Raw genomic sequence first — 57,671 nt, 5'->3', positions numbered from 1 at the left:
TTTCAGAATTCCATTTTTGATAACCCGTTGAGGAATCAGTATTAAAAGCGTGAAGTTTTTCTAGTCGCTTTTGGATGGCGGCTAATGTATTTGGTGTATAGAGTGAATAAGCATTATTTTTCTTATCTTTCGGACTTCCACCATTCATTGCATCGTAGTCTGCTCTCCCTGACTGTCCAAAATTTGGGATAAACATATTGTTATCCGCGTCCCAGCCCCACGTTGAGTTCTTCTGATGAGAAGGACGATGGATACCAAATTCTGTCTCTCCACCGTAAAAGTCAATAATATTAAAATTATGGCCTAATTCATGGCTAAACTCATTGCCTATTGAATCCTCAACAGAAGCAAGCCCACCTTTATAACTACCCAGCCCCCCATGGACAACCTTACCATTTTGATATTGACCAACAGAGTTATAGACGACTATTTGTGGGGTTGGTACAAATGTGGGGCCATCATCTGGTGAACTATTAATGCCAGACGTTGCCATATGAATGCCTTCCCCATATGCCCAGCGAGTTATTTTTGAAATTGACTTTTCATGCCAACCACCATTTTCAGGAATAACCTCTTTTAAAATCGACCCATCACTGAAGACAAATTGATCGACCCGCGTTGATTCATAGCGGTTTACGAGGAGTATTGAGGCTGGAATTTGTTGATAATATTGCCGATTAAGCTCGGGAGTATCCCTAAAATCGAATTTATCTCTCGGCTCAGTGAAAATACCAATATCCAAAAGATGTAATCTTAACGTCGTTGGTGAGCCTATAGTGGTCTTTGGTAAGATGCCCATTTTATTTTTATGTATAAAATCAATTTTTATATTAGGCTGAATATATTCACCAGGAATCGTTGTTGACCAAGTATTCTCCATATACTCAAGGTTATTCATATGTTCAGGCAGGACTATTAATGGGTTATTTCTCCATTTCTTAGTATCAGTGACAAAATCGAGATTGAGGAATTCCCCTTTTTTTAGCTCTAAATAGGTACCATCAATATGGATCTTCGTGCTCTTGCTTGCCGTCGTATTAAAGGTGATATAGCAATAACGATTTCCATTTGGTAATTTGATGGAATCAACCCAGTTTTCATCATTAATATCTATTCTGATTTGTCTTTGATTTCGTAATAGTAGATTTTCCATAAACTGAGTACTTTCTTGCATTTTTTCTAGTTTTTCTTTTTCATTTATGACTTCATCATATTCGAAACGTCTCCCTAAGCTCAGTTCTGATGCCTCGGTATTGATTGGCAGTTTTCTCCAAATACCTTTTTTATCGCAGACAAAATAAAGAACCCCCCCTTTTTTTAAAGTTATCTCCTTATTATTAAAATCAATTTTTTTCTTCTCCATAGACTTCGAGGAAAATTGTATTATTTTCGATGCGTATTGTTTATTATTTATTAATTTGAATTTTTTGACGTTAGAGTTATCGTGGATATCTATTTTTATACTTGAATATCTTTCTAGTAAAAGGGGGATTTCAGTATGATAGTTTTCTATTTTATCTTTATCACTTAACTCATAATCAAAAGTTTTAGGGATTTTTTTACTCGCAGACAGTTCTTTTAGTTTTTTTGTTTCAGATTTTGTTAGCCATCTCCCATTATTATCACAAATAAACTGGATAGAATGATTTTGTTCTATTTTATGATGTTTATTACTATATCTGATAAAAATATTTGAATTGGTATTATTATGGAAAACTATATTTTTACCTTGGTATTGTGGGTTTGAGTTAAGGTGAATAGATTTAGTCCAATTATCGAAATTTATCCCATTGAAATTAAACTTGATATTATCTGGTTTAGAAATCAGTTGATTAAAATAGTTTGGACTTTCTAGTACCTTATTGAGCTGATTTACATCTCTGACTTCTAAATCAAAAAAACTCGGTTTTTTAAAGTCTTTAGGCCTTAAGTTTGTTTCATAAATGCTCAGATAGGATAACTGGGGCAGTTTTGATGGAGGCGAAAGCTTTTTAAGATATGACCCTGTTCCTTTACTATCTGTTATTTCTATATAAACATCTTCGTTATCGGGAATTTTATGTTGGGGTTTAAACATCATTAAGGTTTTTCGATTAGGCACCAATGTTGGTTGTATATCTCCTTCAATTCGATTAATAGCAGGAATGATTGAGTTCTGTGCAAAATAAACACTTCCTTTTAGATCTCCGTATGTGTCACTGCTCTCTTTTTGCGTTGAAGTGCCAATGAATTTATTTTGATTATAATAATTTTTTTTGGCTTCTTTATTATAAATAGCCGGGTTAAGAGGATGAAAACTTTCATTTAAATCTAGATTGGCGTATGGATGTTCGGGGGGAAAATAAGATGTCATATTATTTAGAAAATCCATATAACCATAGAAATGATCTATATTATCGATTGAATAATTTTTAGTTGGATCCCCAGATATTAAGCTGCTTATGAATGTACTGAGTAAATTCGTATTTTCAGTCATGGTATACCTTATGATTTTATTTTTCATCATCAGTTTTTAAAGTTCAATGTTAATTTATTAAATATTTAATTAAACGTTAAGTGTTTATTTCTGAATTAAGTCTGAAATAAAATTTAATAATTATTAATTACTCAATCATTAATTTATTACTATAATAGTATTTATTTATATTAATATGATATTGTATGATAAGTTTATAGGTAGCCTATGAGAGGGCGTTAGATGGTAAATCCCTTATTAAAACAGCCCCGAGTGGCTAAAGGTGATGTGTTGTGAGCGCGAATACATCACCATAGAAAGCGTTCTATGGTAATCATAAACAGTTAAAATAGGTTTATTACCATGAATAAGAAACATTGGTCAAAATATCAGTTATTACATGAAGTTGTGAAAAACCCGAACATTCATATTAAAGGCTGCCATAGCTATTACAGTGATTGTTGGGATGACGGCTTTGAAAATTCCGTTGTGCGTTATTTGCAAGGGGATGAGCAAAGTCGCGATTGGCAGCTTGCGTGGGATGTTGATCAACTGTATATCGGCGATTATGTCTGCATTGGCAGTGAAGCGGTGATTTTGATGGGGGGAAACCATACCCATCGAATGGACTGGTTCTGTTTGTATCCTTTTCTTGAATTTATTGAGGAAGCTTATATTGGCAAAGGGGATACGGTTATTGGGGACGGTGCATGGATAGGTATGCGGGCGTTTATTATGCCCGGTGTCAAAATCGGTGAGGGTGCCATAATTGCGACCAACAGTGTGGTCGTGAAGGATGTTGAACCTTATTGCATTGTGGGGGGGAACCCTGCGAAGCCCGTTAAACATCGGTTTGCACCTGAAGTCATTACCGAGCTATTGGCACTGAAAATCTATGATTGGCCAGAAGCAAAATTCACTGCATTAAAGCGTGTGATTTGTGGCTCTGATTTTCCGGTACTAAAACAAGCCAGTATCGAATATGACCAACAGCGTCATTCGTAATTGTTATAAGGGGATTCCGCGGGATCCCCTTTTTTGCTATTAGGCGGTTAGCTTTCTTCTGTGCGAATAAATTCAACCAACGTAGGCTGTGCAATGCGTTGATAATCTTGTGTATTTAAAATAATTGACCGCTCTAACGTCCCTGCATTGAATGCCAGTTCATCAAAACGTGCAAATAGTAACGGATCGGCAATAAGCAATAAATTTGGGTGAAAGCTAAACGGCGGGATCGCACCAAATACGCACTGAGTCAGTTCATCCACTTCTTTTGGGCTTGCCAGTGATGCACGAGTTCCACCAATGGCGATGGCGATTTTGCTTAAATCGGCTTGCTTGTCCGCGGGTAAAATGGCTAAAACATGTTGCTTCACTCCATTCCCTTTTACATGACAGACTAAACCCTTAGCGCCTTGCCCTAATTGCGTGCCACGAATTTTCGCGACTTCTTCTGATTTCCCTGCGGTGGAGTGCTCCATCACACGGTATTTGGCTTGATTCTCATCTAATAACTGCGTTAATTGCCTAAAAATGACGTTCTCTGGCACCGTTTTCTTCCCTTTAAAACCCCTTCAATAACAAGGAATGATAACAAGTTCATTGGGAGATACAACCGCAAAACGTAAGAGTCAATAAAGGGGCTATTTGGGGAAATAGTATAAATTGCATATCAGATGCGGTTTTTACCTGTTTTGCCCATCCATCCACGGATTTTATTGCGGTATATTCTGAGGTGTTTTTATTACCTAATAAATTCAATTGGTTGTAAATAACAAATTCATGTTAATAATGAGAATGGATATTGTTAAGAATTGAGCTTGATCATTTACGCTCTGTTTTATTCTCGGTAATATAAATTTTTATATAACGAAAATAGATAACATGAAACGTAAAACTCACTTATATGTCATAACGTCGCTGATCGCAGGGATCGCACCATCCATCGTTGCTGCTCAAGTTTCCGAACAAATCAGCAAACCGAAACAAGATAAAATGTTAGTCACGGCAGCACCGGCAGATGTCACCGCAGATGCCCAAGCGGGGGCGGGTTTCTTTACTTCTCAAATTGACCTTGGGCCATTAGGCGATATGGAATGGATTGATACCCCTTATTCAACCACCACGATTAGTCGTGAAATGATTGATAACCAGCAAGCGAAAAGTGTCAGTGAGCTGTTGAAATACGCCCCAAGCGCACAGATGCAAGCACGCGGCGGGATGGATGTCGGTCGTCCGCAAAGCCGTGGTATGCAAGGTAGCGTTGTTGCCAATAGCCGCTTGGATGGGCTCTATATGGTGTCGACAACGGCATTCCCTGTGGAAATGCTCGACCGCTTAGATGTCATCAACAGTTTAACAGGGGCATTGTATGGCCCAGCGAGCCCCGCAGGGCAGTTTAACTTCACCGCCAAACGCCCTGAAGATATTCAACGTTTATCATTAGGTTACCAAAGCCGTAACGCCTACAGCGGGCACGTTGACCTTGGGGGGTATTTTGATGCCGATAAACGTTTTGGTTACCGTTTGAATTTAATGGATGAAGAAGGGACGGGTAACTTAAAAGATAGCACCTTACGCCGCAAGCTGGCATCGGTTGCTTTTGATTGGAACATTCATCCAGGCACACAATTGCAACTTAACGCCAGCCACTACAACTTTGTGCAAAAAGGTTATGTTGGCAGCTTTAGCTATGGCCTTGACATTAAATTACCCAAAGCACCAAACCCACAAGATAAAAACTTAGCTCTGCATACCGCGGGGAATAATTTAACCACCGATACCGTTAGCACTCGTTTAATTCATGACTTCAATGAAGATTGGAAATTGACAGCAGGTGTTGGCTTCCAACAAGCGGATAGGGCGATGCGCACGGTTTCAAGCCAAATTGTTGATAATCAAGGTGGGATAAAACGCTCATTATCAGACTCCCCTGCATCAGGGCGTTTTCGCGTTCTGAGTAACTCTGCGGTGCTCAATGGCCATGTGGAAACGGGCTCCATTGACCATGATTTATCATTCGCCACCAACGGCTATTTTTGGTCAATTTACAGTGCTAAAGATGGCAGCATTAAGCGAAATTTAGGTTCAACCAATATGTTCAACCCTTCACCGATGGAAGAGCCATCTGATGGGCGTATCCATACAGGTGGATCCCGTTATAAAGCCAGCGAAAACCGTCAACAAAGTATCACCGTAGGTGACACTATTACTTTCGACCCGCAGTGGTCAGCAATGTTGTATTTGAGCCAAAGCTGGATTGAAAGCCGAAGCTTTGACAAACAACATCATAAAACCAGCCAAACTCATGATAACGGGCTAAGCCCACAAGCGGCGGTGATGTATAAAATCACCCCGCAAGTGATGACTTACGTGAGTTATGCGGATTCTCTGGAAGAGGGTGATACTGCGCCATTAAATAATGGTATTAAAAATGAAGGGCAAACGCTTGATGCCTATCGCAGTAAGCAATATGAAATTGGGATTAAAGCGGATGTGGCTGATTTAAACCTCGGTGCGGCACTGTTTCATTTAGAGCGCCCATTTGCTTATGTCGATAATAATGATGTATTTCGTAAACAAGGGGAACAAGTCAACAGAGGGCTTGAGCTCACGGCCACAGGCCATGTTTGGCAAGGGCTAAATGTTTATAGTGGGATTACTTTCTTAGACCCGAAACTAAAAGACACGAAAAAAATCGAAGCGCGTGATAAACGTGTTGTTGGGGTGCCTAAAGTCCAAGCCAACATGTTAGTGGAATATGCCCTGCCATCCATGCCTGAATTGGTGTATAGCGCTAATGTGCATTACACCGGTAAACGTGCGGCTAATGATACTAACACCAGTTGGGCGGGAAGTTACACGACATTAGATCTTGGTACGCGCTACAGCACAAAAATCAATCAAACTCCCACAACGGTTCGCTTATCGGTGAATAACATCACTGATGAACGTTACTGGGCATCCATCTTCCCATCAGGGATCAATGGTGAAGGTCGTGGGGGGAGTGCCTTCTTAGGTGCAGGCCGTGAAGTTCGCGCAACGGTTACGTTTGATTTCTAATGATAAAAGTCTAGGAGCACGCCGTTTTACATCAAGGTAAAGCGGTGTGATAAATATGAGAAAAACAATTTTCCTGCAATCGGTCATTTTACTGTTTGGGCTGTTCATGGGCAGTGCAATACAGGCGAAGACAGATAACCCGCAATTGCGCATCGCGACACCTTGGCCAGCACAAAATACCATTATTATGATGCTTGGTTACGGCGAGCAAATTGTCGGCACCTCGGTGATTGCGAAAAAAATCCCGTTGTTTCGCCAAATGCTACCAAATATTGATGATGTTCCAGTGATCAGCATTAGCAACCAACTGAGTCCCGAACAGATCATTTCATTACGTACGGAATTACTGTTTGTTGCCAAAGGAATGGAAGTCCCACAGCGTGATTTATTAGAAAGTGCAGGGGTAAAAGTGGTTGAATACCCCGCTAACTCTTTAAAATCATTACAAGAAAGGGTACAGGCTACCGCAAAAGAGCTGGGCCCAGATGCGCAAAGCAAAGCGATTGAATACCAACGTTATTTCGACCGTAATGTGGCATTGGTTAATGCGCGGCTGTCGGGCTTAACGGAAACGGAAAAACGCACGGTTTACCACAGTATGGGAAGTACGTTGTTTACCTCGGGGCGACCGTCGTTAAATCAAGATTGGATGGATTTAGCAGGGGCAAAAAATGTGGCAGAAACATGGTTTGCAGATAAGAAAAATAACTCAGGTGAGGTATTACTGGAAACGATTATCTCAGCGAACCCCGATGTGATTGTAGCGATGAACAAGGAAGATGCCAATATCATCAAATCGTCCTCCCAATGGCAAGAGATCGACGCGGTCAAAAATCAGCAAGTGTATGTGAACCCGAAAGGCATGTTTTGGTGGTGTCGTGAAACATCTGAAGAAGCGTTGCAGTTTTTATGGCTAGCTCAAACGCTGTACCCAGAGCGTTTTGCGGATATCGATATGCAGCAAGAAACGGCAGATTTCTACCTGAAATTCTTTGGTATTTCACTGAGTGAGGCGCAAATCGATAATATTTTGCACCCATAAAACAACACTGCCAGTGAGGCTGGCAGTCAGACTGCTGACAAACCGATTAGGTTTGACTGCAGGTTGGATAGATTTTGAAAAAAACAAAGGAAAATCAAATTATTGATTTTCGGCTGATAACACAAAGCAGGAAAAACCACGCTTTTATCCTGCTTTGTCAACAACCACACTGCCTGCTAAGCAGGCAGTGTTTCAATTACTGGTGACGTTCTTTTAAGCGTTTGATAATCGTGCTTAAATCGAGGTCCTGGTCTTGCAGTAACACCATTAAGTGGTACATCAAATCCGCGGCTTCGTTTGTTAATTCAGCGCGGTCATTAACGGTTGCGGCCAGTGCGGTTTCAACCCCTTCCTCACCCACTTTTTGTGCAATACGTTTTGTGCCGCTGGCATAGAGGCGAGCAGTATAAGAGCTTTCAGGCGATGCTGTTTTGCGCTCTTTTAACAGCGTTTCTAGCTCAAATAAAAAGCCCCAATCGCTTTGTGCTGGTGCAAAACAGCTTTGCGTGCCGTTATGGCAGGTTGGGCCATCTGGTAGGGCAAGCGCTAATAAAGTGTCGCTATCGCAATCAGAGTAAATATCCACTAAATTTAAAAAATTATTGGACGTTTCCCCTTTTGTCCACAAACGCTGTTTGGTTCTTGAATAAAAGGTCACTTTGCGGCTGTCTAAGGTGACTTGCAGCGCTTCAGGGTTCATGTACCCTAGCATCAGTACATCCCCTGAAACCGCGTGTTGTACGATAACCGGCATTAGGTTATCGACTTTTTGCCATGCCAGTTGGCTACATTGTTCTGTGGTTAACATACTCTAATTTGAACTCCATTTTCGGCTAGGTATTGTTTTAAGTCACCGATATTAATAATTTGTTTGTGGAAGACGGAAGCGGCTAAGGCACCATCAACACCTGCATCAGCAAAGGCATCAAGGAAGTGAACTTTTTCACCTGCGCCCCCTGAAGCAATCAGTGGCACTTGGCAAACTTCACGCACTTTTTTCAGTTGTACCAGATCATACCCTTGGCGTACACCATCTTGGTTCATCATATTTAGGACGATTTCCCCCGCGCCGCGTTGCTGGGCTTCTTTGACCCAATCCAAGGTTTTCCAACGGGTTTGTGTGGTGCGTTTTTCATCCCCTGTAAACTGGTACACTTGGTATTCATTGGTGCTGTCATCGAACCACGTATCAATGCCCACGACGATGCACTGAACGCCAAAGCGGTCAGCTAAACGGGTGATTAACGTTGGGTCAGACAGTGCAGGGGAGTTAATGGAAATCTTATCCGCGCCAAAAGACAAAATTTGCGCCGCATCTTCCACACTCTTAATACCGCCTGCTACGCAGAACGGGATATCAATTACTTCAGCGACTTTAGCGACCCAGCTTTTATCGACAACACGGCCATCAGACGACGCAGTAATATCATAAAAAACCAGCTCGTCAGCACCTTCTTGGGCATAGCGCTGCGCTAATGGCACGATATCACCGATAATTTCGTGGTTACGAAATTGCACACCTTTAACAACTTGCCCGTCGCGAACATCCAAACACGGAATTATGCGTTTTGCCAACATTCGATTGCCTCCGCAACGGTAAATTTACCTTCAAGTAATGCTCTACCCACGATAACCCCAGCGGCGCCTGACGCTGGAATAGCCGCGATATCTGCTAAATTACCAATACCACCAGAGGCCTGAAACGCAATATCAGGGAATTTCTGGCTGATTTCTTGGTACAAATTGACGTTGGAGCCTGCCAGCGTGCCATCTTTTGAAATATCGGTACAAAGGACATGTTTTAAGCCATAAGGACGATAGATTTCAATGGCTTGTTCTAAGGTTAAATTGGAGTTTTCTTGCCAGCCACTAATGGCGATTTCTTTCACACCTTCGGCATTGATCCGCACATCTAACGCCAACACAATTGCTTCACCGCCGTAGGTTTCAAACCAGGTTTTGACTAGTTCAGGTTTGGTGACAGCGGTTGAGCCAATCACCACACGAGTCGCGCCTGCATCTAATAATGCTTTGACGTCGTCTTCGGTGCGAATACCGCCGCCCACTTGTACGGGTACACTCACGCCTGCTAACAGTTTTTTCAGCAGTGGAATTTGGCGTTTTTGCGGGTCTTTTGCGCCTGTTAAATCCACAAGGTGTAGGAGCGTCGCGCCTTCTTTTTCATATTGTTGTAAACGCGGTAGTGGGTCAGTGCCGTAATCCGTTTGCTTGGCGTAATCCCCTTGATGTAACCGCACGACGGTGCCATCAATTAAATCTAATGCAGGAATGATCATGGTTCTTACATCTCCAAAAAGTTTTGAATCAAGCGAGCACCAGCGGCACCTGAACGTTCAGGGTGAAATTGCACGCCGAAAAAGTTGTCGCGATTCACGGCACTGCTAAATGGGTTGCCGTATTGGGTTTGTGCAATAGTATTTTCTGAAATTGGCATCGAATAGCTGTGCACAAAATAGAAATAAGCATCATCACCAATCCCTTTAAATAACGGGTTCCCCGCGAGCGCTTTTACTTGGTTCCAGCCGCTGTGAGGAACGGGTAAGCCATTGGCATCCATTTTACGCACAGGGCTATCAATCAGTCCAAGTAATGGAATTTCCGTTTGGCCTTCTTCGCTGATGCTGCCGAGTAATTGCATGCCTAAACAAATCCCTAAAACAGGTTGAGTCAATGCTCTGATTAAGGGCACTAATTCACGTTCTACGAGCTTTTCCATCGCTGCACTTGCGGTGCCCACACCGGGTAAAAACACCTTGTCGGCTTGTAAAATGGTGTTGGTATCACGGCTTACCACAGGGTTATAACCTAGGCGTTGCACCGCATAAGTAACCGACGCTAAATTTGCACAGCCTGTATCAAGGATGACAACGTTCATCAAAGAACCCCTTTTGAGCTTGGTAACGTATCCCCTTCAACACGAATGGCTTGGCGCAATGTGCGACCAAACACTTTAAATAAGCTTTCCGCTTTGTGGTGATCGTTTTTCCCTTTGGTTTTCAAGTGCAACGTACAACCCATCGCGTAAGACAGCGAACTAAAGAAGTGCTCAATCATTTCGGTGCTTAAATCGCCCACGCGTTGGTATTTAAATTCAGCTTTATATTCAAGGTGAGGGCGCCCTGAAATATCCAGTGCACAGCGTGCTTGGCACTCATCCATTGGTAGCACAAAGCCAAAGCGCGCGATGCCGCGTTTATCGCCCAGCGCCACTCTCAGCGCTTCGCCTAAAGCAAGGCCAGTGTCTTCGACGGTGTGGTGGTCATCGATAAATAAATCTCCTTTGACTTCAACATTTAAGCGGAAACCACCGTGGGTTGCGATTTGGTCTAGCATGTGGTCAAAGAATCCAACGCCCGTATTAATTTTGCTGCCGCCTTCTTGGTCTAGCCAAACCTCCACCAGAATATTGGTCTCTTTAGTGACGCGCTCCACACGTGCATGGCGGTCGCGTTTGGTTAATTGGGCAGTGATGGTTTCCCAATCGAGGTCGGTCGCGCTATAGCGTAACCCTTTGATCCCCATGTTTTTCGCTAGTTGGATATCTGTTTCACGGTCACCGATGACATAGCTATTGTCGCTGTCGAGCACATTGCTGTCTAAGTAACGCTCAACTAACTGAAGTTTAGGTTTGCGACAAGCACAGTTATCTTCAGGCTTGTGCGGGCAAATCAGCACTTCATCAAATTTTACGCCTTGTGATTCAAAAACTTGCATCATCAAGTTGTGTGGTGGCTCAAAGTCTGCGGTCGGGAAGCTATCGGTGCCTAAGCCGTCTTGGTTGGTTATCATGACTAAACGGTAATTGGCTTTTTGCAGAGCAAGTAAGCTTGGAATAACGGCCTTTTCGAAGGCGAGTTTACTTAAGCTATCCACTTGAAAATCAGTCGGTGGCTCGGTAATTAATGTTCCATCACGGTCGATAAATAAAATTTTCTGGCTCATGAGTCATTCCTAATTAGCAAAGTGCTTCAATAGCTTCAATAACACGGACATTTTCAATTTCTGTCCCGATAGTAATGCGCAGGCAATTTTCCAGCCCCGGCTGCTTGCTTTGGTCACGTAAGATAATGCCTTGATCCCACAGGGCTTTAAACACTTTATTGCCGTCAGTAAAACGCACCAAAATATAGTTGGTTTCGCTTGGGTAAATTTTTTCGACAACAGATAAACCACGTAGTGCTTCAGACAGGGCTATGCGGTTTTCCGTTACCGTCGCGACACGGCTTTTCATGGTGGCGATGCCTTGTGCATCAAGGGCTTGAGCCGCAATCATCGCTACTGGGGTTGATAACGGGTAAGGGGCGATAACTTTTAATAAAACCTCAATGACTTCAGGTGACGCGAGTGTGAAGCCACAGCGCAGGCCTGCTAACGCAAAAGCTTTTGATAAGGTTCTTAAAATCACCAGATTTGGGTATTTTGCTAACCAGTTTGCGACACTGTATTGTGGGCAAAACTCAATATAGGCTTCATCGACCACCACCAGTGCGCGGCCTGCGGCCATCTCTAACACTTCCAGTAAGTCTTTGTTATCGATAATGTTACCCGTTGGGTTATTTGGGCTGCAAATATAAATCAGTTTGGTATTCGTTAGGTTTTCGCGAATAGACGCTACATTTAATGACCAATCTGGCAGAGCCATAATTTTCTTCTGTTCGACGCCAAAGGTTTCGGCGCTAACGCTGTACATGCCGTATGTCGGAGGGCAGAACATCACGGCATCTTTGCTTGGTTCGCAAAATGCGCGGATCAGTAATTCAATGGATTCATCCGCACCACGGCACACTAAGACTTGCTCTGGGGTAATGCCTGCGTAGGTCGCATAGTTATTGATCACTGCCACAGGTTGGCATTCTGGGTAGCGGTTTAAATTGCGCTCACTAAATTGGTAATCAGGGGCAATAGGGTATTCGTTCGCGTTGAGCCATACGTCCCCATTTCCTCCTAAACGGCGTGCGGACATATACGGAGTCATGGTTTTGACATTTTCACGCGCAAGGCTGGCGGCATTAAATTTTTGGCTCATGACTTACTCCTGATTTTGTTTTTTAAGTTCTGCGACGCGTAAAGTCACCGCATTTTTGTGGGCAGTCAGTTGTTCCGCCTGCGCTAACGTTTCAATGGTGTTGGCTAAGCCGAGTAAACCTTGTTTAGACAGCTTTTGCACCGTCATGCGTTTCATAAAATCCGCAAGGCCGAGGCTTGAATAGGTTGCTGTATAGCCATAGGTCGGTAAAACGTGATTGGTGCCTGATGCATAATCCCCAGCAGATTCTGGTGACCAATCCCCCACAAACACTGACCCTGCGCTGGTGATACTCGCGACTAAATCATCGGCATCACGAGTTTGTAAAATCAAGTGCTCTGGCCCGTAACGGTTACTGATTTCCACACATTGTTTGATAGAGTCAGCAATAATGACGCGGCTGGCACTCAGGGCTTCTCTGGCAATCGCGGCACGAGATAGCTGGGCGAGTTGTTTTTCTGTTTCCGCAATCACGCGCTGGGCAAAGTTTTCATCATTGGTTAATAAAATGACTTGGGAATCTGGGCCGTGCTCTGCTTGAGATAGCAAGTCAGAGGCGGTAAACGCAGGGTTCGCTTGGCTATCTGCAATTACTAATACTTCAGACGGCCCCGCTGGCATATCAATTGCGGCGCCTTCGTGGCTTTGGCTTACTTGGCGTTTTGCTTCGGTCACATAAGCGTTACCTGGGCCAAAAATTTTATCGACCGCAGGAATGCTTTGTGTGCCAAAGGCCATGGCGGCAATCGCTTGCGCACCACCGACTTGGAAAATCTCTGTAATGCCACACAGTTTTGCTGCATACAGAATTTCATCGGCAATAGGCGGTGGTGAACATAAAATAATGTTGCGGCAACCTGCGATGTTGGCTGGAGTGCCTAACATCATGACGGTTGATAATAGCGGCGCCGAGCCACCCGGAATATACAAACCAACTGCATCAATTGGGCGCGTGACTTGCTGGCAAACAACACCCGCTTGGGTTTCTACGGTAATGGGCGCGGGGATCTGCGCTTCGTGAAAACGGCGAATATTGCTAATCGCGGTTTTCATGGCCGTTTTAATCTCATCGCCTAAGCGTGTTTCGGCCTCATTGACGGCATTTGGCGCAACACGCACTGTGTCAATTTCGGTTTTATCGAAACGTCGGCTTAGGGCTTGGAGGGCGCTATCGCCCTCACGGCGGACTTGGTCGATAATGTCACTGACCGCTGAACTAATGCTGCCAGAGGCAGCAATAGCAGGGCGCATCAGTAATGCGTTTTGTTGTTGTTCATTGCAATCTGCCCAGCGAATTGGCTGGTTGAATCCCATTTCCATGACGACTTACTCCATCATTTTTTCGATTGGCAGAACAAGGATTGAACTTGCACCTAATGCTTTTAGTTTCTCCATGGTTTCCCAGAATAAAGTTTCTGAGCTGACCATGTGCATAGCAACACGGCTGTGGTCACCCGCTAATGGCAGGATAGTTGGGCGTTCAGCACCTGGCAGCAGTGCAATAATTTCATCCAGCGTTTCACTTGGTGCGTGCAGCATGATGTATTTGGACTCACGGGCTTGGATAACACCTTGAATACGGGTCATCATACGGTTGATAAGCTGTTGTTTATCGGCGGACATTTCGCCATCGCGCTGAATTAAACAGGCTTTAGAGCGATAAATTACTTCCACTTCTTTCAGGCCATTGGCTTCTAAGGTTGCCCCCGTTGAAACGAGGTCACAGATAGCATCAGCTAAGCCTGCGCGAGGGGCGACCTCGACTGAACCGTTCAGTAAGCAAGATTTAAACTGAATGCCTTTTTGGTCGAAGTAGCGTTTTAGCAAGTGTGGGTAAGAGGTGGCAACGCGAGAGCCATTTAAGCATTCAGCACCGGTGTAGTTGAAATCTAATGGTGCAGCTAAAGACAGACGGCATCCACCAAAATCTAAACGGCGCAATGTTTTGTACTGCGGGTCTTCCCCTTGAGCACGGCGGTTTAATAACTCTTCTTCAAGGACGTTTTCACCGATAATACCTAAGTCCACAACACCGTCCATGACCAGCCCTGGAATATCGTCATCGCGAACGCGAAGTAAATCAATAGGCATATTTTCTGCATAAGCAATCAAACGTTGTTGTTGTAAATTGATTTTGATCCCGCAGCGCGCCAGTAACTCTCTTGATTCTTCGCTTAAACGACCTGACTTTTGAATTGCAATACGTAAACGTGATTTATCCAACATAACCTTACCCCATATTCCTTTAGTAACTTTTTGTTTTAATATAAAAAAACCCTCGGAAGATTATCTTCCGAGGGTTCTCTAATTTGCATTTCAGCCACCGGAAGATTCGTTGATCGTCTTCCAGCACACATCGCCCAAAAGACTAATCAGGATGATGGTGATGATGATGGTTGCGTGAAATACGATTCATAATGTCTTCCGTTCTGTTATTTAACTGAATGACTAAACATTCACTGTGCTAACTAAATACTCATTGGTATCCAACCTATCCGATTTCCCCCTATGAATGCAACCTTTTTTTAAAAAATAACCAATAATAATTCGTTGAGCAGGTTTTACAGTGATTAATCCCCTCGAAAATCTATTCGGAAGTTTTATGGTTTTCAGCTAATCTAAGAAAAAACTCATCGCCTTAGCAGATTTGGAGTCGAAACATGAAAAAAGTCACGATTATTGGATTGGGGTGGGTGGGGTTGCCACTCGCGCAGGCTCTATTAGCTAAGGGCATTCAAGTGGTGGGAACCAAAACGACACCAGATGGCATCGAGGCGGTACGGGGGGTAGGTATTGAGTGTTACTCACTAAAACTGACGCCTGAGTTAGAGTGTGACGCCGACGATTTAACGCAATTAATGGAAGGCAGTGATGCGCTGGTCATTTTGTTGCCGCCCTCTAAGGTGAATGTGGAACACTATGTGTCAGCAATTGAAACGTTGGTAAACAGCGCTATTATTTTCAAGGTGCCCAAAGTAATTTTTACCTCTTCGACGGCGGTGTATGGAGAGCAAAATGGCGAAATGACGGAGGATTCTCCGTTAGAAGGTGTAACGGCTTCCGCACAGGCGTTGATTGATACCGAAAATTGGTTACATCAATTGCCAAATATCTCTGTGGATATACTGCGTTTAGCAGGATTAGTAGGGGAAAAACGTCATGCAGGGCGTTTTTTAGCCGGTAAAACTGGGGTTAAAGGTGCCATGCAGCCTGTGAATATGGTGCATCAAGATGATGTTATTGAAGCTATTCTCGCATTACTTAACCAACCAGAGGGCGGATATCTTTATAACTTGTGCGCACCTATTCACCCAACGCGACAAGCGTTTTATACCCAAGCGGCGAAATCATTGGGGCTCGTTCCCCATGAGTTTATTAACTCAGTGAATGAGCCTGAAGGTAAAGTAATTAACGGCAATCGTATCTGCCAAGAAATCGGGTTTGAATACCAATACCCAAACCCGAATAGCATGTTAATGACTATTTAATTGGGATCATCACAATTTTTTGGAACGCAGGGCGTATGGTGAGCTGCTGGTACCAGCGCTCTAAGTTTTTAAACTCAGGGCGTTCGGTGACAATTTCGTGCCATGGGTAAAATAATGGTGCAATGGCGATATCGGCAATACCGAATTTATCGCCGCTAAAATAGGCCTGATGGGCTAAGGCGTCATCGGCAATTTGCAGTAATTTGTTGATATTGGCATAAATAATTTTTGCCTGTTCTGGGTCTCTATCTGCTTCTGGGACACGGGCGATTTTGTTCATCATCTGTTTGATGTGATCGAATAAATTCGCATTGCTCCAATCCATCCATTTATCCGCTGCGGCTCTTTCTTGTACGTCCTTTGCGAGTAATAAGTGAGAGTGATCAAACTTTTCCGTAAGGTAACGTAAAATCGCATTTGATTCCCACAGCGCAAAGTCATCATCCTGTAAAGTTGGGATTGTGCTGTTTGGATTCATTTTTTTATATTCAGGTGTATCAAGCCCACCAAATGGGCCACCCACATCTTTTTGATTATAAGCCACATTTAATTCTTCTAAGCACCAAAGTACTTTTTTGACATTGGAAGAATTGGCACGTCCCCAGACAGTTAACATTGCAGTCTCCTAATTGATTTTTTGTCATTAGCCATATCATTAACCATAGTTAAGATAGATTAAATTCGCTTTCAGGCAAATCTTTATTTCCTATCGGTGGTCATAAGGTAAATAAAGCCTTATATTATGATGAGTTAGCAATTTTTATCACGGCGAAGGGTTCATCGTTTAGTGATGGTGAGTACAACGATAGTCATTTTAAATGTGTAGCATTAAGTTAAGTGAAGGAATAACCGATGAGTAAAAATTTATTGCCCCTAAAAACCCGCCGCGCTGGTATTGGGTTGAGTCTTTTGATTGCCGTTAGCACCAGTGTTTACGCGGCCGAGACACCGGTTGCTCCTCAAATCGATGCCAAAGCGTATGTCCTAATGGACTACAACAGTGGGAAAATCTTAGCATCAGGTAACCCTGATGAACGTTTAGACCCAGCCAGTTTAACCAAGATCATGACAAGTTATGTGATTGGTCAGGCTGTGAAGGCGGGGAAAATAACCACGCAGGACATGGTGACGGTTGGTGAAGATGCATGGGCGACAGGAAACCCTGTTCTGAAAGGCTCTTCATTGATGTTTTTGAAGCCAAAAGACCGTGTTTCAGTATTGGATTTAAATAAAGGGATTGTTATTCAATCGGGTAACGATGCCAGTATTGCCCTCGCGGACTATGTTGCAGGGAGCCAAGATTCATTTGTAAGCTTAATGAATCAATATGTGCAACAAATTGGTTTGAAAAATACACATTTTAAAACAGTGCATGGCCTTGATTCTGAAGGGCAATACAGCACTGCACGCGACATGGCATTATTAACACAAGCGATGATCCGTGACGTCCCTGATGAATATGCGCTGCATAAAGAAAAAGAATTTACCTTCAATAAAATTCGCCAACCTAACCGTAACCGTTTGTTATGGAATCAAAACTTAAAGGTGGATGGCGTGAAAACGGGGCACACGAGTGGCGCAGGCCATAACTTAGTGGCATCGGCAACAGAAGGGGATATGCGTTTGATCTCGGTTGTGCTTGGTGCGCCGAGTGACCGTGTACGTTTTACTGAAAGTGAAAAACTGCTTACTTGGGGCTTTCGTTTTTTCGAAACCGTTACCCCTATTAAAGCAGACGCGACGTTGAAAACGCAGCGGGTTTGGTTTGGCGATACTTCTGAAGTCGCCCTGGGCGCAGCCGGTGATGTCTCTATCACCATCCCGAAAGGTCAACTGAAAAACCTGAAAGTGGATATTCAAATGACTAATGATTCGTTAGAAGCGCCATTAGCGAAAAACCAAACAGTCGGGACGATCAATTTTATTCTGAATGATGAAGTGATTGAGCAGCACCCACTGGTGGCAAAATCCGCGGTTGAAGAGGCAGGCTTCTTTGGGCGTATCTGGGATTACATCATGAAAACCATTAGTGGCTGGTGGAGTGCGATTTTTGGTTAATCGATAATTCATGTCTAGTTAACGAAAACGCCTGCAACCGCAGGCGTTTTTTTATCAGTCAGTGAATGAATTATTCACAATGTGCGAGTTTAATCGCTAAACCACCTTGGGAGGTTTCACGATATTTAGCGTTAATGTCTTTACCCGTTTCATACATTGTCTCAATCACTTTATCGAGACAAACACGTGGGTCACTGACGCGGCGTAGCGCCATACGTGCGGCGTTAACCGCTTTGACGGAAGCTATCGCATTACGCTCAATACACGGAACTTGGACTTGACCACCAACAGGGTCGCAAGTAAGGCCGAGGTTATGCTCCATCGCAATTTCAGCGGCGATGCACACTTGCTCAGGGCTACCGCCCATTAACTCCGCAAGCCCCGCAGCTGCCATTGAACAGGCAACACCAACTTCACCTTGGCAACCTACTTCAGCTCCTGAAATGGATGCATTCATTTTATACAATGCACCAATTACCCCTGAAACGAGGAAATAACGGGTATAGGAGTTTTCATTTACAGGGCGAATGAATTTATCGTAATAGGCGAGTACCGCAGGAACAATCCCACAGGCGCCGTTAGTTGGTGCTGTTACTACACGCCCGCCCGCGGCGTTCTCTTCATTGACAGCAAGGGCGTACATATTGATCCAATCAATAACCGCCATTGGGTCCATGTTAGTGCTATCAGAGGTAACTAATTGGCGGCGTAATGCTGCTGCACGGCGCGGAACACGCAGTGGCCCCGGTAATAAACCTTCGGTAGTCACGCCGCGTTCAATACCCGCTTTCATCACATCCCAAACAGAAGACAGGTACTGATGAATCTCTTCTTTGCTGCGTAGCGCTAATTCATTTTGCATAACGAGCGCAGAAAGTGATAAACCCGTTTCTTTGCAATGTTTTTGCAAATCAGCCGCATATTTAAAAGGATAAGGGACTTGGACTGCGTTTTCATCGGTTTGGCCAAAATGGTCTTCATCGACGATAAACCCACCTCCAATCGAGTAATAATTTTTGGTATACAGAACATCATCACCCGCAAATGCGGTGATCGTCATGCCATTTTCATGGAGTGGTAAATTTGTGCTGTGAAAATTCATGCCACCATCGACAGGGAAATCAACTTCATGTTGCCCTTGGGCAAGCAAAAGTTTACCTGTTTGTTCGACGTTGCGCATAAATGCAGGAATAGCGTCAATATCAATGGTATCAGGTAAGTTACCCGCAAGACCCATGATGATAGCCATATCGGTAGCATGGCCTTTACCTGTCAGAGACAGCGAGCCGTAAACGTCAACGGCTATGCGCGTTGTGTTAGCCAGTAAATTTTGTGCGATAAGGTCATCAACGAATTGTTTGCCCGCTTTCATTGGGCCGACGGTGTGGGAACTTGAAGGGCCGATACCGATTTTGAAGATATCAAATACACTAATCATATTCAGTGCTTCCTTTTGTAGAAAGTCATTGAAATCAGGTAGCTATCATTATTAATAGCTACCAGGGGCTTCAATTAGAAGAATAACTTATATGTCGCAGCAGAGATAGCGACCAGACCCATAATTACGATAAATACATTGCTGATTTTACCTGAGTATTTACGCATCGCAGGGACTTTGCTGATAGCATACATTGGCATTAAGAACAGTAAGATAGCAATAACAGGGCCACCAAGGCTTTCGATGATATCCAGAACACCTGGGTTTAATGTCGCAACAATCCAAGTGGTCACTAACATAAAGATAGCGGTGCCACGGTTTAATTTGCGAATATCAACCGTTTTGCCTTTTGCACGGTATGCACGTTCAACTAAGCCATTGAAACCTTCACGAGCACCTAAGTAGTGGCCTAAGAATGATTTGATAATAGCGATGAATGCAATGATTGCAGCTGCGAATTTGATGAATGGTTGATCAAAGTAGCCAGACAGATAGTCAAGGATACTGATGTTTTGTGCTTTTGCTTGCGCAAGGTCGGCGGAAGATAACGTAAACACACAGCTAATCACAAAGAACATGACTGTCAGAACCATCAGGATGTGTGCTGATGCTAAAATACGTGAACATTTTTGTTCTGCTTCATCACCGTATTCTTCACGTTTTGCAACAGAGAATGCCGAGATAATTGGTGAGTGGTTAAATGCGAATACCATGACTGGGATAGTCAACCAAATGGTGATCCAAATGCTTTGACCGCCGGTGTTTTTGGTCGCTTCTGCGATACCTTCGAAAGTTAAGGTATTCAGAACATCACCAGACCAGTGTGGGATCATATATAAAGAGAATGCAACCAGTACCGCAATGAATGGGAATACCAGCATACTCATGACTTTAACGATGTATTTTTCACCGAAAGAAACGATAGCCATAACGCCGCCGACCAGAATTAAGGCCAGTAACCAACGTGGTGGTGCACCAACACCTAATAATTCAGTTAAGAATTTATTAACGTTATTGGTGATAGAAACACCATAAACGAGCAGAATAGGATAAATGGCAAAGAAATACAGCAGGGTGATCCAGTTACCTGCGGTACGCCCAAAGTGTTCTTCAACAACCTCAGTGATATCGCCATCTTTTTTAGAGCCTGAAAGGACGAAACGTGTTAAGCCACGATGAGCAAAAAAGGTCATTGGGAAGGCTAGAACAAGCATCAATAGGACAGGAAGTAATCCGCTCATACCCGCATTGATAGGTAAAAACAGAACACCAGCACCGATAGCTGTACCATATAAGCCCAGCATCCATACGGTGTCAGTTTTACGCCAAGCTTTACTGCTCCCTGTTTGCGAGGCTGTTTTGTCGATGGAACCAACTTTTGTTGTATCCATAATAGTCTCCAAAAATAAAAGTCAAAAAATTCATTTAAAGTAACGGCCAATGGCGTTACTGGGTTTTAATCTTTTGGTACGAATAATCACTTAATAACAAGAGTTTTCTTTTACGTAACAATCCGATTGGAAATAAAACTAAAATCGATACTAAATTCATTTTCAATCAGTTTTGTAATTTTATCAGTAATTTTTAAATCTGGATTTTGAGGGTGTGAATTTATATTTTACCAGAACAAAATGCCGTGATCATTATCTCAAAAGAGAAATATCCCCTGAGATTGCATAGAAACATCAGATTTTATAAAATTGTTAATGAAATTTAACTTAAGTTTATTGGTTGTCATATTTTTTATGTTTAAAAAATTCAATTCATTAAAACAAACTAGGGCAGAATAATATTCTGCTAGAAAAATATTATTATATTAATGAATATTTTTGCGTTGTTTGATTTGTAATCTATATTAATCTAATTATTGAGCTGCACTGTTATACTACTACATTGAATATATGGTAACTAATTGATATTTAAGGTTTAATTTGATTCCTAAATAATGATTTAGTGAGTGATTAATTAGGCGGTTTTCCGCTAAATTTAGGGGCACATATTAATTAATTTTTGGTTTTTAAGATAGTATTTAGCGCACTTTTTTTGCGTCGAAAAAAATAATTAAAAAAGGTAACAAAATATTTGTTACACAGTTGTTTATTAATTAATTTGATAATTTAAAATTAATTTTATATGGTGATAAAAAAATAAAGAGAAAGTTTGATTTGGCGCAACTTTTTAAAAATGAAAAAGTACTGGTGTTTATTGCCACCAGTACTTAAAAAGAAATGATTAAGGTTGGAACCAACCTTTGCGGATGAATGAACCAAAGATTAAATGATAGAGTTGGGTGATTGGCGCTTGGATTTTATTAATGCCGAGTGACCACAAAATTTGGGCTAAACCACAGGCAACGATAGCAAGGATAAACGCACCTGCCATATCTAAAGGCCAGTGAACCCCAAGGTATATCCGTGACCATGCAATCACAATGGCAGGGATCATCATCACGAGGCCAACCCACGTTCTTAACCAGAATAAGAAGGCAAATGCAAAGGTAAATACAATTGTTCCATGGTTACTTGGGAATGATGGTGTTGCGTCGTGATCAGAAAAATTAGTGCCGACTCCCATCACAAATGGGCGGTCATGTGGGGCCAAATAGCCAATTAGCCATGAGATAGCGAGCCCTAACACAATGGCTATCGCCGCTTTACAGGCAAAAGCACGTTGGCGAGTCATGTTTGGCTGGGCACCCCAAAACCAACAAGCAATGGTAAATAGTGGGAAAATAAGCACTAAGCGTTTAGCAATCACGTTCGCTATCGCAATCGTTCCGCTTGCAGTTTCTGGGGCGGCATTGATCAAGTTAAACAGATCAAGATTGAGTTGTTCCAGCACAGTTTCGTACCTCAGGCAGAGAGTGGGTCAGTAAGACAAAGAAAAACAGAGCTTAAAGTCTCAAGCTTCACAGGTAAAGTCCCTTTGTCTTATTATTGATAGTATTACGTGACAAATTTACGTGCGGTTTAAGAATTACTCAATAATTATTTAACATATATAAAGTTCGACTTGGCGAAAGAAGGGAAAACAGATGTGGTGGCAAAAACAGATACAGCTTAATGCGCGGGAAAGAGGGTTCCATTTAGTGACTGAAGAGATTTTAAGGCAAGTGCCTGAGATAAGTTCGCTTCGTATTGGTATGGTGAATATATTCATTCAACATACCTCTGCCTCATTAACCATTAACGAAAATGCGGATTATACCGTAAGAGAAGACTTCGAGAGCTTTTTCAATAAAGCGGTACCTGAAAATGAACCTTATTTTAAGCATGATTATGAAGGCAGCGATGATATGCCTGCACACTTAAAAAGTAGCTTACTGGGTGCGAGCTTAACGATCCCCGTGACAAACGGGCGTTTGAATATGGGAACGTGGCAGGGAATTTATTTATGTGAACATCGAAATTTTGGTGGAAAGCGCAAGTTAATCATTACATTGCAAGGTGAGGTTGTTAGCTAGAAATGGGCAATAAAAAACCCGATAGCATTAAAACAGAGAGTTGGCTATCGGGCTCCTCAATATGGGGACATCAAAGAAAAGCAGTGGCATAAATTAAGACTCCATCTAAAAAGGAAAGTTCTCATCACTGATGAAAAAAAGTGCAATTTTTAGTGAAATTTAAGTTAAATAGCACAAAAAGAACAAGCAAAGCATTTTTTCAACCTAAAAGGCGAGATGCTTTGCTTGCGGTAAGACAATATTAGCTGGACTAATTATTTGTAAAGATTCAAATTTTCTTTTGCATAAGCTTCAAAATCAGTGCAGCCACCGATGTGCTTCTCATCAATGAAAATTTGCGGGACAGTTTCCACAGGTTTGCCAACAGTTTTAGATAAATCTTCTTTTGAAATACCTTCAGCTTGGATGTCGACATAGCGGTAGTCAAAATCTTCAAGTTCGTTTTTCAGCTTTTCTGCCAGTTCTTTCGCACGAACACAGTATGGGCAGCCTGGGCGACCAAAAATAACAGTATACATAGTATCTCCTTTTTATCTCAAACTCAGATTCTAATCACAATGCTCAATACTATGCCTATATAAATTATGAAATAAAAGTCGAATTTTCCTTTTATAGCTATAGGTATGACATATAATTTGTGAAGTAAAACGTCATGTAACGGTAAAAAGGGTGTCAAATGGACAACAAACCACAATCAAAGAGAACCATGCGTTCATTGGCGGATATGCCAAAACCTATTCTAATCTTAGAAGGGATCGGCATAATTCTTTTGATTTTGATTTTACTTACACTAAATGGCTATATAACGCTGCCTGAACCGCTGATGAGCCAAGGGGTGATAGTCACCATTATTATGGTTGCAATTGGGTGTTTGATCCCCGCAATGATTAATATTGTGTGGCGGGCTATTCATGGGCTCACTTTTTTAGGAATAGATAATAAACAGTCAGAAAACCCGAGAAATAAAAAAAATCCTATTCAAAATGATAAACAGGATGAAAAGCCTGAATAGCCGTGGTTTTACTGGCATTTTTCCTAGCAATGTGTGAAAATTATCCGCTTTTGCGTTAGGGGATGATGTCATTCTCTAGCAAACTGTTTTTGCATTATTATTGTTGAGTTGAAGAAGGTTATTGCCCATGGATTCTATTCGTTACCCTGACATTGCACAATTACGTGAATGGTTAGATCAACTCAAAACGTCCTATTTCGAGTGTGACTCTTGTGCTGCGCTACATTTACCTCATATGCAAAATATCGAGGGGATTTTTGATGCGAAACTTGATATCGTCAATAATGTGCTGGTATTGTCTGCATTGGCTGAACTAAAACCCACTGCGATTATTACCTTAGTGGCGAATATTAGCCAAATTAATGCCAGTTCATTGACAGCAAAAGTTTTTCTCGAAATTAACGATGAAAACCTGCCTAAGTTAGTGGTTAGCCAATCATTTTCATTAGAAGCAGGGATGACCTACCGCCAATTCTGCCATTTTGTTCAACAGGCAGAAGACCAAATCTCAGCGATTGTCTTTGAGATCTTCAGCAATAATTTACTGTATGCTAATCAAGATGATTTTATTGAAGATGAAGATAACGGCGAAGACGAGTCAGAACTCACTCCAGATGATAAACCCGCCATTATTATTCATTAAGTTGTAATTATGCATTGTGAAAAATATATTGCGGGTGAATGCCGCTCTTGCCAATGGCTAGAGCTCTCCCCTGAACAACAAATCACCCAGAAGCAGCAGCAGCTTTCGGCGTTATTGCCAACAATCGACCCTGCTATTTTTGCTGCACCTGTGACTGGCCCCCAAACAGGTTTTCGCAACAAAGCCAAAATGGTGGTGAGTGGTAGTGTTGAAAGGCCAACTTTAGGCATTGCTGGGAAAGATGGGGCGGGTGTAGACTTAACTGGCTGCCCATTATACCCCGCGTCGTTTTCTGACGTCTTCAGTGTGATCACGCCATTTATTGCAAGGGCAGGGCTCACGCCATATAACATCGAACGCAAGCGCGGCGAACTGAAGTATGTGTTATTGACACAAAGCTGGCACACTGGCCGGTTTATGCTGCGTTTTGTACTGCGCTCAGCGAAAAAACTCGAACAGCTTAAAAATGCGTTACCTTGGCTGCAAGCGCAACTACCTCAACTTGAGGTGATCACTGCAAATATTCAGCCTGTACATATGGCGATATTGGAAGGTGAGGAAGAGGTTTTTTTAACGGAGCAACGTACGCTACGTGAAGAGTTTAACCAAGTCCCTTTATTTATTCGCCCACAAAGTTTTTTCCAAACGAACCCAGTTGTTGCGGCGAAGTTATACCAAACAGCGAGGGATTGGGTTAACGCATTAGATATTCATAGCTTGTGGGATCTGTTTTGTGGTGTGGGCGGCTTTGGGTTGCACTGTGCTGAAAAAGATACCCGTTTAACCGGCATTGAAATTAGTGCCCCTGCGATTGCCAGTGCACAGCAATCCGCGAATGAACTTGGGTTAAAGCATGTTGAATTCAAAGCCCTTGATTCAACGCATTTTGCTACGGCAAATCAGGATATCCCACAGCTTATTTTAGTCAATCCACCACGAAGAGGGGTTGGTCAAGCATTGTGTGATTACCTTTCCCATATGCAGCCCGAATATATACTTTATTCAAGTTGTAATGCACAAACCATGGTGCAAGATTTACAACTGTTGTCTGGCTATCAAGCGTGTAAAGTGCAACTGTTTGATTTATTCCCCCACACGGCACACTTTGAAGTGCTGACGTTGCTAAAGCGAAAGAATAATTAAAACGAATTGATGAAAAAAAAGCTTGGTGTTTAGCCAAGCTTTTTTTACGCATTGAATCAAAAATATTAATTTCGGTGTTCGAAGGCTAGTGCCTTGCGTTCGATTAAGCGCATCAGAATGGTCAAGATTGCATTAACCACTAAATAAATAATCCCCGCAGCAACAAACGCCATCACATCCCATGTTTGACCAAATACTTGGCTACTGTAACCCATGATATCTAACATAGTGATCGTACTGGCCAGAGAGGTACTTTTAAATACTAACACCACTTCATTAGAATAAGAGGATAAAGAGCGTTTAAAGGCATAAGGCAGAATAATGCGCATGGTCTGAACTTTACTCATTCCTAAGGCTTGGCAAGATTGCCATTGCCCTGATGGAATGGCTTTTACGGCACCGTGGAACAGTAAAGTCGAATAGGCAGCACTGTTTAACGCTAATGCAATCATCGCACAGAACCAAGGCGTTGATATTAGCTCCCAAAATAGAGGGTAGTTTTGCAACGACTTAAATTGGCTCGGGCCGTTATAGATCAGGAAAAACTGCACTAATAACGGTGTTCCCGTGAAGATAGTGATATACACCTTCACGATTTGCGAAATGACTTTGGTTTTAAGGGATAAAATTAAGGTAAATAAACCCGCTAATAAAAAAGCCACAATTAACGCACTGAACGTCAGTGATAGACTGGTTGGTAACCCTGGTAGAATTTTTAGGATCATATCAATCATTTGGATTCACCTCGCTCAAAGCGTGTAGTTCGCAATTCAATACGCTTTAATACCAGTTGGCTAACCAGTGTAATGGCAAGGTAAATCAGTCCGACAATAACGTACCAAGTAAAAGGCTCACCAGTACGGTTAACAATGGTTTTTGTCTGTAGCATCAAATCGTTCACGCTGATTAAAGACACTAACGCGGTATCTTTTAGCAGAACTAACCATTGGTTGCCTAACCCCGGCAGGGCATGGCGCCACATTTGCGGCATAATAAAACGAAAGAAAATTGTGCGCTTTTTGAGACCGAGTGCAAAACCGGCTTCCCACTGGCCATAAGGCACCGCTTTGAGGGCGCCTCTTAGGGTTTGTGAAGCATAAGAGGCATACAATAGGGCGAGGGCAATGACACCACAAACGAATGGAGTGTAATCAAACTCGCCGCTATCGGCAAAGAAGATGCTGGGATCAATTTGGATGGTGGTTTGCCAAAACCCGAGATTAATATCAAATCCATCTCCGAGTAGGTTGATCAGCTGTAATGTCCCAAAATAAACGAATAGGACGACCAGCAGTTCAGGTAACCCACGGATCAGCGTCACCCAGCACGTACCTAAAAAGGCAATTGGCTTAAAGCGGACAGACTCCCATGCGGTAAATAGCATGGCAAGAACTAGGCCCAAGATCAGGGCAGAAACAGCAAGGCCGACGGTGATACCGGCGGCACTTGTTAAAAATAGAAGGTTGTTCATTAATTATATCGATTACTGTTGAAACCATTTTTTGTGGATAGCATCATAAGTGCCGTCAGCTTTAACTTCTGCTAAGGCTTTATTCATTTTATCCAACAACTCTTTATTTCCTTTACGCACTGCGATACCTAAACCGATACCGAAGTATTGTGGATCGGTAACTTTCTCACCCACAGCAGCTAAATTTTCATTGCCTTTGGTTTTTAACCATTCGTCAGCAACGGCAGTGTCACCGAATACTGCATCAATACGGCCATTTTGCAGGTCTAAAACCGCAGACTGGTAGTTATCATAAGGAACAGTGGTCATGCCTTTATGTTGTTCCATGATGTATTTTTGGTGTGTGGTTCCGTTTTGGACGCCAATTTTTTTGTCTTTCAGTTGGTCAACAGAGCTGATTTTTTCTTTTACTGCGATAAATTCCGCAGAGTTCGGGTAATAAGTTTCAGTGAAATCCACTTGTTGTTGACGCTCAGGGGTAATGTCAATACCGGCCATTAATGCTTCAAAACGACGGAATTTCAGGCTTGGGATTAAGCTGTCGAAAGATTGGTGAGTAAATGTGCAAGTGGCATTCATTTTTTCACACATTGCATTGGCTAAATCAACGTCAAAACCAACGATTTGATTGTTTTTATCAAACATTTCAAATGGAGCGTAAGTCGCTTCAGTCGCAAAACGAATGGTTTCTTTGTCTGCAGCAGTTGCCGATAGGGTTACAGCGCCCAGCAGCGCAGCTAATATAATTTTTTTCATTGCTTAATCCTATATCTATTAATGTGACAGATAATTTGCAAATGCGTCAGTTTGAGGTGCTGCGAAATGGCTAGCATCCCCCTGTTCTACGATATGGCCGTTTTCCATATACACCACACGGCTAGCGGTTTTGCGAGCAATCTCCACTTCGTGAGTGACGATAACTTGCGTAATACCTGTCGCAGACAATTCACGAATAATATCCACAACTTGGGCGGTAATTTCAGGGTCAAGCGCTGCGGTTGGCTCATCAAATAACAGCACTTTAGGTTCCATCATGAGCGCCCGTGCAATTGCAACACGTTGCTGTTGACCTCCCGATAAATGCAATGGGTAACGGTCTGCAAATTGGGATAAACGTAAGCGGTCTAACAATTTAGCGGCTTTGGCGTGTGCTTCTTGCTTAGATAATTTTAAGACGCGGCAAGGGGCTTCAATTAAGTTGTCCATTACACTAAGGTGCGGCCATAAATTATATTGTTGGAATACCATGCCAACATTTTGGCGTAAGTCACGAATAGACTTTGCATCTGGCGTAGATGCAAAATCAAATTGCTGCCCAGCAATATTCAAATGACCAGAACGTGGCATCTCTAATAAATTGAGAACACGTAATAGCGAACTTTTACCTGCGCCACTTGGCCCCAGTAATACCATGGTCTCGCCAGCAGAGCACTCTAGATTGATATCAAAGAGTGCCTGATGGGAACCATAGAAACAGTTTATGTTTTTTAATTGAATGCTCATGCTTACCAATAATATCCTTTTCAACTACCAGCGATATTAATCCTGTAAGCATATTTATGCAATAATTTCTGCATAAAAATTTGGTTTTTACGCTAAAATTAATCAGGTTTATCGGTTGGATGAGCTGCTTGCTGTTGCTTAGCGAGTTGTTTATCCCGTTCAAACGCAAGATCGCTAATTCGTTTAGCCATTCCTTTGAAGATAAACAGGTGTGCAGGCATCATGGCAAACCAATAGAGTAGTCCGCAAAAACCCGCTGGGTGCCACCAAGCACGTACGTCGATAGAGCGTCGGCTACCACTGTCATGGATGGTAAAGGTTAAACGGCCAAGCCCCGGCGCTTTCATGCCAAACAGCAAGCTAAGTTGTTTGTTGGGCTCAAGGTTGATCACTCGCCAGCCATCAATTTCATCGCCAAGTTGAAGGTCTTCTCTATCAGGGCGGCCATATTTCACTTTATTCAACATCATGTCATCCATGATGGCGCGGGTTTTCCACAGGCCATTGGCATAGAAATAACCGTCTTTGCCGCCAATTTGCTGCACCGTATGCCAAAGGGATTCCGAACTTGCCGTTGTACCAAGGGTCGAGCCTGCTTGTTTTGGGTAATAGCCATAGCCTGGGCGCCAGCGCTTTCTCACCTCAGGGTCATAACCCCAATCCGCATTGTCTACCGCGTCTGCTTCCTCAGCTAATGTGGTTCTTACCGCATCATCAAAGGAAATTAACGTTTGTGGGATAAGCTCTCGCAGCGCTTTATCATCAGCAGGCAAGTCGTGTTGTAGCCCCTGAATCAGCTCTTTTGCAATCGTCGGCGGTACTGAGGTGATCAAGCTAATAAAATGCACGGAAATCATGCTAATTGGGATTGGGATAGGGATCAGCAAGCGGCGTTTGCCACTGACTTTGATAAATCGTTTAAATAGTTCTTGATAGCTAATAAATTCAGGACCACCAGCATCAAATATGCGGTTTTCATTTGTTGGTGTTTTGGCAAGCTGGGTTAAATAATACAGAATATTAGATAGCGCAATAGGCGATGATTTAGAGCGTACCCAACGTGGCGGGGTTAGAATCGCTAAGTTGTAAACCATATCCCGCATAATTTCGAATGCCGCAGAGCCTGAGCCAACAATAATAGAAGAGCGGATCTCTGTGACAGGAATATTGCTTTCACGCAGGATGTCCCCTGTTAAACGCCTTGCAATTAGGTGTGGGGAATAGGTATGGCCGTGTTGCAGTGCGCTGAGGTAAATAACGTGTTTAACATCGGAACCTTCAAGCGCTTGTTGAACATTACGCGCAGCGCTACGTTCCCGCTCAATCAAGTTGGCTTGGTCTGCCATGCTGTGCACGAGGAAATAGACAATATCGATTTCCTTCATCACATCTTTTAAGGTCTCAGGATCATGCAAGTCAACGAAGATGCAACGGGTATCTTGCCAGCCTTGAGAAAGCATCCAATCAACACGACGTGCAGCCGCAGTAACGTCATAACCTTGTTCAATCAGTTGGGGAATAAGATTCTGCCCAATATAGCCGCTAGCGCCCAACACTAAAACACGTTGTTTTTCTGTCATGTTAATTTCCTGTTTCACGCAAATTAATGGCTATTGTGACTGAAATTTTACCTATGTAAAGAAGGCCATAAGAATTGGCGTAATAAGACTAAGCACGAAGCCATGGACAATAGCAGCAGGCACAATGGAAACACCGCCACTGCGTTGTAAAACAGGAAGGGTGAAGTCCATTGATGTGGAGCCGCAAATACCTAATGCGGTTGAACGGTAGCGATTAATAATGATAGGGATCAACATGATAGCGGCTAGTTCACGGGCTAAGTCATTAAAAAAAGCAGCGCTCCCCATCACCGGGCCATAGGCATCGGTTAGCACGATCCCTGTAAGTGAGTACCAGCCAAAGCCCGAAGCGAGAGCCAGCCCCATTTTTACGGGTAAGCCAAGTAAGAATGCTGCTAGTGCACCACCCGCTAACGCACTGACACCCATGACAAAGGCAATAGTTGTCCCGCGGCGGTTAATTAAAATTTGTTTAATGCTCATTCCGCTGTTACGTAATTGAATGCCAACCAGTAATAACAGCAGCATCAGGGCGATTTGACTGCCTTTATCTGCGTAATGCAGAAAATCAAAACCCGTTAAGCCCACGACAAAGCCTAAAAGCAGGACACCACACAATTGCAGGGATTCAAACACCATTTTGATACGTGATGGTGGCTTTTCTTGTTTATGTTGCGGAATTTTCCACGGATCTAGCTTATCGAGTAATAACAGTGAGATTACATTGAGGGAAAAAATACAGCCAAAGAAGGTGATGGCATAAATTAAGATAGAAAAGAGGTGTTCGCTTAAGTTTTCAAGTAGTGCAAGGGTGATCCCCATTAAAAATAAAATCACATACACCATCGAGTTTAGTGACCTGTGGATACGATGGAGAGCCTGCTTGTTTTTAATAGGAATAAGATAACCGAGTGTTAACGGTAGAAGAATAATTAAGAGTCCTGAATACATCGCCGCATCCTTAGTGGTTATCCCATTAACTTGGTTAATATAAACAATGAGTTATATTTATTTTTTATTTACGTTATTGAAAATTTAACTCGCCGTCCTAACGTAATTTTTTCACTATATAATTTTATTATTGGTGACTGAATGAAAAATAGGTCAAAAACACTAAAAAAGAAAGTTTTACTATTTTATAACACTGCAATTACTTGCTCAACTCAGTTAGCTATTTTGTTATAAAGATTTTTTATTCTGCATACATACTTATAGTAAAACCCTTGGTTAATCGATAAGCTCGAAATGTGCGTTTTGTCAGCGAAAATATTGATAATCTGAATGCAAATTAACGAGTTTAGAGTATATTAAAGAAAATATGACAAGGAGTGAGATATGTATCTGGAACGTGTTGAAATATACGGATTTAGAGGGATCAACCGCCTTTCTTTAGAGCTCAATAACAGTACTGTTTTGATCGGGGAAAATTCATGGGGCAAGTCCAGTCTCCTCGATGCGCTCGATTTACTTCTCTCACCTGAACATCAAGATTACCAATTTAACCTACATGATTTTCATCACCCAATGGGCGATGATGCCTCCCGCTATCGCTCATTACAAATTGTCTTAAAATTTTGCGAAAGGCATAAAGGCCGCCACCAATCTTATCGTTTTCATAATCTTAGCTCAGTTTGGGTCGACAACGGTGATGATCTAAAACACATCTTTTATCGGGTGAGTGCAGAGTTACGAGACGACAACACGATTGTGGTGGATAAAAGCTTTTTAAATTCAGGGGGAAATAAACTTTCTCTGGATAACGTAGGCAAATATATCAAAGAAATTGTTAGGTTATATCCTGTTATTCGCTTACGAGATGCGCGTTTTTTACAATCTCTCAACCCTGAAACTATTGTCGTCGGTGAAAAAGAGTTTCGGGATTCATTTAATATTCGCATTAAAGAATTAACCAGTGCTTTGGTGAATAACCCAGAGCGTTTAAGTGATAATGACTTGGTTGACGGTGTGGATGCCATGCAACAGTTATTAAGCCACTATTTTTCAGGGCAAAGTGCTCATATGATCAAGCTTAATGACAATATGGTGAATATTGAACCGCGTAAGCAAGGCTGGAAAGCGCTGGATAATATCAGTCGTTTGATTGCAAAACCTAATCAACGCAATATTCGTTTGATTATCTTGGGGATGTTTTCTTCATTATTGCAATCCAAGGGCAATATTCATCTAGATAAACATGCTCGCCCACTCATTATTGTCGAAGACCCCGAAACACGGCTACACCCGATTATGCTGTCGATTGCGTGGGGGTTATTGAGCTTGTTTGCGCTACAACGGATTACCACGACAAATTCTGGGGAATTGCTTTCTCAGGCTCCCCTTGAAGACTTATGTCGTTTAGTGCGGGATACCAACAAAGTATCAGCTTATCGTTTAACGAAAAATGATTTAAGTGCGGAAGAACTGCGAAAAATTTCGTTCCATATTCGTTTTAACCGGCCGTCATCATTATTTGCGCGTTGTTGGTTATTAGTGGAAGGTGAAACTGAGATTTGGCTGATGAGCGAATTTGCTCGCCAATGCAACTATTACTTTGAAACAGAAGGGATTAAAGTTATTGCGTTTGCACAAAGTGGCTTGAAACCGCTATTAAAATTTGCCAATAAAATGGGAATAGAATGGCATGTTTTAACTGATGGCGACGAGGCAGGGCGGAAATATGCTGCAACGGCGACCCATTACGCCAATAAAATCAATTCACCTGATAGAGACCGCTTAACCATGCTCACTGCGCCAGATATGGAACATTTCCTATATCGCGAGGGCTTTAAAAGCCTTTATCATGAAATTGCGGATATTCCTGAAAATGCACGGGTATCGACACGCCGCGTGATTATTAAAGCGATTTCCCGAACGTCAAAACCTGACTTAGCCTTAGCCACAGTGAACCGTTCCGCAGAGCTGGGACCTGATAGTGTTCCATTGCAGTTAAGAAGCATGTTCTCACGGGTGGCGTGGCTAGCGAGGGGGAAAGCGTATTGATAACGAAAATGAATATATTGTTGAGTGAATATTTATAGATAACGGGTGTTTATCTATAGTATGTTTAATTAAACGATAACTTAAGTGATATAGCATAGTATTTCGAAGAGGGCGTCGCCCTCTTTTTAATTATAGGAAGTGAAGAACGATGAAGGCAAAACCGAAAAAAAAGTGGCCGATTTACTTGGTGATACTGATTGTTGCCGTGGGTGCTGCTGCGTTTCTCTTGAAAGGTGAGAAAGAAGAGGTTTTCCAAACCGTTGACGTGACACGTGGTGACTTGGATAAACAAGTCCTAGCGACGGGGAAGTTAGATGCCGTACGTAAAGTTGATGTGGGTGCACAGGTTAGCGGGCAGTTACAAACCTTATACGTGAAAGAAGGCGATTACGTTAAAAAAGGCGATTTACTGGCGGTTATCGACCCGAAAAAAGCGCAGAATGATGTCATTGAGTCTGAAGCGACCACTCGTGAGCTTGAGGCCAATTTATCGTTAGCGCAAGCTGAGTTGAAACTGGCACAACTGACATACCAGCGCCACTTGAGCCTCGCTAAATTACAGGCTGTCGCACAGCAAGAATTGGATAAAGCCAGAACGGATGTTGATGTAAAAAAAGCGCAAGTTGCGACGTATCAGGCACAGATAAAACGTAACCAAGCCACGCTAGATACGGCAAAAACCAATTTAAAATACACACAAATCACCGCGCCGATGGATGGCATTGTCACGTTTATCAAAACGTTACAAGGGCAAACCGTGATTGCAGCGCAAGAAGCACCAACGATTTTAACATTAGCAGACTTAGACACTATGTTGGTTAAAGCGGAAGTGTCTGAAGCGGATGTGATTTATTTAGAACCGGGACAAGAAGCTTCGTTTACGGTATTAGGCGCACCCGATAAAAAGTTCTCAGGTAAGCTAAAAGACATTCTGCCAACCCCTGAAAAAATCAATGATGCTATTTTTTATTATGCACGCTTTGAAGTCCCTAACCCTCAGCATCTGTTAAAATTACAAATGACCGCACAGGTTAAAATCGAGCTCGATTCACGTAAAGATGTACTGATATTACCCCTTTCTGCGTTAGGTGATGAAGTCTCACCGCAAGTTTATGAGGTGGAAGTACTTGAAGGGCAAAAAGCAGAGAAAAAGCAGATTGAAATTGGTAGTCGCAATGATGTGTCGGTCGAAGTAATTAAAGGGCTGAATGAAGGGGATAAAGTCATTATTGGGCACAGTGGTTCGGAGAGTTAAGATGACCGCACTCATTGAGCTCCAAGGGATCACTCGCCGTTATGGTGAAGGCGAAAATGAAGTTACCGTATTAAAAAACGTTTCTTTGCAAATTAATGCTGGTGAAATGGTTGCGATCATCGGTGCTTCTGGTTCAGGCAAATCCACCTTGATGAATATTATTGGTTGCCTCGATAAGCCATCATCGGGGGAATACCATATTGATGGGCAAAATATTGCGCTGTTGGATAACGACCAACTAGCAGAACTTCGCCGTGAACATTTTGGTTTTATTTTCCAACGCTACCATTTATTAAGCCATTTGAGTGCTGAGCAAAATGTTGAAATCCCCGCCGTATATGCAGGTTCAGGGAAAGCTCAGCGGCGAGAACGTGCAGCACAATTACTTCAGCGATTAGGGTTAGGCGAACGTATTAATTACCGACCAAGCCAGTTATCAGGTGGGCAACAGCAGCGAGTCAGTATTGCGCGTGCACTAATGAATGGGGGGCAAGTTATTCTTGCCGATGAGCCAACGGGGGCATTGGATAGCCACTCAGGCGAAGAAGTAATGAAAATCCTCAAAGACCTTTGTGCACAAGGCCATACGGTGATTATTGTCACGCACGACCCAACCGTCGCCCAACAGGCTGAACGGATTGTCGAAATCAAAGATGGCGAAATTATTCGTGATTCAGGTTCAAAAAACAGCAAATTAGCCAAGCCGCTCTCAAAAGCACCTGCAAGGAAATTGTCGCTTGGGCAGATTTATGGCCGGTTTAGCGAAGCATTGTTGATGGCTTGGCGTGCCATGGTGGTCAATAAAATGCGTACCTTGTTGACCATGTTGGGGATTATTATCGGGATAGCTTCCGTGGTTTCTATTATGGTCATCGGTGACGCTGCTCAAGGTATGGTGCTTAATGATATCAAATCGATTGGTACCAATACAATTTCGATTTACCCCGGCACTGATTTCGGAAGTGATGATGCGCAAAATCGGCAATCTTTAAAAGCCTCGGATATTGATGCACTTGCTAAACAGCCTTACGTTCACGCGATTTCAGGCCAGCTCAATGGCTCCGCACGCTTAAGGAAAGGTAATTTGGATGCACCTGCACAGTTAACAGGTGTTGGCCGCGACTATTTTAATGTGTATGCCTTTAAATTTTCGGAAGGCATGAATTTTACACAAGATATGGCGAATAGGCGTGCTCAAGTTGTTATTATTGATGAGAACACAAAACGGCGTTTTTTCCCCAAGCAAGCTAATGTGGTAGGGGAAACCTTACTTTTAGGTAATATGCCAGCGACAGTGATTGGGGTACTTGAAGACCAAAAATCGGTATTTGGTTCCAGTAAGTCGTTATCTGTTTGGCTTCCTGATACCACAATGAACAGCAAGGTTTTAAATCGACCGTATTATGACAGCATTACGGTGCGCGTTAAGGATGGGTATGACGCCAAAAATGTGGAGCAGCAACTGACGCGTTTATTAACGTTACGCCATGGTAAAAAAGATGTTTTCACCTATAACCTTGATACTTTTGTAAAAACAGCGGAAAAAACCACCCAAACCATGCAATTGTTTTTAACCTTGGTGGCCGTGATTTCGCTGGTGGTCGGGGGGATTGGCGTGATGAATATCATGTTGGTCTCGGTGACAGAAAGAACGCGCGAAATCGGTATTCGTATGGCAGTTGGCGCGAGAACCAGCGATGTGATGCAGCAGTTTCTTATTGAAGCGGTATTAGTATGTTTAATGGGGGGCTTGATGGGGATCGCGCTTTCTTATGGGATCAGTTTACTTGCTCAAATGGCGCTACCCGGCTGGACGTTCACGTTTGACCCTGTCGCCCTAATTAGTGCATTTGTCTGTTCAACGGCAATTGGAATTATTTTCGGCTTCTTGCCCGCACGCAGTGCCGCACGTTTAAACCCAATTGATGCATTAGCGAGAGAGTGATTTGTTGATGGTTATTAGCCTCTGTATCCGCAATGTATGCAGAGGCGATGAGATATCAATGTTTTGAAAGTCGGTTTAATATCTGCCCCTTCCAATCGATATAGATATTTTTATTCCGATATTTTGGATATTCATCCATTGACGCGCGGATTAAATCTATTGTCACATCAATGTCATTCAATTCAGAATAAATGGTATAAGACTCGTTTCCTAGACTGAGCCTCAGAGTGAGTTCATTATTTTCTTTATAGTAATTTTCGAATGTGAGTTTTGAATTATTCTGTAAGTTGATAGTAATTTTATCGTTGGCCAACATTATTTTAGTTAAATTTTGTATGTTTTTTATATTAAGTACAGGGAGCATGGTTTGTTTTGTGTCATATCTTGATTTGTGCAGGACTGATACTTTGCCAATCACTTCTGGATTTAATGTCTCTTGAAAGAACGGAATAACAGCTGGATAAGTAAAAGCTACAGTAAAGGGAGGAGCAATATGTGTGATAACTGGAAGTGTAGTAAAGGCTTTTACAATTGGTGTAATTAGCTTAAGGAATTCAGACTGGTTATTGGATTGTATTAAACCATCATTAGGCTCGAAGAAACTAAATATGTATTCATCTTTTTGCGAGTTATATCGGCCATTAATTGTCATCGAATGGCAGTTTTTTCCATAGATTAATGCGAAGTTTTGCTTATTTATTTTATAATAATCAATAGTGTTAGTGAGTTCTTGAAGTGTAATGTTATTCAGGGTGGGGGTGGTATTCTCATGTGAAAAGGGGGGAAAGTCATTACTGTGAATCATGCCTGAATTAAAATTAAATACTGCCGCTTCATACTCAAAATACACGGCACAGTATAGGTATGCATGTGTGAGAAAAAGCTTTATTTCTTGTTGTGTTAGTTTTTCTTTATTTTGAATTTTTTTACATATATTAGGCTTAATTTTAAATGCATTAGGAACAGGAATATCCAAACCAGACTCTATTTTTTGATATAGATCTTGGACCAAGTTTTTTTCTATTTCAATATTAGGGCGATAAGCTTGTCGATCATCATTGATTTTTTTTTTGTATTTCTAATAAAGAGGTGATGTATTCAACATCTGTAATGTTTTCTAGTCTGTTAGGTAGGTCTAATGAGTTACTTTTGTTTGCTAATTTATAATAGATACCATACCGATTTATATTCATTTGAAGATTAAAAATATCAGTGCAACGTGAAGCTAATAGGTTGGAGGTTTCTATAAGGTAAGCCTGTTTCGCATATGCCTGTACATTTTTATTATGCGATATTGTTGGGGTGACGGGATTCAGGCATTGATTAAGTTGATTTATCGACTTAGCGCCTAGTCCATGCATTTCATATGCAGCGAAAGTTAATGCGAGGCCATGGCAAATACCTTCTTTACATGATTGAGTAATATTTGAAACATTTTTAAGTTGGTTGCTAAGTTTATTCATAATAGTTTTATTATTAGGAATCTGATCACATAGGTAATCCTGACAAAAAGGAATGGTGTAATTAATTTTACTTAACATGCAGAGATTCTCATTGGTTGTTATCATTCCTTTTAGCCTAACAACTCACCATGTCTATTTCTTTCATAAATCATTTATCCCAACTAAAGCTAGATTTCTTTCTTGGCAAGCAACATCGTACTCGGATACCCAAAATTGGAGTGAATATTGCTACCTAGAAGTAAATTTATATCAAAGAATAGTCCTATTTTATGGAACTGAGTTCCTCACTCCAATTCTGCTAATTAAATACGTAATTTTTAACCTATTCATTTATCGATAAAATTTTTTATTAGTATGGTATTTCCTCGCTCCGTGAAATATTCCATAATAAAAAAGTTATCTGAAAAGATAAATTCTGCTTGCGATTCGATATCGATCATGGATATTATCTGCATGTAGAATAAATGAAACCTAGTTCCATATAATGGAACAAACAATTAAAGCCAGTAAAAACTAAGCAAAGACAACCACACAGCAGGTGCAAAATGGCGAATAAAGCAGGTGAAGATTATTCTTTGGCTCGAGTACCCCAAAGTGCTCGTAGACCGTTCTATGAAGTGTTAATTCTACGAATTGGCGCACTCGCTTGTGTTTCACAAGTGATGTTAGGTGCAGCCCTCGGTTATGGGTTAACTTTTTGGCAGGCGTTTTGGGCGACCATCCTTGGCTCTGTAATTTTACAGGTTGTCAGTTGGGGTCTCGGAGCAGCTGCATGCCGCGAAGGAATGTCAATCAGTCTACTGTCAAGGTGGTCTGGTTTTGGAAAGTTAGGTTCAGCTCTTATTGGTGGCGCGATTGCCATCTCCTTGATGGGCTGGTTTGGCGTCCAAAATGGTTTCTTTGCGGATGGAATGTATAAAGCGACTAATGTGCTAACACCAGGGACTTGGTCACTTATTACAGGTATTGCGGTGACGATTATTACGGTATATGGGTATCGATTTTTATCTATTACCGCCAATATTTCAACGCCGCTATTTTTATTCGCGTTAGGCTGGGCAACGTATAATTTATTATCAGGTCAGGATCTTGGTACGCTTATCAATGATACTGCCCCTGCCGGGTCTTTAATGACAATGCCTGCGGCAATCACTATGGTTGCAGGTGGTTTTATTATTTCAGCGGTGACTACACCAGATATTAGCCGCTTTATGAAAAAACCGAAGGATGTCTTTTGGATGACATTAATCGGCACATTTTTCGGTGAGCTTTTAGTCAATATGATAGCGGTACTGATGGCATTAGCATTACGTACCAGCCAAGTATTTGACTTGATGATGGCATTAACAGGCTTATTAGGCGCATCGATTGTTATCTTTGCCACCATAAAAATGAACGACATCAATCTGTATTCATCATCTCTTGGGTTTTCAACGCTGCTTAACGCTATCTTTAATAAGCGTTTTGACCGTCGTTATTTAACATGGGTGATTGGTGTTTTCGGTACGATTGCTTCCATGTTAGGTATTTTAGACAACTTTATTAGCTTTTTAATTTACCTAGGCATCGCTATCCCACCAGTTGCAGGGATCATGGTTGTCGACTATTACATTTTAAAACGCGACCGCAAAGAGCTTGATATCACCCGTGAACAAGGCGTGTTGCCATCGAGCTGCGAAGCTTATAACCCTGTCACACTCGTTGTGTGGTTGTTAGCCGTTATCGTAGGTTGGGGTACGTCAGAATTAGGGCCATTCCATGCCGATTATGGTATTCCTGCACTTAATTCTTTAATTACAGGTGCGCTGGCTTATTGGATTGGCATGCGCTGGCAAGCGAAAGCAAAAGGTGTTGATACCGTGCATTTTCGCAAAGTGGCTCACTTAGATTAAGGAAAGCGCGATGTCAGGTAGCAAGGTCAAAGTTGCCCTTGCTCAGTTTGATTCTGAGCTGGGGAATAAACAAGCTAACTTGCAGCGCATGGCGCTGTTATGTGAACAAGCGGCAGAATCTGGAGCGAAACTGATTTGTTTTCCAGAACTTGCCACAACAGGCTATCGCGGTGATTTGCTGAATACAAAACTGTGGGATCTCAGTGATTCTACAGGCAGTGAAACATATCGTTTATTTAGTGAACTTGCAACGCGCTTAAATATCACCATCGTAAGCGGTTTTGTTGAACGCGGTGACTACCTTGGGGATATCTATAACGCGGTTGGCGTTTGGAACCCAGGGTGTGAAGGTATCAGCGGTGTGTTTCGAAAAGTGCACGCCTTTGGTATAGAGAAACAATGGTTTAGCCGCGGTGATAGCTTCCCTGTGTTTGATACGCCAATTGGTAAAATTGGCATTATGATTTGTTATGACATGGGGTTTCCTGAAGTTGCGCGTATTCTCACACTTCAGGGTGCAGAGCTGTTAATCGCGCCTTCTGCATGGTGTGCGCAAGATAAAGACATGTGGGACATCAATACGGCGTCTCGCGCTTTAGAAAATGGTGCGCATTTACTGGCGGTTAATCGTTGGGGCCATGAAGAAGATTTACACTTATTTGGTGGCAGCAAAGTGCTAGGCCCTCGTGGACAAGTGCTTTGTGAAGCAACCTGTGATGGTGAAGCGTTGCTCATGGGTGAAATTGATTTCGTTTTACAAGCCCATACACGTTTAACTATTCCATATTTACGTGATAGAAAACCGCAAGATTACGGTGTTCTCACCCAAGGTTTTGATACATGAGTATTTTAAACAGCGTCGTTGATGTTTATCAGTTATTTTTACGTTCAGGTAATGAGCTTACCGTTACGACGTTAGTCAATGAATTAGGCATGCCAAAAAGTTCTGCGTCTCGTTTACTGAAACAAATGTCAGAGCTGGGGCTGCTAGAAAAGAAAAATAATGCGCCTATTTATCGACCAGGGTTACTCATCATGGAGTTAGCTCACCGTGCGCGTGGGATGAATCCATTGATTGATATGACGTTAGAAGCCCTTGATGAGTTGACGAAAGACACTGGGTTTACCAGCTACGTTTCGGCGCTCGATGATGAAATGGTGCGGGTTGTTCATGCACGTTTTGGCAATAGCATGTTGCAGGTGATCACTCAACCGGGCACTCGCTTACCAATTCTTGGCACTTCAACGGGGCGGGCTTTGTTAGCGCGCTTACCGTTGCAGGAAAGAACAAATATTATCGCCCGAGAAGACAAAGCGTTACAAGCGACGTTAACAGAACAAATGAATCTGATTAATGCTCGCGGTTGGGAGTTTTCGGTCAACGAGTCTGTTGCAGGGGTAGCTTCGGTGTCCAGTACGGTATTTGATCCTTCACTGAATACTTTGTACGCATTATGTCTAAGTTTGCCAGAAACCCAAATGAATGAACAGGTTATGGAGCAACTCTCTACTAACCTATGCCGTAAGGCGTCTTACCTTGGTTGTATGGTAGGTGACCCTTATTGGTTGCAAAGAAGTACCAACAAGTAATGTTATGTCATGTAGTAAAAGTAAGTAGTAAAAGTAAGCAGTAAACTATAAGCAATTTATATTATAAGTATTTTATTTTAAGTGCGTGAATACGCCTTCATCAGGAAAAATAAGGCTTTTTTTTACGATTAAGCCTTAACTTGGGTGAAATGGAATTAAGCCGTATTTTGTGCGGTTTCATTTCAAAGTAGCCCTACATCTAAATAAAAAAATATTAGAATTCAAGGAAGTACAATGAGTCTAAAGCAAACCCTTTGTGCGTATGAGTTAATCGATTGCGCGAGTGTTAAGGGGGAAGATGTTGTTGCATTGTTCAAGACTTTCCCAGCAATTAAAGTTGCTTCTAAAACGGTCAAAGACCTGAAAGGTCAAAGTGATTTTGTCCGTATTCTCATTCCAGGCACTCAAGGTAAATCTCAAGGTCATCAAGCACCCACATTAGGTATTATTGGCCGTTTAGGTGGGATTGGTGCAAGGCCTTCACGTATTGGGGTGGTTTCAGATGCTGACGGGGCGATTGCTGCCATTGCAACCGCACTGAAATTAGCGCAAATGCATGAAAAAGGCGATAAATTAGTGGGTGATGTGGTGATTACAACTCATATTTGCCCTAATGCGCCGACTCGCCCTCATACCCCAGTTGATTTTATGGACTCTCCTTTGGAAGATGCCACGATGAATCAACATGAAGCGATCCCTGAAGCGGATGCCATTTTGTCAGTAGATACTACCAAAGGTAATAACCTACTGAATCATAAAGGTTATGCGTTATCGCCAACAGTCAAAGATGGGTACATTTTACCTGTTTCTGATGATTTGATCCGCTTAATGGAGTGGAGTAGTGGGCAGCGTGCGGTGACATTTCCATTATCCATTCAGGACATTACACCGTATGGTAATGGTCTCCATCATATCAATAGTATTATGCAGCCTGCTGTGTCTACGTCAGCCCCTGTGGTTGGTGTGGCCATTTGCTCAGAAACTGTGGTGCCAGGGTGTTCTACGGGGGCAAGCCATGAGATTGATATTGCTGTTGCGGTAAAATTTATGATTGAAGTAGCGAAAGCTTTTACGCAAAAACAGTGTGATTTTTATGATGCGGAACAATATGCGTTATTGACGTCACTGTACGGCAGTATGTCACATTTACAAACCTCAGGTCGTTGATCGTATAAAATAGCCACAGTTAATTATTAACTGCATCAATATAATTGAAATAATTAACTGTGCTCTATATATGCAAAAAACTAATTAGCTTCTGATGTACCTTCTGCACTCTCTTCGATTTCAATGGGGATGATGACATCCGCATGATTGCCTTTTGGGCCAATTGTTACGCTAAATTGTACTTTCTGACCTGCTTTTAGTGTCCTGTAGCCATCCATTTTGATACAGGAATAGTGAGCAAAAATATCTTCTCCACCATCAGCTGGGCAAATAAAACCAAAGCCTTTTGCATTATTGAACCATTTAACGATACCCGTCTCCATATTTTATCCTTTAGGTTTACCAGTTGTGTTTTACAGACATATAAAATATACACAGAATCTAAGTAAAAATACGTTATGAATTGTTCGTAAAACATACTGTAGTAAATTGCATTCTAAGGTCAAGAGGGGAGTTTCAGTAATTATGGTAAAGTGGTAAGAATTCGATAAGCGCTAAATGCTATTTTCTGGGATATTTGATGTAGCTCACAGATTGCTAAAGATAAGCGTTGATGTCAGTGGCATGATACACTGCAAATGAAAGGCTTGTTTGAGAAAAGCCGTGAAAGAATTTAATGGTATAGTTTTATGACACTATCAAGAGGATTGATAGAAATCGTTGATAATAAAGACTATGCTTAATTTGAAGTTAAACTCTGAGCAAGAAAGTAATGAGCGATTTTCTAGGCACATTTAAAACAGACGTCATATTCAAAGACGAAGTGGAACAAACCTTACAGCCGCCGTCGATGTATAAGGTATTATTGAATAATGATGATTACACTCCGATGGATTTTGTTGTCGAAGTGTTACAAAAATACTTTTCTTTTGATGAAGAACGCGCTACACAGATAATGTTAGATGTGCATATTCAAGGAAAGGGAATTTGTGGGGTTTTTACGGCAGAGGTTGCGGAAACAAAAGCGGCGCAGGTCAATACATTTGCCCGCGAACATGAGTACCCTCTGCTTTGCACTATAGAGAAAGTCTGATCCGGCTTAATATCAATTTTGGGAGGTGCTTATGCTCAATCAAGAACTGGAGCTTAGTTTAAACGTAGCGTTTACGAAAGCGAAAGACAGTCGCCACGAATTTATGACTGTTGAGCACCTATTGCTGGCGTTACTGAGTAATATCTCGGCACGCGAAGCTTTAGAGGCTTGTAAGGTTGATCTTGTCGCTTTACGTCAAGAACTGGAACACTTCATCGCGCAAACTACACCCTTGTTACCCGAAAATGATAACAGAGACACCCAACCCACCCTCAGTTTTCAGCGTGTGTTGCAAAGGGCGGTATTCCATGTGCAGTCATCGGGTCGCAGCGAAGTTAGCGGGGCAAATGTTCTTGTCGCGATTTTCAGCGAGCAAGAATCCCAAGCTGCGTACTTATTGCGTAAGCATGATGTTAGCCGCTTAGATGTGGTCAATTACATTTCCCACGGTACCGTAAAAGGTGAAGAGTCGTTATCGTCAGATAACGACATGTCCAACAGTAGTGCGCCGAATGAAGAGCCACAGGTCTCAGAAGACCACATGGACAACTTTACGACCAACCTGAACCAACAGGCCAAAAAAGGGAATATCGACCCGCTGGTGGGCCGTCAGGCCGAATTAGAGCGTACTATCCAAGTCTTATGCCGTCGTCGTAAAAATAACCCGCTGTTAGTGGGGGAATCTGGCGTCGGTAAAACTGCGATTGCGGAAGGTCTTGCATGGCGTATCGAGCAGGACGATGTGCCTGATGTCATGAAAGGCTGTACGATTTACTCCTTAGATATTGGCTCATTATTAGCAGGAACGAAATACCGCGGGGATTTTGAAAAACGCTTCAAAGCCTTGCTTAAAATGTTGGAAAAAGACCCGAAAAGTATTTTATTTATCGATGAAATTCACACCATTATTGGTGCTGGAGCTGCATCGGGCGGGCAAGTCGATGCCGCGAACTTAATTAAGCCACTGCTTTCAGGTGGGCGTATTCGAGTGATGGGCTCAACCACCTATCAGGAATTCGGTAGTATCTTTGAAAAAGACAGAGCACTGGCTCGTCGTTTCCAAAAAATTGATATTGTGGAACCGACACCTGAAGAAACTATCCGTATTATTAATGGGTTAAAACCGAAATATGAAGCGCATCATGATGTGCGTTATACCGCGAAAGCCATTCAGGCAGCGGTTGATTTATCCATTAAATATATCACCGACAGGCATCTGCCGGACAAAGCCATTGATGTGATTGATGAAGCTGGTGCGCGTACGCGCTTAGTTGCGCCAAGCAAGCGTAAGAAGACTATCGGTGTGCCTGAAATCGAAACGGTGGTTGCCCGTATCGCGCGAATTCCAGAAAAAACGGTTTCCTCAAGCGATAAAGACAAACTCAAAACCCTCGATTCTCGCCTGAAGATGTTAGTGTTTGGGCAAGATAACGCCATTGGGGCGCTGTCTGAAGCGATCAAAATGAACCGTGCTGGGTTAGGTTTAGAAAATAAACCGGTTGGTTCCTTCTTGTTTGCAGGCCCAACAGGGGTCGGTAAAACAGAAGTGACAGTGCAATTAGCCAAAGCACTGGATATTAAATTATTGCGTTTTGACATGTCCGAATATATGGAGCGCCATACTGTCAGTCGTTTAATTGGTGCGCCTCCGGGGTATGTCGGCTTTGATCAAGGCGGTTTATTGACTGATGCCGTGATCAAGCATCCGCATTCCGTGGTGCTGCTTGATGAGATTGAAAAAGCGCACCCGGATGTGTTCAATATATTACTGCAAGTGATGGACCACGGCACGCTGACTGACAATAACGGCCGTAAGGCGGATTTTCGCAATGTGATTGTCGTTATGACGACGAACGCTGGGGTGCAAGAAACACAGCGTCGCTCGATTGGCTTTGCGGAGCAGGACAACAGTACGGATGCGATGTCTGAAATCAAACGTACTTTCTCGCCAGAGTTCCGTAATCGTCTTGATGGCATCATTTGGTTCAACGCACTGACGCCAGAAATTATCACTCAAGTTGTTGATAAATTTATTGTCGAGCTACAAGCGCAGTTGGATGATAAGGGCGTGTCTATCGAGGTGAGTGCAGCAGCACGTCGCTGGTTATGTGAAAAAGGCTATGATAAAGCAATGGGTGCCCGACCTATGGCGCGCGTAATTCAGGATAACCTGAAAAAACCATTAGCAAACGAATTGCTGTTTGGTTCATTAACCAACGGCGGCTCTGTAAGTATCGGGCTTGATGAAAAAAGTAACACACTGACATACAGCTTCAGTAGCGTGCACAAGGCCTCTCCGGAGGATGCGGTATTCTGACATAATTAACCACAGGTGTATCATGCACCTGTGGTAATGTCAGGCCTTGCCTGAAGAGGTAATCAACGGCTACGGAAAATGATTCGGCCTTTGCTCAGGTCATAAGGGGTTAACTCTACAGTTACCTTGTCGCCTGTCAGGATGCGGATATAGTTTTTACGCATTTTTCCAGAAATATGAGCAGTCACCACGTGACCGTTTTCCAGTTCAACACGGAACATTGTATTTGGCAGGGTATCTAAAACTGTGCCCTGCATTTCAATATTGTCTTCTTTGGCCATCTAATCCTCTAAGTTTAATAACCGTGATTTTTAACGGGCAAGATAATGCCCAAAAAACCGCACTAAGTAAAGAAGTGTCGCATTTTAACGCGATCTTTATACTTATGTGAAGGAATAAAATTAATAATAAACCAACGTTCACTAATCGAAAATTGGCGGTAATTCAATCGATTGCGGTATCCAGCAGGCGGGGTCTATCCCTATGTCACGCCACCGATAAAGAATATGTAAAAAATCCCTACGGGATATTTCTTTTGCGCCGAGTGAGGCGGTGTGGTGGTTAAGTACCTGACAATCAAAAAGCTGCCCATTATAGCGCAAAAAATGAAAATAGAATGTAATAAAAGCAAATTTGGATGCATCATTCATTCTACTGAACATAGATTCCCCACAAAACAGGTGACCCATGTTCACACCGTACAAGCCGCCAACCAGTTTGTCGCCATACCAAGCTTCAACAGAGTGGGCTAATCCTTCATGGTGTAATTCAAGGTAACCTGCTTGTACTTCAGGCAGGATCCACGTTCCTTCTTCACGCACTGAGCACGCATCAATAACATCCTTGAAAGCATGATTAATAGTAATGCGATAAGTCTGCTTTTTTAATACTTTTTTCATCGAGCGGCTGATGTGTAAATCTCCGATCATTAAGACAGCTCGAGGGTCTGGTGACCACCATAAAGGCATCTCACTTGGATTGAACCATGGGAAGATACCATCATAATACGCCGCTTGCAGCCTTTTTGATGAAAGATCTCCCCCAATGGCTAATAAACCATTGGGTTCCCGCATCGCTTCCGACACGGGAGGGAACAAATATGAGTCATCATCGAGTTGATACATACCGCGCCTCAGTGCGTTTTCTGAGCCCAATGGCGCTGACGGAATTGGTAGTATTGGCCTTGTCTATCTAACAGCGCTTGATGGGGGCCTTGTTCGACAATTTTACCACTATCCATCACGCAGATGTTATCCATTTCTTCAAGGCCTTGCATGCGATGGGTAATAACTATTAAGGTTTTGTCTGCACATTTTTCTTTTAACAACGCTAGAATTTGTTGTTCAGTCTGCGCGTCTAGGCCTTCTGTTGGCTCATCCATTAAAACCAGTGGCGTGTTATGTAGTAGGGCGCGAGCTATACCTAAACGGCGCTGTTCACCGCCAGACAACTGGCGACCACCTTCCCCCATCCATGCATTGAGCTTCAATTCATTATCGAGCAAATTGCCTAAACCAACTTGTTGTAATACATCATTTAATTCGGCATCGGTAGCGTGTTCATTCGCTAATAATAAATTATTACGCAGGGTATCGCTAAACACATGTACGCGTTGCGGTACAACCGACATGATACTGCGCAGTGATTTCTCACTAAATGTATTAATTGGCTGACCATTTAATGTAATCGTACCGCTGTCGACATCCCATGCACGGGTTAATAGTTGTAAGAGTGTTGATTTACCACAGCCCGTTTTTCCAAGCAGAGCAAGGTGTTGCCCTTTGGTTAAACTCAATGAAACATTATTGAGCACAGCAAAAGGCTGTTCAGGGTAGGTAAACGATATATTATCGACCGTCAGATTTTCCAATGTTGTTATTGAAGGGCTTTCACTTGGGAAAGTGACTTCTGGTTTTGCGGTCATTAATTGGGATACGCGGGTTGCAGACGCAATCACTTGCCCCATATGTTGGAAAGCAACGGCAACAGGGCCTAATGCTTCAAAAGCCGCTAAGGCACAGAAAACAAATAACGCAATCAATGCCCCAGGTTTAGTATCCCCGCCAACATGGTCTGCGGCCATCCACAATAGCAATGTGGCCGTCACCCCTGACGCAAATAAAATAATGGCTTGGGATAACCCCGTTAGAGCCGTTTGCTGTTGTTGGCGTATTTGCCAGTCATTTTCAATTTGCCAAAGGTTTTGGCGAAAACGTGCAGTGGCACCAAATAAGGTTAACTCGGCTTGGCCTTGCAGTGCTGACGTTAAAACCGTGCGATAATCGCCACGAAGTTCGGTTAGTTCACGGCCAATCGGTTTGCCTGCGTGGTAAAAAACAAACGGCATGGTGAATAGCAAGAACAACATCACGCCACCCAGTGTCCAAGCGAGGCGAGGGTCAAGGTAGCTTAAACCAAAAATTAAGACGAATGTGACGAAAAATGCCGTAATAATCGGTGATAATACACGTAAATAGAGGTGATCAAGGGTTTCGACATCAGCGACTAGGCGATTTAATAGCTCCCCTTGGCGGAAACGGCTAATCCCCCCCGGCGAGAGTGGCAGCACTTTACTAAAGGCGAAAACACGCAAGTGCGCAAGGACTTTGAATGTCGCATCATGGCTGACTAAGCGCTCGCCATAGCGCCCTGCAGTACGGAAAATCGCTGCGCCACGCACACCTGCCGCAGGCAGCATGTAGTTAAAATAGTAAATTCCTGGGAAGCCAGCGATCGCTGTACCTGCTAAAAACCAACCTGAAAGTGTTAACAGGCCAATACTGGCAAGTAACGTGACAATCGCCAAGATGATGCCAAGGGTTATCAGGAACCAATGACGGCGGTAGAGGGCTAAGAAGGGATATAAAACTTTCATTATCAGAGCTCCTCACTGCGATGGGCTAATAACTGGGCAAATGCCCCTTCAGACTGGCTGAGTTGCTGGTAATTTCCTTGTTGGATGATTTGGCCGTTTGCCATCACCCAAATTTGGTCGTAGTCCAAGGTTTCTTCCAGTAAGTGCGTGACAAGCAACGTGGTTTGTTGCTCTGAGAGCTGGTTCAGTGTATGCATGACACGTTGTTCACTGTGTGAATCTAGGCTTGCTGCGGGTTCGTCTAGCAGAAGTAGCCGCGATGGTTTCAGTAGTACGCGCGCGACAGCAACACGTTGTGCTTGGCCCACAGAAAGTCTCGCGGCGTAATCGCCAAGGCGTGTATTTAAACCATCGGGTAAGTGGGGTAAAAACTCAGAGACATAAGCTTTATCAATCGCGTGTTGAATTTCCGCTTCAGACGCATTGGGTTTACCTAAACAGATATTTTCAACGAGTGTTTGCTCTGGTAGGTGAGGGTTTTGCCCAACCCAACCCAGTAATTCGCGCCATTTATCTGGGCACAATTCACGCAGTTCAATACCATTAACGGTCACTGAGCCGTGGTAAGGTAAAAAGCCGAGTAATAAGTTCAGTAATGAGCTTTTACCTGCACCGCTTTGCCCAACCAGTGCAATACGTTGTTGTGGTTCAATGGTGAAGTTCAGCGGGCCTGCAAGGCAGACACCATCATGGGACAAAATCTCGAGCTGATTGGCTTGAATGCGGATCGGTTCATCCGAGAGTGTTTTTGTGCCTTGTTGCGGTTTTTCTTCGCCATCGCTATTTAGCAGCGTTTCTAAGGTTTCAGCCGCACCAACGGCTTGCGCTTTAGCATGGTAATAAGTACCCAGATCGCGAAGTGGCTGGAAAAACTCAGGGGAAAGGATCAAAGCAAGGAAGCCAGCAAACAGTGTGACAGGTAAGCCATAACTTCCAAAACTCAGTTCACCTAAATACGAGAAACCAAAGTATACCGCGACGACAGCAATGGAAATCGAGGCGAAAAACTCTAAAACACCAGAAGATAAAAACGCCATACGCAGCACTTCCATTGTTCTGGAGCGAAAGTCTTCAGTTGATTCACGAATTTGCTGAACTTCAGCTTTTTCACGGAAGAATAAGCGAAGGGTATCTAGCCCGCGAAGCCTATCTAAGAAACTGCCGCTTAATCGGCCGAGAGCAATAAAGTTACGGCGGTTTGCATCTGCGGCCCCTAAGCCCACTAACGCCATAAAAATAGGAATTAAGGGGGCAGTTACAAACAGGATCATCGCTGCCGCCCAGTTAAACGGGAAGATGGCGATAAGGATCATGATAGGCACAATCCCAGCTAAATACATTTGAGGAAGATAGCGCGAATAGTAATCTTGCATATCTTCAATTTGCTCAAGAATAATGGTTGCCCAGCTTCCAGCAGGTTTACCTTTAACCCAAGCAGGGCCGAGTTCTTGAAGTTTATCGAGTACGCGAGTACGAATTTCTTGACGAACAATTTGGCCACAACGGAAGCCAACACGTTCTCGAATATAGGTCACAATGGCGCGTAAAATAAATACGCCAATCAAAAGGCCAAATGGGGTCAATAGCTGTTCTCGCGGAGTGCCATCCATAATCAGGGCTTGAAGGATGACCGCTAAGAACCAAGCTTGAGCAATAATCAGTAATCCACTCACCATGCCTAACAGCATAGAGATCCGCAACCAGCGCTTAGCAGGTGCACTGTGTTGTTTTAACCAACGTACCAATTCAGTCTGTCTTGATTTATCCATAATGATTTAGTTAGCAGGTATAGTTTTAATGTCATTGAGTATCGTTAGGTCGTAAAAAACCTAACATCGTTTTTATCGTTCACTATAGAGTTAAATAACATCAGGGCGGAAAATAATGATCAAACAACATATTTGAAAAATTGGCTAAAGCATCGTTATTGATCTCGACCTGTAATTCGATTATTTACACTACATCATAGCAGCTTAACTGACAGATGTTGCATAATAAAAGTGGGTTATTTAATATAGAAAGTGCTTTGTTATCAAATTGTTCTGTAAAGGTAAACTGAATATTTCAATGTTAAACAAAACACAAAATCGGTGAAATGCTACTGTATTTTTACGTAATGAGAAGGCGGCTCAATAGAAAATTGTTAAGCCGCCCACATTTTTAAGGAATGCTAGGGGCTGTTTATCTTTGCTGCTGATTTTTACCGCTAAAAAGGTCAAAAAACAATTAACACATTGAATAAATGTGCTAATCAAGCCGACTGACTATTATTTGCGTTAACTATTGTGCTTAAACGCTGCCCTGCGGGGCCGATTAAAGCGCGTTTCACTCATTTGATGCTGCGTTGAGAGGCTCTTGCCTAGTTTACTAGGCTTCGAACCTCTCGCCTTGCCTAAAATGGCTTTAATTCGAATAAAAATTGACCATCAAAGGTAAACACCCCCTAGGGTGTGGGAATAATGTTTAACCACTCTTTGGGTTTTAACGTAAATTGTCCATTGAGTAAATTATCCCAAGCTTGGTCTTTTTTCTGCACAGTATTGAATGAATGACTTTGTGTGTCGACAACTTCCCAGTTTTGTTCGATTTGCTGCCAAATATTGCAATCAATGGTTGAGCTGGTGGGATAGGAATAACACATAATCACATCATTTTGCCCATCTTGGTTCACGTCTGCCATAAAACCTAAGCATGAATAAGGTTCATGTTTTGATGTGCAATACCAAGCGCTGCTGAGGTTCTCACCCAAATCAAACCAACTATCCGGTAAAGTAGGGCTGTTTTTCGCCTGTATTAGCACTTCCTTGAGTGGTATTCGTTGCTCTTCAGCATAAGGACTGGTTTGGAATTGTTTCTGGTATTCAGGATTGCTATTTAGCTGTTCAAACGCGATCTTACCTTCAGCACCTAATTGTTTTAAGTCATACGCGAGTGAGCTATTTACTTTGATTTTGCCATTATTTACACCCGCTACAATGCTATTGATGGTTATGGTTTTGAAATTAGCGATAGGGCTATTAATGACGAAAATAACGACAATAAGGGAGAGAATACCCACTTTATTAATGGTACCGAGTGAGGTCATCCACATTGTTTTTTTGCGAATAATCGCAATGCTATAGGCTAAAACAACCAAAGCTAAAAATAGCGCAACGGTAAAGGCATATAACCGCTCGACACTCCAGCTGTATTGGTTAACTCGCACAAGAATGCCGTACAGTGAAAGCCCTGAAAAGGCATTGAGCAATAAGATGTTAAGTAAGACAAACGAATTTAGCCCTTTGCGAAATTGGTATTGTGTACTGCCATCCCCATAAACAAAATTAATAAAAATGAGATTAAGGATAACAAACCACAGCATCACGGCAGAGCCTAAGCCCGCGGATTCTAGGCCTGAAAAATAAGAAATAACAAAGCCACTTAAGAAAATGACGGCAACCACGTTCAGTAATGGCAGGAAGAAACGGGCAATAAAGCTCGCAAAATTACTGAGTTGAATATCAAATGTTGCACGCAAAAAGGCTAAACCGATATTGAAGCCGAGGGTAAAACTGACCCAATAAACGACATCATCATCAAGAATGTCGCTTAAAAAATGCAAATTAACAATACTGAAAAGAAAGCTGGCTAATTTGATAATTAAAGTCAGAAGCCCACCAATTGCCGAGGCCAATATACCTAAGAAGGTATTTTTGATATATAAACCCATTAAACAACTGTAATTAATTTTCCATGACCGTGTTGTTTGCAGTAATTGCATCCATGGAAGTAGGAAAAATAACAGGACAGTTAGGGTAATAAACGCCACAAAAGGGTTAGCATCTGCGGCATTTTCAAAATCTTGGCTATGCCAGAAGTTAACCCAACAAGTTAGTGCGATAGTCAGGGCAATACTGAGATAGAAAAATACAGATTTAGCGTTAGTGATTAAATAACTGACCACAGATGGCACGAAAATAGCCAATAACATAGGAAGAAACACGGTCGTTGCATCTAATTGGCTATCAGAACGAATAGAGTAATCCGTTGTTGCAGCAATAACGATACCTTGTACGATGGCGAGAACGATAATAATTAAATATGAATAGCCACGAACGACATCACGCCCTGCTGCTTGCTCCATATCAATACCTATAAAGTTAAGATCATGTAAAAAACAGTATAGACAGAGCAGGAGAAGGGCAATATAAACTTGCTCTTAAAAATACGTAGAGATGTGAAGTATTAAAAATGAAATCATAAAAAAAGCAGCAACCTATGATGGTCACTGCCTAAATCGAAAGCATATGACGATTATTTAGATGCTAAACCGTCAAGATAGCGCTCTGCATCTAATGCCGCCATACAGCCTGTACCTGCGGAGGTAATCGCTTGGCGATAAATATGATCCATCACATCGCCTGCTGCAAATACACCCTCTACAGAGGTTTGTGTTGCGTTTCCTTGGGTGCCAGATTGGACTTTGATATAGCCATTATCTAAATCTAGCTGGCCATCAAAAATAGCGGTATTTGGGCTGTGACCAATCGCGATAAAAGCACCCATCACAGGGATATCTTCAGTGGTATGGGTTTTTGTGCATTCAAGGCGCACACCTGTAACACCCATATCATCACCTAGCACTTCATTTAAGGTACGATCGGTATGCAGAACGATATTGCCATTTTCGACTTTGTCCATTAAACGGTTGATCAGGATTTTTTCTGCGCGGAAGCTATCGCGGCGGTGAATTAAATGCACTTCAGAAGCGATATTGGATAAATACAGGGCTTCTTCAACAGCTGTATTACCGCCACCAACGACAGCAACTTTTTGATTACGATAGAAAAAGCCGTCACATGTTGCACATGCAGAAACACCCCGGCCTTTAAAGGCTTCTTCAGAAGGCAAGCCGATATAACGTGCGGAAGCACCTGTTGCGATGATTAGTGCATCACAGGTATATTCGTTTTCATCACCAAATAAACGGAATGGACGTTGTTTTAAATCCACTTTATTGATGTGATCAGAAATAATTTCAGTTTCAAATTTCACTGCATGCTCATGCATACGTTCCATGAGACCAGGACCGGTTAGGCCTTCAGGGTCACCCGGCCAATTTTCGACTTCAGTCGTTGTCGTTAATTGACCGCCTTTTTCCACCCCAGTAATCAGTGCAGGGCTTAAATTTGCGCGAGCAGCGTATACTGCCGCGGTGTAACCTGCGGGGCCTGAACCTAAAATGATTAACTTGCGATGCGTGGTTGTGCTCATGAATTCCTCTTTTAATCTCAAAAAAAGCATTCTTAGGATTGTAGGAGAAATAGGAAGGTAACAAAAGTGATTTAAGTGCGACTTGGCCTTATGCCACTTATTTCTCCGATAGGCAAGACTCGCTAAATGTAAAAAAATATGTCAAAAAGGTAAGGTTGTCACGCTTCACAATTTTTAGGAATTATCTTGAAATAGGGCTGCGAAACGTTTTACTGGAAAAAAAAGCGAAATCTTGTACTGATTTTTATTCATTTGCTTTGACAATCGGCTGCGCATTTGCGAAAACATCTATGTAAGAGTTAATTATCTAGCAGGTCAATGGAAATGGCGCATTTTTGTTCTTGCTGGAAAGTTAGCTTTACACTACTTACAAACTTTAAAAATGAGTCACGATTGTGAATGATAATTACATTCACACGAACTTCAGCACTATAAATAGAATTTGCCCTGAACACGAATTCCTAATAAAAAAGGTAGTTGGCAAGGGCTCATTATATAGATGTAGAAAATAACAATTAGAGAAAGAGAGATAAAGAGATGATTGACAATAAAAAGCGTCCTGGCAAAGACCTTGACCGTATCGACAGGAATATATTAAACGAACTACAGAAAGACGGGCGTATTTCTAACGTAGAATTATCCAAGCGTGTTGGTTTATCTCCAACGCCTTGTTTAGAGCGCGTACGTCGTCTTGAAAGACAAGGTTTTATTTCTGGCTATACTGCCTTACTGAACCCACATTATTTAGATGCATCCCTATTAGTGTTTGTTGAAATTACACTGAATCGTGGTGCGCCGGATGTGTTCGAACAGTTTAATACAGCAGTTCAAAAGCTTGAAGAAATTCAAGAATGTCACTTAGTATCTGGTGACTTTGACTACTTGTTGAAAACGCGTGTGCCAGATATGTCCGCATATCGTAAGCTGCTAGGTGAAACACTGTTACGTTTACCAGGTGTAAACGACACTCGTACCTACGTAGTAATGGAAGAAGTTAAACAAAGCAACCGTTTAGTGATTAAAACTCGCTAACTCAGGCTTTTTTGACCTCACTTCAGCACAGCATTATCAGCTTTGTTGTCGCACTGCAGTTTCAACGCTGAGTTTACTCAGCGTTGTTCCGTTTTAGAGCCTTATAATTTCCGAAAATTTCCCTTTAAAATCGGCTAGTTGACTGTAAGCTCTACCTTTCTTATGTAATTTTACGAAAATCTCTTCGTTATCGATAAGTTTTATTATCAATTTATTGATTTTAAAGCTATAAATAATTGGGAATTTTGTCGATAAATAGAAATTGAATCCGATTTCATAAGATGAAATACTGGGTCACTTTGTATTAATTGTGCATTTATTTGCCTTAGAGGTTGCTAAACAGGCATCTCAGGGCGATTAATGTTAGAATAAACAGAATCAGTAAAGAAAATCAGTCAGTAAAGAAACAATAATGAGCCAAGAATACACAGAAGATAAATACATCAAATTTAAAAAACTCAGTAGTGGAAGACGGCTACTCGAGGTGATTTTGCTCGCGATTTGCTTAAGTGCAGTCTTTCTTATGGTTGCATTACTAAGCTTCAGCCCTTCAGACCCAAGTTGGTCGCAAACCACGTGGAACGCACCTGTGAAGAATTTAGGTGGCAGTGTGGGGTCATGGAGTGCAGATATCCTATTTTCTGCTTTTGGTATTCTTGCTTTTGCTATTCCAGCACTATTATTACTGGGTTGTTGGGCTATTTATCACTATGAAAGCCAGCGCCGTTATATCGATTTTTTCTCGCTTTCTTTACGTTTAATAGGCGGCCTAGCACTAATCCTATCTTCTTGTGGTTTAGCGGCACTTAATTTTGATGACTTGCCCAATTTTGCTTCAGGTGGTGTGATTGGTAGCGTGTTTAGCAGTGCCATTATGCCGTGGTTTAATTCATTAGGTGCCACACTGGCATTGTTGTTTTTATGGGCAATAAGCTTCACCTTATTTACGGGTTGGTCATGGTTAACCATTGCGGAGAAAATTGGTGCCGCAATCCTTCTTCCGATTACATTATTAACGAACCGCGCCAGAGGCGACGATATAGACGATTATGATGTCGAGGAAACGGAAGATGCGTTGCAACGAGCGCAAGAGGCTGAGCACTTAGCAAATGATAACGATCAGCTCCTTGATGCTGACGATGTGCTATTTTCAGCGCCGTCAGTGGCTGAGCTTGCGATAGAAAACGTACCACAAGCGGACGTGATTGAAGAACAACGTTATGTCGAATCACCAGTAGCAATGCCAGAAGTCGCTTCAGCGACAGAGCTAGATACATTGCCATCATTCACAGCGGCGGATGAGCCGAATACATATCACTTTGAAGTCCCTGACGATTACCAGCCACAATTAGGTGGTGGCTTTGAGAAACAAGCAGAACCAACATTTGAACCTGCCGTGTCTCAGCCAAATTATGCACCTGTAACGCCATCGGCGTTCAGTTCGGTTAATGATGTTCAGCCACTACATCAAGAAAATCAATCGTTTGTTGAAGCTGATAACACGCCATCGATGCCGACATTTCCTGCGCCACAAAATACATTTATACCTCCATCCCCTTCTGAATTATTTACACCAGCACCAGTGATTGGGGATGTTGCGACAAGTCCTTCTGTGACAGAACGGGTTGCTGACCCTGCGGCTTTAGCCGCAGCAGGAATTTCCATTGCCGCACTTGAGCGTCATGCGCAGGTTAAGCAAAATATGGAGCCTGAACTGCCAAGGCCTAACCCTGTGCGTTTACCAACGCGCCGTGAATTATATGGGGTTCGCATTCCATCGCAGCGAGACGCGGAATTACAACGTCGCCAAGAAGAAGCCTCTAAACGGGAAGAAATCTACCAACAGTGGTCCACAAATGACGTTGAAGATGACCAGAACAGAGATGATGAACAGCAAGCTGAGCTATTACGCGCTCAATTCTTAGAGCAGCAGCGTGAGCGTTACGGTGAGGTCGATAATACAGATTACGAGCCACCTGCTACGCAAGTCGCGCCTGTTGATTTATCTGAGCCTCTACAGGATGAACAAAAAGAACAAGCGTCTGTCAATTCATGGACTCAACCAACAATTGAACATCGTTGGCCATCTTCATCTGATTTATCTGTAAATACACATAAATTTGCGGAACCAGAAATTCCATCTTCTGTTCCTAGTGGTACTTTTGATAGTCATATTGATAATGAACAAGATGACTTTGAACCGAAGATTGATTTACGAAAAGAGTTTTCAGTATTAGACAGCTTCTCTCCTGTTGATGATTTAGTGGATGAAACACCAGTTGATCCACTCTTTATGCCAACATTTACTGCCGTTGAACCGCCAGTTATTCCACAAAATAATTCGTATTCAGAGCTTGGCAATAGCCAGCCTGCAACACACACTTTTGCACAGCCACAGCAGCCACAGCAGCCACAGCAGCCACAGCAGCCACAGCAGCCACAGC

50 protein-coding genes and 1 other annotated feature (1 of these 51 running past the window's edge) are annotated in these 57,671 nt (G+C 42.5%); of the genes, 20 read left to right on the top strand and 30 right to left on the bottom strand.

What is annotated here, in order from left to right; translation table 11 throughout:
* A protein-coding gene (locus tag ABWP91_RS10745; RefSeq protein WP_353243276.1) for a M66 family metalloprotease crosses the window boundary here: on the bottom strand, window positions 1–2,476 show its 5' portion. The gene continues 737 nt to the left of window position 1, outside the view; only the first 2,476 of its 3,213 coding nucleotides appear in the window; its start codon is at window positions 2,474–2,476; its stop codon lies off the left edge, out of view.
* A gap of 342 nt (window positions 2,477–2,818) precedes the next feature.
* On the opposite strand from ABWP91_RS10745, the gene ABWP91_RS10740 reads away from it, so the two are divergent.
* Window positions 2,819–3,460, top strand: coding sequence for a CatB-related O-acetyltransferase (locus ABWP91_RS10740; RefSeq protein ID WP_353243275.1), 642 nt, complete (start codon window positions 2,819–2,821; stop codon window positions 3,458–3,460).
* A gap of 47 nt (window positions 3,461–3,507) precedes the next feature.
* Here the strand turns inward: ABWP91_RS10740 and ABWP91_RS10735 are convergent, their stop codons facing one another.
* Window positions 3,508–3,936, bottom strand: a complete 429-nt coding sequence (locus ABWP91_RS10735) for a YbaK/EbsC family protein (RefSeq protein ID WP_255586413.1) — start codon at window positions 3,934–3,936, stop codon at window positions 3,508–3,510.
* A 403-nt stretch (window positions 3,937–4,339) separates the two neighbouring features.
* Between ABWP91_RS10735 and ABWP91_RS10730 the strand changes: the two genes are divergently transcribed.
* Both ABWP91_RS10730 and ABWP91_RS10725 read left to right on the top strand, forming a co-directional pair.
* Window positions 4,340–6,517, top strand: a complete 2,178-nt coding sequence (locus ABWP91_RS10730) for a TonB-dependent receptor (protein ID WP_502935807.1) — start codon at window positions 4,340–4,342, stop codon at window positions 6,515–6,517.
* Window positions 6,518–6,572: 55 nt separating this feature from the next.
* Window positions 6,573–7,559: an ABC transporter substrate-binding protein gene (locus ABWP91_RS10725; RefSeq protein WP_353243273.1), complete on the top strand. Its 987-nt coding sequence runs from the start codon at window positions 6,573–6,575 to the stop codon at window positions 7,557–7,559.
* A 196-nt stretch (window positions 7,560–7,755) separates the two neighbouring features.
* Here ABWP91_RS10725 and hisIE read toward each other — a convergent pair whose 3' ends face one another.
* Genes hisIE through hisG form a run of 8 tightly spaced genes read right to left on the bottom strand, consistent with a single transcriptional unit; the run spans window position 7,756 to window position 14,832 of the window.
* Window positions 7,756–8,367 carry a bifunctional phosphoribosyl-AMP cyclohydrolase/phosphoribosyl-ATP diphosphatase HisIE gene (gene hisIE, locus ABWP91_RS10720; RefSeq protein ID WP_353243272.1) on the bottom strand — a complete coding sequence of 204 codons (612 nt, stop codon included), beginning with the start codon at window positions 8,365–8,367 and terminating at the stop codon, window positions 7,756–7,758.
* Complete coding sequence (gene hisF, locus ABWP91_RS10715) at window positions 8,361–9,137, bottom strand: imidazole glycerol phosphate synthase subunit HisF (protein ID WP_219244200.1); 777 nt, start codon at window positions 9,135–9,137, stop codon at window positions 8,361–8,363. The genes hisIE and hisF overlap by 7 nt, the downstream gene beginning before the upstream one ends.
* On the bottom strand, window positions 9,119–9,856 hold the full coding sequence (gene hisA, locus ABWP91_RS10710) for a 1-(5-phosphoribosyl)-5-[(5-phosphoribosylamino)methylideneamino]imidazole-4-carboxamide isomerase (protein ID WP_353243271.1): 738 nt from the start codon (window positions 9,854–9,856) through the stop codon (window positions 9,119–9,121). Before hisA ends, hisF begins: the two co-directional genes overlap by 19 nt.
* 5 nt (window positions 9,857–9,861) lie before the next feature.
* Complete coding sequence (gene hisH / locus ABWP91_RS10705; RefSeq protein WP_353243270.1) at window positions 9,862–10,455, bottom strand: imidazole glycerol phosphate synthase subunit HisH; 594 nt, start codon at window positions 10,453–10,455, stop codon at window positions 9,862–9,864.
* On the bottom strand, window positions 10,455–11,522 hold the full coding sequence (gene hisB, locus ABWP91_RS10700; protein ID WP_219244197.1) for a bifunctional histidinol-phosphatase/imidazoleglycerol-phosphate dehydratase HisB: 1,068 nt from the start codon (window positions 11,520–11,522) through the stop codon (window positions 10,455–10,457). Before hisB ends, hisH begins: the two co-directional genes overlap by 1 nt.
* A gap of 13 nt (window positions 11,523–11,535) precedes the next feature.
* Complete coding sequence (gene hisC, locus ABWP91_RS10695) at window positions 11,536–12,606, bottom strand: histidinol-phosphate transaminase (protein ID WP_353243269.1); 1,071 nt, start codon at window positions 12,604–12,606, stop codon at window positions 11,536–11,538.
* Between the two features lie 3 nt (window positions 12,607–12,609).
* On the bottom strand, window positions 12,610–13,926 hold the full coding sequence (gene hisD, locus ABWP91_RS10690) for a histidinol dehydrogenase (protein ID WP_353243268.1): 1,317 nt from the start codon (window positions 13,924–13,926) through the stop codon (window positions 12,610–12,612).
* A gap of 6 nt (window positions 13,927–13,932) precedes the next feature.
* Window positions 13,933–14,832: an ATP phosphoribosyltransferase gene (gene hisG, locus ABWP91_RS10685; RefSeq protein ID WP_353243267.1), complete on the bottom strand. Its 900-nt coding sequence runs from the start codon at window positions 14,830–14,832 to the stop codon at window positions 13,933–13,935.
* Between the two features lie 40 nt (window positions 14,833–14,872).
* Window positions 14,873–14,999, bottom strand: a sequence feature (His leader region).
* 267 nt (window positions 15,000–15,266) lie between these two features.
* Between hisG and ABWP91_RS10680 the strand changes: the two genes are divergently transcribed.
* A complete protein-coding gene (locus ABWP91_RS10680; protein WP_353243266.1) occupies window positions 15,267–16,094 on the top strand; it encodes an SDR family oxidoreductase in 828 nt (275 codons plus the stop codon).
* Here ABWP91_RS10680 and ABWP91_RS10675 read toward each other — a convergent pair.
* Entirely contained in the window at window positions 16,087–16,710 is a 624-nt protein-coding gene (locus tag ABWP91_RS10675; RefSeq protein ID WP_353243265.1) for a glutathione S-transferase family protein, read from the bottom strand. The two genes, ABWP91_RS10680 and ABWP91_RS10675, sit on opposite strands and share 8 nt — an antisense overlap.
* Window positions 16,711–16,946: 236 nt before the next feature.
* On the opposite strand from ABWP91_RS10675, the gene ABWP91_RS10670 reads away from it, so the two are divergent.
* Window positions 16,947–18,152 carry a serine hydrolase gene (locus ABWP91_RS10670; protein ID WP_353243264.1) on the top strand — a complete coding sequence of 402 codons (1,206 nt, stop codon included), beginning with the start codon at window positions 16,947–16,949 and terminating at the stop codon, window positions 18,150–18,152.
* 70 nt (window positions 18,153–18,222) lie between these two features.
* Here ABWP91_RS10670 and ABWP91_RS10665 read toward each other — a convergent pair whose 3' ends face one another.
* From ABWP91_RS10665 to ybjG, 3 genes are all read right to left on the bottom strand, one after another.
* Window positions 18,223–19,590, bottom strand: a complete 1,368-nt coding sequence (locus ABWP91_RS10665; protein ID WP_353243263.1) for an L-serine ammonia-lyase — start codon at window positions 19,588–19,590, stop codon at window positions 18,223–18,225.
* Between the two features lie 74 nt (window positions 19,591–19,664).
* Entirely contained in the window at window positions 19,665–20,981 is a 1,317-nt protein-coding gene (locus ABWP91_RS10660) for a serine/threonine transporter (RefSeq protein ID WP_353243262.1), read from the bottom strand.
* 841 nt (window positions 20,982–21,822) lie between these two features.
* A complete protein-coding gene (gene ybjG / locus ABWP91_RS10655; protein WP_353243261.1) occupies window positions 21,823–22,431 on the bottom strand; it encodes an undecaprenyl-diphosphate phosphatase in 609 nt (202 codons plus the stop codon).
* A gap of 193 nt (window positions 22,432–22,624) precedes the next feature.
* On the opposite strand from ybjG, the gene ABWP91_RS10650 reads away from it, so the two are divergent.
* On the top strand, window positions 22,625–23,053 hold the full coding sequence (locus tag ABWP91_RS10650) for a secondary thiamine-phosphate synthase enzyme YjbQ (protein WP_353243260.1): 429 nt from the start codon (window positions 22,625–22,627) through the stop codon (window positions 23,051–23,053).
* A 254-nt stretch (window positions 23,054–23,307) separates the two neighbouring features.
* Here the strand turns inward: ABWP91_RS10650 and ABWP91_RS10645 are convergent, their stop codons facing one another.
* The gene (locus ABWP91_RS10645; RefSeq protein WP_219244186.1) at window positions 23,308–23,571 is read right to left on the bottom strand and encodes a GrxA family glutaredoxin; all 264 of its coding nucleotides are present in this window, start codon (window positions 23,569–23,571) and stop codon (window positions 23,308–23,310) included.
* A gap of 158 nt (window positions 23,572–23,729) precedes the next feature.
* Between ABWP91_RS10645 and ABWP91_RS10640 the strand changes: the two genes are divergently transcribed.
* From ABWP91_RS10640 to rlmC, 3 genes are all read left to right on the top strand, one after another.
* On the top strand, window positions 23,730–24,065 hold the full coding sequence (locus tag ABWP91_RS10640; RefSeq protein ID WP_353243259.1) for a DUF1418 family protein: 336 nt from the start codon (window positions 23,730–23,732) through the stop codon (window positions 24,063–24,065).
* Window positions 24,066–24,192: 127 nt separating this feature from the next.
* Window positions 24,193–24,708, top strand: a complete 516-nt coding sequence (locus tag ABWP91_RS10635; RefSeq protein ID WP_353243258.1) for a YbjN domain-containing protein — start codon at window positions 24,193–24,195, stop codon at window positions 24,706–24,708.
* Between the two features lie 9 nt (window positions 24,709–24,717).
* A complete protein-coding gene (gene rlmC / locus ABWP91_RS10630; protein WP_353243257.1) occupies window positions 24,718–25,851 on the top strand; it encodes a 23S rRNA (uracil(747)-C(5))-methyltransferase RlmC in 1,134 nt (377 codons plus the stop codon).
* A 65-nt stretch (window positions 25,852–25,916) separates the two neighbouring features.
* On the opposite strand, the gene artM is transcribed toward rlmC, so the two are convergent.
* The 6 genes from artM to ABWP91_RS10600 all read right to left on the bottom strand — a co-directional run bounded on the left by artM (window position 25,917) and on the right by ABWP91_RS10600 (window position 31,356).
* The gene (artM, locus tag ABWP91_RS10625; protein WP_353243256.1) at window positions 25,917–26,585 is read right to left on the bottom strand and encodes an arginine ABC transporter permease ArtM; all 669 of its coding nucleotides are present in this window, start codon (window positions 26,583–26,585) and stop codon (window positions 25,917–25,919) included.
* Window positions 26,582–27,322, bottom strand: coding sequence for an arginine ABC transporter permease ArtQ (gene artQ / locus ABWP91_RS10620; RefSeq protein ID WP_353243255.1), 741 nt, complete (start codon window positions 27,320–27,322; stop codon window positions 26,582–26,584). The genes artM and artQ overlap by 4 nt, the downstream gene beginning before the upstream one ends.
* A gap of 12 nt (window positions 27,323–27,334) precedes the next feature.
* A complete protein-coding gene (artJ, locus tag ABWP91_RS10615) occupies window positions 27,335–28,078 on the bottom strand; it encodes an arginine ABC transporter substrate-binding protein (RefSeq protein ID WP_353243254.1) in 744 nt (247 codons plus the stop codon).
* A gap of 18 nt (window positions 28,079–28,096) precedes the next feature.
* Entirely contained in the window at window positions 28,097–28,825 is a 729-nt protein-coding gene (gene artP / locus ABWP91_RS10610; RefSeq protein WP_353243253.1) for an arginine ABC transporter ATP-binding protein ArtP, read from the bottom strand.
* A 98-nt stretch (window positions 28,826–28,923) separates the two neighbouring features.
* A complete protein-coding gene (locus ABWP91_RS10605; protein WP_353243252.1) occupies window positions 28,924–30,405 on the bottom strand; it encodes a DUF2867 domain-containing protein in 1,482 nt (493 codons plus the stop codon).
* Between the two features lie 51 nt (window positions 30,406–30,456).
* Window positions 30,457–31,356, bottom strand: coding sequence for a LysO family transporter (locus tag ABWP91_RS10600; protein WP_353243251.1), 900 nt, complete (start codon window positions 31,354–31,356; stop codon window positions 30,457–30,459).
* A gap of 384 nt (window positions 31,357–31,740) precedes the next feature.
* Here ABWP91_RS10600 and ABWP91_RS10595 point away from each other — a divergent pair, with 384 nt between their 5' ends.
* The 3 genes from ABWP91_RS10595 (at window position 31,741) to macB (ending at window position 36,605) form a co-directional block, all read left to right on the top strand.
* Entirely contained in the window at window positions 31,741–33,405 is a 1,665-nt protein-coding gene (locus tag ABWP91_RS10595; protein WP_353243250.1) for a DUF2813 domain-containing protein, read from the top strand.
* 148 nt (window positions 33,406–33,553) lie between these two features.
* A complete protein-coding gene (macA, locus tag ABWP91_RS10590; protein WP_353243249.1) occupies window positions 33,554–34,660 on the top strand; it encodes a macrolide transporter subunit MacA in 1,107 nt (368 codons plus the stop codon).
* Window position 34,661: 1 nt separating this feature from the next.
* Entirely contained in the window at window positions 34,662–36,605 is a 1,944-nt protein-coding gene (gene macB / locus ABWP91_RS10585; RefSeq protein WP_353243248.1) for a macrolide ABC transporter ATP-binding protein/permease MacB, read from the top strand.
* Between the two features lie 55 nt (window positions 36,606–36,660).
* On the opposite strand, the gene ABWP91_RS10580 is transcribed toward macB, so the two are convergent.
* Both ABWP91_RS10580 and ABWP91_RS10575 read right to left on the bottom strand, forming a co-directional pair.
* Entirely contained in the window at window positions 36,661–37,617 is a 957-nt protein-coding gene (locus ABWP91_RS10580; RefSeq protein WP_353243247.1) for a hypothetical protein, read from the bottom strand.
* A gap of 43 nt (window positions 37,618–37,660) precedes the next feature.
* Window positions 37,661–38,146 carry a hypothetical protein gene (locus ABWP91_RS10575; protein ID WP_353243246.1) on the bottom strand — a complete coding sequence of 162 codons (486 nt, stop codon included), beginning with the start codon at window positions 38,144–38,146 and terminating at the stop codon, window positions 37,661–37,663.
* A 467-nt stretch (window positions 38,147–38,613) separates the two neighbouring features.
* On the opposite strand from ABWP91_RS10575, the gene ABWP91_RS10570 reads away from it, so the two are divergent.
* From ABWP91_RS10570 to ABWP91_RS10555, 4 genes are all read left to right on the top strand, one after another.
* Window positions 38,614–39,960, top strand: a complete 1,347-nt coding sequence (locus ABWP91_RS10570) for a purine-cytosine permease family protein (RefSeq protein ID WP_353243245.1) — start codon at window positions 38,614–38,616, stop codon at window positions 39,958–39,960.
* A 10-nt stretch (window positions 39,961–39,970) separates the two neighbouring features.
* The gene (locus ABWP91_RS10565) at window positions 39,971–40,804 is read left to right on the top strand and encodes a nitrilase-related carbon-nitrogen hydrolase (protein ID WP_353243244.1); all 834 of its coding nucleotides are present in this window, start codon (window positions 39,971–39,973) and stop codon (window positions 40,802–40,804) included.
* A complete protein-coding gene (locus ABWP91_RS10560; protein WP_353243243.1) occupies window positions 40,801–41,550 on the top strand; it encodes an IclR family transcriptional regulator in 750 nt (249 codons plus the stop codon). Before ABWP91_RS10565 ends, ABWP91_RS10560 begins: the two co-directional genes overlap by 4 nt.
* A gap of 234 nt (window positions 41,551–41,784) precedes the next feature.
* Complete coding sequence (locus ABWP91_RS10555) at window positions 41,785–42,717, top strand: DUF1177 domain-containing protein (protein ID WP_353243242.1); 933 nt, start codon at window positions 41,785–41,787, stop codon at window positions 42,715–42,717.
* A gap of 80 nt (window positions 42,718–42,797) precedes the next feature.
* On the opposite strand, the gene cspD is transcribed toward ABWP91_RS10555, so the two are convergent.
* Window positions 42,798–43,040, bottom strand: a complete 243-nt coding sequence (gene cspD / locus ABWP91_RS10550) for a cold shock domain-containing protein CspD (protein ID WP_353243241.1) — start codon at window positions 43,038–43,040, stop codon at window positions 42,798–42,800.
* A 389-nt stretch (window positions 43,041–43,429) separates the two neighbouring features.
* Here cspD and clpS point away from each other — a divergent pair, with 389 nt between their 5' ends.
* Window positions 43,430–43,750: an ATP-dependent Clp protease adapter ClpS gene (gene clpS, locus ABWP91_RS10545; RefSeq protein WP_206085439.1), complete on the top strand. Its 321-nt coding sequence runs from the start codon at window positions 43,430–43,432 to the stop codon at window positions 43,748–43,750.
* A gap of 31 nt (window positions 43,751–43,781) precedes the next feature.
* Window positions 43,782–46,067, top strand: a complete 2,286-nt coding sequence (clpA, locus tag ABWP91_RS10540; RefSeq protein ID WP_353243240.1) for an ATP-dependent Clp protease ATP-binding subunit ClpA — start codon at window positions 43,782–43,784, stop codon at window positions 46,065–46,067.
* A gap of 62 nt (window positions 46,068–46,129) precedes the next feature.
* Here the strand turns inward: clpA and infA are convergent, their stop codons facing one another.
* The 6 genes from infA to trxB form a co-directional block, all read right to left on the bottom strand.
* Window positions 46,130–46,348: a translation initiation factor IF-1 gene (gene infA / locus ABWP91_RS10535; protein WP_004244560.1), complete on the bottom strand. Its 219-nt coding sequence runs from the start codon at window positions 46,346–46,348 to the stop codon at window positions 46,130–46,132.
* Between the two features lie 141 nt (window positions 46,349–46,489).
* Window positions 46,490–47,191, bottom strand: coding sequence for a leucyl/phenylalanyl-tRNA--protein transferase (gene aat / locus ABWP91_RS10530; RefSeq protein ID WP_353243239.1), 702 nt, complete (start codon window positions 47,189–47,191; stop codon window positions 46,490–46,492).
* An 8-nt stretch (window positions 47,192–47,199) separates the two neighbouring features.
* Window positions 47,200–48,942, bottom strand: a complete 1,743-nt coding sequence (gene cydC, locus ABWP91_RS10525) for a heme ABC transporter ATP-binding protein/permease CydC (protein ID WP_353243238.1) — start codon at window positions 48,940–48,942, stop codon at window positions 47,200–47,202.
* A 2-nt stretch (window positions 48,943–48,944) separates the two neighbouring features.
* A complete protein-coding gene (cydD, locus tag ABWP91_RS10520; protein WP_353243237.1) occupies window positions 48,945–50,711 on the bottom strand; it encodes a heme ABC transporter permease/ATP-binding protein CydD in 1,767 nt (588 codons plus the stop codon).
* A gap of 674 nt (window positions 50,712–51,385) precedes the next feature.
* Window positions 51,386–53,065, bottom strand: coding sequence for a DUF7057 domain-containing protein (locus tag ABWP91_RS10515; RefSeq protein ID WP_353243236.1), 1,680 nt, complete (start codon window positions 53,063–53,065; stop codon window positions 51,386–51,388).
* Window positions 53,066–53,235: 170 nt separating this feature from the next.
* Window positions 53,236–54,195 carry a thioredoxin-disulfide reductase gene (gene trxB, locus ABWP91_RS10510; RefSeq protein ID WP_353243235.1) on the bottom strand — a complete coding sequence of 320 codons (960 nt, stop codon included), beginning with the start codon at window positions 54,193–54,195 and terminating at the stop codon, window positions 53,236–53,238.
* Window positions 54,196–54,732: 537 nt separating this feature from the next.
* On the opposite strand from trxB, the gene lrp reads away from it, so the two are divergent.
* Entirely contained in the window at window positions 54,733–55,227 is a 495-nt protein-coding gene (lrp, locus tag ABWP91_RS10505; RefSeq protein ID WP_004918089.1) for a leucine-responsive transcriptional regulator Lrp, read from the top strand.
* A gap of 412 nt (window positions 55,228–55,639) precedes the next feature.
* The coding region (locus tag ABWP91_RS10500) for a DNA translocase FtsK 4TM domain-containing protein (protein WP_353243234.1) at window positions 55,640–57,671 on the top strand (2,032 nt) is incomplete at its 3' end.

It is taken from the genome of Providencia sp. (assembly GCF_040396775.1).
Taxonomy (GTDB): domain Bacteria; phylum Pseudomonadota; class Gammaproteobacteria; order Enterobacterales; family Enterobacteriaceae; genus Providencia.
Note: the sequence above shows the minus strand (reverse complement) of the source record. Positions and strands in the feature narration are given on the sequence as shown.

Coding starts and splice junctions, on each gene's coding strand:
- hisG (WP_353243267.1), bottom strand. CDS start 14,832: ATGTTGGATAAATCACGTTTACGTATTGCAATTCAAAAGTCAGGTCGT.
- ABWP91_RS10595 (WP_353243250.1), top strand. CDS start 31,741: ATGTATCTGGAACGTGTTGAAATATACGGATTTAGAGGGATCAACCGC.
- ABWP91_RS10680 (WP_353243266.1), top strand. CDS start 15,267: ATGAAAAAAGTCACGATTATTGGATTGGGGTGGGTGGGGTTGCCACTC.
- ABWP91_RS10560 (WP_353243243.1), top strand. CDS start 40,801: ATGAGTATTTTAAACAGCGTCGTTGATGTTTATCAGTTATTTTTACGT.
- hisF (WP_219244200.1), bottom strand. CDS start 9,137: ATGTTGGCAAAACGCATAATTCCGTGTTTGGATGTTCGCGACGGGCAA.
- macB (WP_353243248.1), top strand. CDS start 34,662: ATGACCGCACTCATTGAGCTCCAAGGGATCACTCGCCGTTATGGTGAA.
- hisD (WP_353243268.1), bottom strand. CDS start 13,926: ATGGAAATGGGATTCAACCAGCCAATTCGCTGGGCAGATTGCAATGAA.
- ABWP91_RS10600 (WP_353243251.1), bottom strand. CDS start 31,356: ATGTATTCAGGACTCTTAATTATTCTTCTACCGTTAACACTCGGTTAT.
- macA (WP_353243249.1), top strand. CDS start 33,554: ATGAAGGCAAAACCGAAAAAAAAGTGGCCGATTTACTTGGTGATACTG.
- ABWP91_RS10670 (WP_353243264.1), top strand. CDS start 16,947: ATGAGTAAAAATTTATTGCCCCTAAAAACCCGCCGCGCTGGTATTGGG.
- cspD (WP_353243241.1), bottom strand. CDS start 43,040: ATGGAGACGGGTATCGTTAAATGGTTCAATAATGCAAAAGGCTTTGGT.
- hisH (WP_353243270.1), bottom strand. CDS start 10,455: ATGAACGTTGTCATCCTTGATACAGGCTGTGCAAATTTAGCGTCGGTT.
- ABWP91_RS10645 (WP_219244186.1), bottom strand. CDS start 23,571: ATGTATACTGTTATTTTTGGTCGCCCAGGCTGCCCATACTGTGTTCGT.
- hisC (WP_353243269.1), bottom strand. CDS start 12,606: ATGAGCCAAAAATTTAATGCCGCCAGCCTTGCGCGTGAAAATGTCAAA.
- aat (WP_353243239.1), bottom strand. CDS start 47,191: ATGTATCAACTCGATGATGACTCATATTTGTTCCCTCCCGTGTCGGAA.
- ABWP91_RS10565 (WP_353243244.1), top strand. CDS start 39,971: ATGTCAGGTAGCAAGGTCAAAGTTGCCCTTGCTCAGTTTGATTCTGAG.
- artM (WP_353243256.1), bottom strand. CDS start 26,585: ATGATTGATATGATCCTAAAAATTCTACCAGGGTTACCAACCAGTCTA.
- ABWP91_RS10570 (WP_353243245.1), top strand. CDS start 38,614: ATGGCGAATAAAGCAGGTGAAGATTATTCTTTGGCTCGAGTACCCCAA.
- ABWP91_RS10730 (WP_502935807.1), top strand. CDS start 4,340: ATGAAACGTAAAACTCACTTATATGTCATAACGTCGCTGATCGCAGGG.
- ABWP91_RS10650 (WP_353243260.1), top strand. CDS start 22,625: ATGTGGTGGCAAAAACAGATACAGCTTAATGCGCGGGAAAGAGGGTTC.
- lrp (WP_004918089.1), top strand. CDS start 54,733: ATGATTGACAATAAAAAGCGTCCTGGCAAAGACCTTGACCGTATCGAC.
- infA (WP_004244560.1), bottom strand. CDS start 46,348: ATGGCCAAAGAAGACAATATTGAAATGCAGGGCACAGTTTTAGATACC.
- ABWP91_RS10735 (WP_255586413.1), bottom strand. CDS start 3,936: ATGGAGCACTCCACCGCAGGGAAATCAGAAGAAGTCGCGAAAATTCGT.
- ABWP91_RS10740 (WP_353243275.1), top strand. CDS start 2,819: ATGAATAAGAAACATTGGTCAAAATATCAGTTATTACATGAAGTTGTG.
- rlmC (WP_353243257.1), top strand. CDS start 24,718: ATGCATTGTGAAAAATATATTGCGGGTGAATGCCGCTCTTGCCAATGG.
- ABWP91_RS10555 (WP_353243242.1), top strand. CDS start 41,785: ATGAGTCTAAAGCAAACCCTTTGTGCGTATGAGTTAATCGATTGCGCG.
- hisA (WP_353243271.1), bottom strand. CDS start 9,856: ATGATCATTCCTGCATTAGATTTAATTGATGGCACCGTCGTGCGGTTA.
- artP (WP_353243253.1), bottom strand. CDS start 28,825: ATGAGCATTCAATTAAAAAACATAAACTGTTTCTATGGTTCCCATCAG.
- artQ (WP_353243255.1), bottom strand. CDS start 27,322: ATGAACAACCTTCTATTTTTAACAAGTGCCGCCGGTATCACCGTCGGC.
- ABWP91_RS10665 (WP_353243263.1), bottom strand. CDS start 19,590: ATGATTAGTGTATTTGATATCTTCAAAATCGGTATCGGCCCTTCAAGT.
- ABWP91_RS10605 (WP_353243252.1), bottom strand. CDS start 30,405: ATGACAGAAAAACAACGTGTTTTAGTGTTGGGCGCTAGCGGCTATATT.
- ABWP91_RS10660 (WP_353243262.1), bottom strand. CDS start 20,981: ATGGATACAACAAAAGTTGGTTCCATCGACAAAACAGCCTCGCAAACA.
- ABWP91_RS10725 (WP_353243273.1), top strand. CDS start 6,573: ATGAGAAAAACAATTTTCCTGCAATCGGTCATTTTACTGTTTGGGCTG.
- clpA (WP_353243240.1), top strand. CDS start 43,782: ATGCTCAATCAAGAACTGGAGCTTAGTTTAAACGTAGCGTTTACGAAA.
- ABWP91_RS10575 (WP_353243246.1), bottom strand. CDS start 38,146: ATGTTAAGTAAAATTAATTACACCATTCCTTTTTGTCAGGATTACCTA.
- ABWP91_RS10640 (WP_353243259.1), top strand. CDS start 23,730: ATGGACAACAAACCACAATCAAAGAGAACCATGCGTTCATTGGCGGAT.
- ABWP91_RS10635 (WP_353243258.1), top strand. CDS start 24,193: ATGGATTCTATTCGTTACCCTGACATTGCACAATTACGTGAATGGTTA.
- ABWP91_RS10515 (WP_353243236.1), bottom strand. CDS start 53,065: ATGGAGCAAGCAGCAGGGCGTGATGTCGTTCGTGGCTATTCATATTTA.
- clpS (WP_206085439.1), top strand. CDS start 43,430: ATGAGCGATTTTCTAGGCACATTTAAAACAGACGTCATATTCAAAGAC.
- cydC (WP_353243238.1), bottom strand. CDS start 48,942: ATGAAAGTTTTATATCCCTTCTTAGCCCTCTACCGCCGTCATTGGTTC.
- cydD (WP_353243237.1), bottom strand. CDS start 50,711: ATGGATAAATCAAGACAGACTGAATTGGTACGTTGGTTAAAACAACAC.
- ABWP91_RS10675 (WP_353243265.1), bottom strand. CDS start 16,710: ATGTTAACTGTCTGGGGACGTGCCAATTCTTCCAATGTCAAAAAAGTA.
- hisIE (WP_353243272.1), bottom strand. CDS start 8,367: ATGTTAACCACAGAACAATGTAGCCAACTGGCATGGCAAAAAGTCGAT.
- artJ (WP_353243254.1), bottom strand. CDS start 28,078: ATGAAAAAAATTATATTAGCTGCGCTGCTGGGCGCTGTAACCCTATCG.
- trxB (WP_353243235.1), bottom strand. CDS start 54,195: ATGAGCACAACCACGCATCGCAAGTTAATCATTTTAGGTTCAGGCCCC.
- hisB (WP_219244197.1), bottom strand. CDS start 11,522: ATGAGCCAGAAAATTTTATTTATCGACCGTGATGGAACATTAATTACC.